Source organism: Helicobacter canis (assembly GCF_008693005.1).
GTDB lineage: Bacteria > Campylobacterota > Campylobacteria > Campylobacterales > Helicobacteraceae > Helicobacter_B > Helicobacter_B canis.
Map to the genome: position 1 here is coordinate 173,015 of NZ_VXKE01000001.1, position 45,823 is coordinate 218,837.

The 45,823-nt window shown below is 45.3% G+C and carries 50 protein-coding genes and 1 pseudogene (1 of these 51 only partly in view); 32 read left to right on the forward strand and 19 right to left on the reverse strand.

Annotated elements, in window-relative coordinates; genetic code table 11:
- Together uvrB and F4V45_RS00810 are read left to right on the forward strand one after the other, a co-directional pair.
- A protein-coding gene (gene uvrB, locus F4V45_RS00805; protein WP_150336627.1) for an excinuclease ABC subunit UvrB crosses the window boundary here: on the forward strand, positions 1-824 show its end. 1,153 nt of this gene lie to the left of the window's left edge; the window shows 824 of its 1,977 coding nt (coding positions 1,154-1,977); its start codon lies beyond the left edge, outside the window; it ends in the stop codon at positions 822-824.
- Between the two features lie 180 nt (positions 825-1,004).
- The gene (locus tag F4V45_RS00810) at positions 1,005-1,262 is read left to right on the forward strand and encodes a hypothetical protein (RefSeq protein ID WP_210670594.1); all 258 of its coding nucleotides are present in this window, start codon (positions 1,005-1,007) and stop codon (positions 1,260-1,262) included.
- A 98-nt stretch (positions 1,263-1,360) separates the two neighbouring features.
- On the opposite strand, the gene nusB is transcribed toward F4V45_RS00810, so the two are convergent.
- From nusB to F4V45_RS00840, 6 genes are all read right to left on the reverse strand, one after another.
- Positions 1,361-1,771 carry a transcription antitermination factor NusB gene (nusB, locus tag F4V45_RS00815; protein ID WP_150336628.1) on the reverse strand — a complete coding sequence of 137 codons (411 nt, stop codon included), beginning with the start codon at positions 1,769-1,771 and terminating at the stop codon, positions 1,361-1,363.
- Entirely contained in the window at positions 1,771-2,235 is a 465-nt protein-coding gene (gene ribH, locus F4V45_RS00820; RefSeq protein ID WP_023929051.1) for a 6,7-dimethyl-8-ribityllumazine synthase, read from the reverse strand. Before ribH ends, nusB begins: the two co-directional genes overlap by 1 nt.
- Before the next feature lie 19 nt (positions 2,236-2,254).
- Entirely contained in the window at positions 2,255-3,088 is an 834-nt protein-coding gene (gene kdsA / locus F4V45_RS00825) for a 3-deoxy-8-phosphooctulonate synthase (protein ID WP_150336629.1), read from the reverse strand.
- A 47-nt stretch (positions 3,089-3,135) separates the two neighbouring features.
- Entirely contained in the window at positions 3,136-3,753 is a 618-nt protein-coding gene (locus F4V45_RS00830) for a hypothetical protein (RefSeq protein WP_150336630.1), read from the reverse strand.
- On the reverse strand, positions 3,750-4,397 hold the full coding sequence (locus F4V45_RS00835; protein ID WP_150336631.1) for a carbonic anhydrase: 648 nt from the start codon (positions 4,395-4,397) through the stop codon (positions 3,750-3,752). Before F4V45_RS00835 ends, F4V45_RS00830 begins: the two co-directional genes overlap by 4 nt.
- 161 nt (positions 4,398-4,558) lie before the next feature.
- Positions 4,559-5,641: a DUF7488 domain-containing protein gene (locus F4V45_RS00840; RefSeq protein ID WP_150336632.1), complete on the reverse strand. Its 1,083-nt coding sequence runs from the start codon at positions 5,639-5,641 to the stop codon at positions 4,559-4,561.
- Between the two features lie 164 nt (positions 5,642-5,805).
- Here F4V45_RS00840 and F4V45_RS00845 point away from each other — a divergent pair, with 164 nt between their 5' ends.
- From F4V45_RS00845 to surE, 3 genes are read left to right on the forward strand one after another with little or no spacing between them, the layout of a single operon-like run.
- Positions 5,806-7,251 (forward strand): DNA-binding transcriptional response regulator, encoded by a 1,446-nt coding sequence (locus tag F4V45_RS00845; protein ID WP_150336633.1) that lies wholly within the window; start codon positions 5,806-5,808, stop codon positions 7,249-7,251.
- 26 nt (positions 7,252-7,277) lie between these two features.
- Positions 7,278-8,144, forward strand: coding sequence for a polyprenyl synthetase family protein (locus F4V45_RS00850; RefSeq protein ID WP_150336634.1), 867 nt, complete (start codon positions 7,278-7,280; stop codon positions 8,142-8,144).
- Positions 8,141-8,911 carry a 5'/3'-nucleotidase SurE gene (surE, locus tag F4V45_RS00855; RefSeq protein ID WP_150336635.1) on the forward strand — a complete coding sequence of 257 codons (771 nt, stop codon included), beginning with the start codon at positions 8,141-8,143 and terminating at the stop codon, positions 8,909-8,911. Before F4V45_RS00850 ends, surE begins: the two co-directional genes overlap by 4 nt.
- Positions 8,912-9,068: 157 nt before the next feature.
- Here surE and F4V45_RS00860 read toward each other — a convergent pair whose 3' ends face one another.
- From F4V45_RS00860 to dnaB, 3 genes are all read right to left on the reverse strand, one after another.
- Positions 9,069-9,749, reverse strand: a complete 681-nt coding sequence (locus F4V45_RS00860) for a hypothetical protein (protein WP_150336636.1) — start codon at positions 9,747-9,749, stop codon at positions 9,069-9,071.
- Between the two features lie 63 nt (positions 9,750-9,812).
- Complete coding sequence (locus F4V45_RS00865; RefSeq protein ID WP_150336637.1) at positions 9,813-11,114, reverse strand: ComEC/Rec2 family competence protein; 1,302 nt, start codon at positions 11,112-11,114, stop codon at positions 9,813-9,815.
- Between the two features lie 15 nt (positions 11,115-11,129).
- Entirely contained in the window at positions 11,130-12,614 is a 1,485-nt protein-coding gene (gene dnaB / locus F4V45_RS00870) for a replicative DNA helicase (protein WP_150336638.1), read from the reverse strand.
- 135 nt (positions 12,615-12,749) lie between these two features.
- Here dnaB and F4V45_RS00875 point away from each other — a divergent pair, with 135 nt between their 5' ends.
- The 25 genes and pseudogenes from F4V45_RS00875 (at position 12,750) to F4V45_RS00990 (ending at position 33,345) form a co-directional block, all read left to right on the forward strand.
- The gene (locus tag F4V45_RS00875) at positions 12,750-13,829 is read left to right on the forward strand and encodes an agmatine deiminase family protein (protein ID WP_170235110.1); all 1,080 of its coding nucleotides are present in this window, start codon (positions 12,750-12,752) and stop codon (positions 13,827-13,829) included.
- The gene (gene hypF / locus F4V45_RS00880; protein ID WP_150336640.1) at positions 13,829-16,297 is read left to right on the forward strand and encodes a carbamoyltransferase HypF; all 2,469 of its coding nucleotides are present in this window, start codon (positions 13,829-13,831) and stop codon (positions 16,295-16,297) included. The genes F4V45_RS00875 and hypF overlap by 1 nt, the downstream gene beginning before the upstream one ends.
- Before the next feature lie 11 nt (positions 16,298-16,308).
- On the forward strand, positions 16,309-18,111 hold the full coding sequence (locus F4V45_RS00885; protein WP_150336641.1) for a M3 family oligoendopeptidase: 1,803 nt from the start codon (positions 16,309-16,311) through the stop codon (positions 18,109-18,111).
- A gap of 9 nt (positions 18,112-18,120) precedes the next feature.
- The gene (locus tag F4V45_RS00890) at positions 18,121-18,657 is read left to right on the forward strand and encodes a hypothetical protein (protein WP_150336642.1); all 537 of its coding nucleotides are present in this window, start codon (positions 18,121-18,123) and stop codon (positions 18,655-18,657) included.
- Positions 18,658-18,708: 51 nt separating this feature from the next.
- Positions 18,709-20,400, forward strand: a complete 1,692-nt coding sequence (locus F4V45_RS00895) for a DUF5644 domain-containing protein (protein WP_150336643.1) — start codon at positions 18,709-18,711, stop codon at positions 20,398-20,400.
- 8 nt (positions 20,401-20,408) lie between these two features.
- Entirely contained in the window at positions 20,409-20,720 is a 312-nt protein-coding gene (locus F4V45_RS00900) for a hypothetical protein (RefSeq protein ID WP_023929070.1), read from the forward strand.
- A gap of 22 nt (positions 20,721-20,742) precedes the next feature.
- On the forward strand, positions 20,743-21,870 hold the full coding sequence (locus F4V45_RS00905; protein ID WP_150336644.1) for a TerB family tellurite resistance protein: 1,128 nt from the start codon (positions 20,743-20,745) through the stop codon (positions 21,868-21,870).
- A gap of 26 nt (positions 21,871-21,896) precedes the next feature.
- Positions 21,897-22,775, forward strand: coding sequence for a glycine--tRNA ligase subunit alpha (gene glyQ, locus F4V45_RS00910; protein ID WP_150336645.1), 879 nt, complete (start codon positions 21,897-21,899; stop codon positions 22,773-22,775).
- On the forward strand, positions 22,769-23,521 hold the full coding sequence (locus tag F4V45_RS00915) for a Nif3-like dinuclear metal center hexameric protein (protein WP_150336646.1): 753 nt from the start codon (positions 22,769-22,771) through the stop codon (positions 23,519-23,521). The genes glyQ and F4V45_RS00915 overlap by 7 nt, the downstream gene beginning before the upstream one ends.
- A gap of 8 nt (positions 23,522-23,529) precedes the next feature.
- Positions 23,530-24,234: a zinc ribbon domain-containing protein gene (locus F4V45_RS00920; RefSeq protein ID WP_150336647.1), complete on the forward strand. Its 705-nt coding sequence runs from the start codon at positions 23,530-23,532 to the stop codon at positions 24,232-24,234.
- A 23-nt stretch (positions 24,235-24,257) separates the two neighbouring features.
- Positions 24,258-25,523: a lipid IV(A) 3-deoxy-D-manno-octulosonic acid transferase gene (waaA, locus tag F4V45_RS00925; protein WP_456237430.1), complete on the forward strand. Its 1,266-nt coding sequence runs from the start codon at positions 24,258-24,260 to the stop codon at positions 25,521-25,523.
- Complete coding sequence (locus tag F4V45_RS00930) at positions 25,516-26,235, forward strand: RluA family pseudouridine synthase (RefSeq protein ID WP_150336648.1); 720 nt, start codon at positions 25,516-25,518, stop codon at positions 26,233-26,235. The genes waaA and F4V45_RS00930 overlap by 8 nt, the downstream gene beginning before the upstream one ends.
- The gene (locus F4V45_RS00935; RefSeq protein WP_150336649.1) at positions 26,204-26,707 is read left to right on the forward strand and encodes a hypothetical protein; all 504 of its coding nucleotides are present in this window, start codon (positions 26,204-26,206) and stop codon (positions 26,705-26,707) included. The genes F4V45_RS00930 and F4V45_RS00935 overlap by 32 nt, the downstream gene beginning before the upstream one ends.
- Complete coding sequence (locus tag F4V45_RS00940) at positions 26,697-27,047, forward strand: hypothetical protein (protein ID WP_150336650.1); 351 nt, start codon at positions 26,697-26,699, stop codon at positions 27,045-27,047. The genes F4V45_RS00935 and F4V45_RS00940 overlap by 11 nt, the downstream gene beginning before the upstream one ends.
- A 9-nt stretch (positions 27,048-27,056) precedes the next feature.
- Positions 27,057-27,956: a prolipoprotein diacylglyceryl transferase gene (gene lgt, locus F4V45_RS00945; RefSeq protein WP_150336651.1), complete on the forward strand. Its 900-nt coding sequence runs from the start codon at positions 27,057-27,059 to the stop codon at positions 27,954-27,956.
- Positions 27,937-28,215, forward strand: a pseudogene (locus F4V45_RS09535) (DMT family transporter); the annotation flags it as partial. The gene lgt and the pseudogene F4V45_RS09535, both read left to right, overlap by 20 nt.
- A gap of 120 nt (positions 28,216-28,335) precedes the next feature.
- Positions 28,336-28,695 carry an SMR family transporter gene (locus tag F4V45_RS00950; protein WP_246144969.1) on the forward strand — a complete coding sequence of 120 codons (360 nt, stop codon included), beginning with the start codon at positions 28,336-28,338 and terminating at the stop codon, positions 28,693-28,695.
- 9 nt (positions 28,696-28,704) lie between these two features.
- On the forward strand, positions 28,705-29,016 hold the full coding sequence (gene cutA, locus F4V45_RS00955) for a divalent-cation tolerance protein CutA (protein WP_150336652.1): 312 nt from the start codon (positions 28,705-28,707) through the stop codon (positions 29,014-29,016).
- 63 nt (positions 29,017-29,079) lie between these two features.
- Positions 29,080-30,435, forward strand: coding sequence for a signal recognition particle protein (gene ffh / locus F4V45_RS00960; RefSeq protein WP_023929083.1), 1,356 nt, complete (start codon positions 29,080-29,082; stop codon positions 30,433-30,435).
- A gap of 74 nt (positions 30,436-30,509) precedes the next feature.
- Positions 30,510-30,743 carry a 30S ribosomal protein S16 gene (gene rpsP / locus F4V45_RS00965; RefSeq protein ID WP_023929084.1) on the forward strand — a complete coding sequence of 78 codons (234 nt, stop codon included), beginning with the start codon at positions 30,510-30,512 and terminating at the stop codon, positions 30,741-30,743.
- A gap of 37 nt (positions 30,744-30,780) precedes the next feature.
- Positions 30,781-31,023 (forward strand): KH domain-containing protein, encoded by a 243-nt coding sequence (locus tag F4V45_RS00970; protein ID WP_023929085.1) that lies wholly within the window; start codon positions 30,781-30,783, stop codon positions 31,021-31,023.
- A 3-nt stretch (positions 31,024-31,026) separates the two neighbouring features.
- A complete protein-coding gene (gene rimM, locus F4V45_RS00975) occupies positions 31,027-31,683 on the forward strand; it encodes a ribosome maturation factor RimM (RefSeq protein ID WP_150336653.1) in 657 nt (218 codons plus the stop codon).
- Between the two features lie 4 nt (positions 31,684-31,687).
- Positions 31,688-32,422, forward strand: coding sequence for a tRNA (guanosine(37)-N1)-methyltransferase TrmD (trmD, locus tag F4V45_RS00980; RefSeq protein ID WP_150336675.1), 735 nt, complete (start codon positions 31,688-31,690; stop codon positions 32,420-32,422).
- Positions 32,412-32,768, forward strand: coding sequence for a 50S ribosomal protein L19 (rplS, locus tag F4V45_RS00985; RefSeq protein ID WP_023929088.1), 357 nt, complete (start codon positions 32,412-32,414; stop codon positions 32,766-32,768). The genes trmD and rplS overlap by 11 nt, the downstream gene beginning before the upstream one ends.
- A gap of 112 nt (positions 32,769-32,880) precedes the next feature.
- Entirely contained in the window at positions 32,881-33,345 is a 465-nt protein-coding gene (locus tag F4V45_RS00990; protein WP_246144965.1) for a GNAT family N-acetyltransferase, read from the forward strand.
- Between the two features lie 30 nt (positions 33,346-33,375).
- Here F4V45_RS00990 and F4V45_RS00995 read toward each other — a convergent pair whose 3' ends face one another.
- The 7 genes from F4V45_RS00995 to hisA form a co-directional block, all read right to left on the reverse strand.
- Positions 33,376-34,905, reverse strand: a complete 1,530-nt coding sequence (locus tag F4V45_RS00995; RefSeq protein WP_150336655.1) for a 2-isopropylmalate synthase — start codon at positions 34,903-34,905, stop codon at positions 33,376-33,378.
- Between the two features lie 104 nt (positions 34,906-35,009).
- Positions 35,010-35,747, reverse strand: coding sequence for a CDP-diacylglycerol--serine O-phosphatidyltransferase (gene pssA, locus F4V45_RS01000; protein WP_150336656.1), 738 nt, complete (start codon positions 35,745-35,747; stop codon positions 35,010-35,012).
- Positions 35,744-36,346 (reverse strand): phosphatidylserine decarboxylase, encoded by a 603-nt coding sequence (locus tag F4V45_RS01005; RefSeq protein WP_150336657.1) that lies wholly within the window; start codon positions 36,344-36,346, stop codon positions 35,744-35,746. Before F4V45_RS01005 ends, pssA begins: the two co-directional genes overlap by 4 nt.
- On the reverse strand, positions 36,347-38,257 hold the full coding sequence (gene ftsH, locus F4V45_RS01010) for an ATP-dependent zinc metalloprotease FtsH (RefSeq protein WP_150336658.1): 1,911 nt from the start codon (positions 38,255-38,257) through the stop codon (positions 36,347-36,349). It lies immediately after the preceding gene.
- Between the two features lie 56 nt (positions 38,258-38,313).
- Positions 38,314-39,357 carry a 50S ribosomal protein L11 methyltransferase gene (gene prmA / locus F4V45_RS01015; protein WP_150336659.1) on the reverse strand — a complete coding sequence of 348 codons (1,044 nt, stop codon included), beginning with the start codon at positions 39,355-39,357 and terminating at the stop codon, positions 38,314-38,316.
- A gap of 72 nt (positions 39,358-39,429) precedes the next feature.
- Positions 39,430-39,804: a chemotaxis response regulator CheY gene (locus F4V45_RS01020; RefSeq protein WP_023929097.1), complete on the reverse strand. Its 375-nt coding sequence runs from the start codon at positions 39,802-39,804 to the stop codon at positions 39,430-39,432.
- A gap of 122 nt (positions 39,805-39,926) precedes the next feature.
- Positions 39,927-40,652, reverse strand: a complete 726-nt coding sequence (gene hisA, locus F4V45_RS01025) for a 1-(5-phosphoribosyl)-5-[(5-phosphoribosylamino)methylideneamino]imidazole-4-carboxamide isomerase (RefSeq protein ID WP_150336676.1) — start codon at positions 40,650-40,652, stop codon at positions 39,927-39,929.
- A gap of 95 nt (positions 40,653-40,747) precedes the next feature.
- Here hisA and F4V45_RS01030 point away from each other — a divergent pair, with 95 nt between their 5' ends.
- Complete coding sequence (locus tag F4V45_RS01030; RefSeq protein ID WP_150336660.1) at positions 40,748-42,448, forward strand: N-6 DNA methylase; 1,701 nt, start codon at positions 40,748-40,750, stop codon at positions 42,446-42,448.
- The gene (locus tag F4V45_RS01035) at positions 42,429-42,917 is read left to right on the forward strand and encodes an acyltransferase (RefSeq protein ID WP_150336661.1); all 489 of its coding nucleotides are present in this window, start codon (positions 42,429-42,431) and stop codon (positions 42,915-42,917) included. The genes F4V45_RS01030 and F4V45_RS01035 overlap by 20 nt, the downstream gene beginning before the upstream one ends.
- A 66-nt stretch (positions 42,918-42,983) precedes the next feature.
- Here F4V45_RS01035 and F4V45_RS01040 read toward each other — a convergent pair whose 3' ends face one another.
- The 3 genes from F4V45_RS01040 to F4V45_RS01050 all read right to left on the reverse strand — a co-directional run.
- Positions 42,984-43,658, reverse strand: coding sequence for an outer membrane beta-barrel protein (locus tag F4V45_RS01040; RefSeq protein WP_150336662.1), 675 nt, complete (start codon positions 43,656-43,658; stop codon positions 42,984-42,986).
- A gap of 64 nt (positions 43,659-43,722) precedes the next feature.
- The gene (locus F4V45_RS01045; protein ID WP_150336663.1) at positions 43,723-44,829 is read right to left on the reverse strand and encodes a hypothetical protein; all 1,107 of its coding nucleotides are present in this window, start codon (positions 44,827-44,829) and stop codon (positions 43,723-43,725) included.
- 8 nt (positions 44,830-44,837) lie between these two features.
- The coding region (locus F4V45_RS01050; protein ID WP_150336664.1) for an MBOAT family O-acyltransferase at positions 44,838-45,823 on the reverse strand (986 nt) is incomplete at its 5' end.

A 45,823-nucleotide genomic window follows, 5' to 3' on the forward strand; every position in this document is an offset into this window, starting at 1 on the left:
TTAACAAAGCACCGCATTTTCTCTTTGTCTCTGCTACGCCTGCAAAGCTAGAGCTAGAGCTTAGTCAAAGCCATATTGCCGAGCAGATTATCCGCCCAACAGGGCTTTTAGACCCGCTGTATGAAGTGCGAGATAGTGATAATCAAGTGCTTGATTTATACGATGAGATAAAGCTAAGGGTGGAAAATAATGAGCGAGTGCTTATCACCACACTGACGAAAAAAATGGCAGAAGAGCTAAGCAAGCATTATGGGGAGCTTGGAATAAAGGTGCGCTATATGCATAGCGATATTGATGCCATTGAGCGAAATCACCTTATCCGCTCACTACGACTAGGGGAGTTTGATGTGCTTATTGGGATAAATCTTTTACGCGAGGGGCTAGACTTGCCAGAAGTGAGCCTAATAGCGATAATGGATGCGGATAAAGAAGGATTCTTACGCAGTGAGACAAGCCTTATTCAAACAATGGGGAGGGCGGCTAGGAATGTCAATGGCAAGGTGATTTTATATGCGAAAAAAGTTACAGGCTCTATGCAAAGGGCATTTGATATTACAGACTATCGCCGAGCTAAACAAGAAGCGTTTAACAAGGAGCATAATATCACGCCAAAGAGTGTCGCGCGCAATGTCGAGCAGGAGCTAAAACTAGAGAGCTCTAGCACTCTTTATGAGAAAGCTAGCAAGCTGCGCAAAATCCCCAAGGCTGAAAGAGAGGCGATCATTAAAGATTTGCAGCACAAAATGCACCAAGCCGCCAAGGCATTAGAGTTTGAAGAAGCGGCTAGAATCCGCGATGAGATCACCAAGCTCCGCACGATGTAAAGGCTTAAATGAAAAAGACTTTTTCTGTTGTCACCCCATAAACACTGCGACTTTGTAACAAAATGGCACAAATCAAAAAAAAAAAAAAAAAAAACACTTTTATTTGATGGGCTTATGGTTGCTTGTTTATAATGCGTTGTCTTGTATGACAAAGACAAATTACATTCTTAAGGAGAAACAATGTTTCGTCGTTTTACCATATCTGTGGGAAATTTTATCGTCACGCTAGTTTATGTGCTTAGTCTTATTGGTATTATCATCTCTGGTCTAGGCATGATGGCTTCTTACAATCCACTAGCAGGTCTAGGAGTTATCGTTGGTGGAGTATTGCTACTTGTTTCAATCTTTTATGTGTTTTTTCTCTTTATTGATATGCGCGAGCAGCTTGTTGCCATCAATACCAAACTGAATAAGACAGAAAACAAGGAAAACTGCTAAAACATTTCATTTTCAAAGGGTTTTATAGGGTATATAATTCTCTGCTAAGGACTTGAAAAGCAACAAGCCCTTAGAATCTAAACAATACGAGCGCAAGGTCAAGTCTCTTGCTTTTGTGCGCGAGAGAGCGCATCAAGCACGCCATTGATAAGCCTAGGGGCATTATCATCTCCATACATTTTGGCTAGCTCTATGGCTTCATTGATGATGATGGGCGAGTCAGTTTGTGTGTAGAGTATCTCATACGCTCCAAGCCGTAGTATGCTCTTCTCCATTTGCCCAAGCCGCTCAAACTCCCACTCCTTCAAATGCTGCTCCAGCTCCTCTCCCAACGAGTCAAACCGCTCAATCACCCCACGCAAAAGCCCTAGCGCGAAATCTTGCTGCTTATTTTTAATCTTGCGCGCAGTAAGCATCGTGGGTGCGGATTCTAGCACCGCGCCATTGCCGCACATATAGGCATACAATAGCCCCACGACAGCCTCGCGCGCTTGCGTCCTAGTCGCCATTAAATTGCCTTACATAAATCCATAAGCTCAATGAGTGAATTCATCGCTTCAAAGCCTTTGTTCCCCACTTTTGCGCCTGCCCTATCGATTGCCTGCTCAATATTATCAGTCGTTAGCACGCCAAAGCTCACAGGGACTCCATATTGCAAAGTAGTATTGGCAATGCCCTTTGTCGTCTCCGCACTTACATAGTCAAAGTGTGGCGTCCCCCCGCGGATCACCGCTCCTAGCGCGCATATCCCTTGATACTGCCCCTTTTTTAGCAAGCGATCAAGCACAAATGGCAGCTCCCACGCCCCCGGAGCTAGCACGATGTCTAGCAAATCAGCATTCCCCCCGTGGCGCAAAAAGCTATCCTTCGCCCCCTCCACCAAACGATCTGTGATGATGTGATTAAACCTAGAGCAGATGATGGCGACTTTCTCATCACCTTGTAAAATAATTTTCCCTTCAAGTATTCTCATAAGCACTCCTTATTTAAATTTAGCGCGCATTAAGCGCATTTCTAATAGCAAAGATCTCATCAAAAAGCGTAGGCAGCTTCTCTAAAGCAATCATATTTGCCCCATCACTTAGGGCATTTGCTGGGTCATAATGCGTCTCTATGAAAAACCCATCAACCCCCACAGCCGCTGCTGATCGCGCTAGATATGGGGCGAAGGAGCTATCTCCACTACTTTTACCCCCACCCATACCGGGCATTTGCACGCTATGAGTTACATCAAAAATCACAGGCGCAAACTCACGCATAATCACAAGCGAGCGCATATCTACGACCAAATTTCCATAGCCAAAGCTTGACCCCCGCTCTGTCAAGCATACTCCATATTTGCTAGATTCTAGGTAGCTAGCCTCTGTGCCCCCGCGAGTTTTAATCGCCTTTAGCGCGCTATAGCGCATATCTTTTGGGTTCATAAACTGCCCCTTTTTGATATTGATCTGCGCCTTTGTCTTTGCTACTGCGACAATCAAATCTGTCTGTCTGCACAAAAATGCTGGAATCTGGACCACATCAACCACTTCAGCAAGCAGAGCTGCTTGGTGGGACTCGTGTATGTCTGTGATAAGCTTGTAGCCAAAATCCCTTTTGATAGATTCTAGCATTTTAAGCCCTTTATCAAGCCCCGGACCGCGGTAGCTCTCAAGGCTTGTGCGATTTGCTTTATCAAAGCTTGCTTTGAAGTAGAGCTCACAATCATCGCACTTGTGTAAAAACTCTAGCCCAGCAGCAATGCGCTGCAGCTGCTCTAGGCTCTCTATCACACAAGGACCACAGAAGATAGTTAGCTTGTTGTTTGGTTGAAATATCTCTGCCATTGCCTTTCCTTACTCTAAATTCTAACTTGCATTATAAAGCCTTTACACTAACGGCAATAATATTCCTCAAAGTCAATCCCACAGCGTGCAAGCTCGCTACTTATAGAATCTAGCTCTTTAGATTCTAGCTTTTCTAAAACCCTAGACACAAACAAGCCATACTCTTGCGCAAATGCCGGTGCTTTGCTTAGAAGTATGTCTGCGAAAGCTCGCATATCTTGCAGGCTAAATTCATCACTCCAAAAGCTCTCATATTGGTCAAAATACTGGAATCTACAGCTAAATATACTCATATTCTTGCTAGCAAGGGCATTGCCAAGCCTTTTTCCAATGGGCGTTTGTAACGCATCTAAAAGCTCACTTTTATAAGGGCGAGAATCTAGTGCTTGCAGCAAGGAGCTTTTGCCATCTTTTTGGATAGTTTTTATAGCCCCTGTCATTTCACTTTTAAACACCTTTTTACTCGCTTCACTCAAGCAAGATGATGATTGAGCTTTGTGCTGCAGATCTTTAAGCTGGGTAGTGGTGCTATCAAGCCATACTTGCATATTTAGCGCATTAAAAAGCTCTTCAGCTGCCTTGGACTTTGCAGCTAGTGTGCCGCAGCAAAGCAAAGCCACAGCACACAAACGCGCCAAGAAGCGCATTTGCTTTGTGGGTATCACTTTTTGTCCTTTTGGACAATGGGCTTAAACTCGCGCTTGATCATATTGTAGTTTAGAATCTCACCTGTCTCGATAATGTAATACCACCCATACACGCGCAGCTCCCCCCTATCAAAGCGATCTTCCACAAAGGGATAGCTCATAAGATTCTCTAGCTGCTGCTCGATATTGATTAGCTCTGTAAGCCAAGTGCGCTTAGATTTAGAGCTAGGCTTTAGGGCTTGCACCTTTTCTTTCACAGGGTCAAGCAGCTTTAGCCACTTTTTCACATAAGGAGTCTCATCAAGCTTTTTAGGTGGCTCGTAGATAAATTCACAAGCCCCGCAATTACTATGCCCACAAATGATGATGTTTTGTATCTCTAAAATAGTAAGCGCGTATTCAATCGCTGCTGTGGTAGCCAAAAAGCCCTCGCGCAAAGTCTGCGACTCTTTGTAAGGGGGGACGATATTGCCCACATTACGCACGACAAACAAATCCCCAGGCTTGGTGTTGGTGATAAGATTAGGCACGACACGAGAATCCACACAGGTGATAAATAGCGTATGTGGGTCTTGGTGCTGTTTTAGCGACTCATATAAATCTTTGTGCGCGGAAAAGTCTTCTTCTTGGAACTTGATCGCACCTTCAAATAGCTCTTTCATACTAAACCTTAAAAACCACAAAATACTTTAAGAGTAAAACTTAGAAATTAGCCCACATTGTAGCCTACTTGTGGTAAAAAAACAATTTCACCAGCACTAGAGCGCACAACCAAACATCGCTTCAAGAGATAGAATCTTACCTTGAGTAGCACTACAAGATTCTAGAGATTTGATCGCAAAAACACTTCCACTCCATCGTGCAATAAGAGTAGCTCGACTCTCCCGCGCAAAGCCGCTTGCGAAAGAAGCTGGCGAAAATGCCAAAAGTCGCTGTCTTTTTTGATGGGTGTCTTATCAACCCAGATGAATTTATCCCCCACACTTAGCTGAGATAGTCCATCTGGCAAGGGCTTTGCAATCGCCCGAATCACCAAATCCCTATCAATCACCACCCCATAACGCTCAAAAAATGTGTCCTGCAATATCCCTCCACCATATCGGCGATCCACTTGCACAGATACTTCAAGTAGCTTATTGTTGCGCAGGATTCTCACTTGCGCCTTACTTTTTGGCACAAGATCTGCCACAAGCCACTCAAACTGCGCAAGAGAAGTAATCTCGCGCCCATTGATTGCTAGAATCCTATCTTTTGGCAGTAGTAGCCTTTGTGGGAAAAATATATCAATTTGCTCGACAATCACGCCTTTTGGAAGCTGATCGTTACTAGCTTGTAGATTTGGGGCGACTCGCACGCCAATATCTCCATACTGCCCACCACGCGCGCTTAAAAATCGATCGATTAAAATTTTGGGGACGAAGTATTGCCCATACGCGCTAATCCCGTAGCTTTGATAGCAAATCGTGCTAATGACAGAATCGTTAGGCAAGGTCGTGCTAAACTTCCCTAGATCAAACACGCCTTTTTCAAAATTTACAACACTCCCGGGTATTGCTTGTGTCGCATTAACAGCAGCTAGCGGCAAAGTGTGAGCAAAAGTATCAAGTGGTTTTAGACGGTAGCTTTTTGGCAGCTTGCCAGAGAAAAGATACAGCCCTAAAAAAGGGTCGTGCTTGATAATGCGCGAAGAGCGCAAAGGCTTTTGCGAAAAGGCGATGAGATAAGGCGTATTTTTATACAACACAGAATACACCCTAGTAGAATCTATCGTGCTGCTTGCTTGCTTGTAGTAAGCCTTGCACGCCGAATAATCAAGCCCATACGCCAAGCCAATACAAGCAAGCCAAAGTAGCAGCGGTTTCATCATAGTAATATTGCGTAGTTTTATCCTTTTTACTTGTGCCATCGTGCGGTGTATCCTTGATCGATTTGGGCAATTATAGCAAATAAGAGCAAAACTTATGCGCTGCGATTTTGCCACTAGGTTTGTGTGAGTCTATTTATATTTTGCTATAATTTGGCGAGTTTGAGCTGTGTGTATTGACTAGCAGGAATTAGGAGAGAATCTATATGCTAACAGGGAAGCTAATTGTTATTGATGAAGAGGCAAAAAAGGGCAAGATAGAGCAGGACTTGAACCAACGCGTATTTGACTTTGATTTTGCAGTGTGGGATACAGACTCTGGAGAGATGGCTGTGGGGGAAGAAGTAGAGTTTGAAGTAGAAATGCGTGTGGTAACCCACGCTAGAATCAAGCCAAAGCCCATTGACCCAGATGAAATCCCTATGACCAAGCTGCCAAATGTGTGTATTGAAGAGTTTTTCGCTAGGGAGAATGAAATCTTACTTGAGTATAAAGACTTCATAGAAGGGCATTTGAGCCTTGACTTTTTGCGTATGAGACGATTTCTGCTCACGGCATATAATGACTTATGTGAGATGGACAATCTTATAGAAAATGACGAACTGCGCAAGGCAAAACTAGAGATCAATCACCTATGGAAAGAGTTTGAAAACTATGTAAAAAAAGCCCAATACACCCCCGCCTACGCTTTTGAAAAGATCTTTCTCTCCAAACAAACAGAATACATCAAAGTGGAAAAAGACATAGAAGCCACCCAGCTAGCCCTAAATAATGCCAAAGCACAATGCCAAGTCCTAGGAAACAATCTTGATGCCAGCGAGAAGCGTCTGCAGCGTATGGCAAGTGGATCTGGGCGCGGTGGGCAAGAATACTTGCGCTTTGAAAAAGAAGTCAAAATGATGCGCAGAACCTATGTCGATCTTATCCAGTTTATCGCCACGCGCCAAGAGTGGCTAGCGCACGAGCGAGAACGAATGAAGAAGTTTAGAGAAGTGCATTTCCAAGAGTTTGTCGATGTCTATGCGCCAATGCTGCGCGACATTAAAGACCGCTTTGTGGGCTTGCTAAACTCCAAAGCGTATGATTTAGATTCCGAGCTTTGGGACAGGGCGAAGAAGTCTCAAATCGTGCGCAAGTTCTTCCGCGATGCGCGGATTGAAGGGGGGTTTTCCTCTAAGACATTTTTGCGCTATTTTCTCCGCGGTCTTGATAGAAACAAAGCTTCACCAAAGACAAAAGAGCTTTTTAGCCTCTTAAAATACTTAGAAGAAATCAGTCATAAAAATGTGCTTGTTCTGCGTGGCTCGGCTGTTGATGCACTTAAATACAAAGAAGTCATTGAAAAAATAGATTCTACCCTTACAGTTAGTGTAGATAAAAACCCAATCAATGCGCTAAAGCTACTTGCTACCACACGGCAAGATATTGTCGTGCTAGATGAGCAAATCGGCGAGATGAGCGCGCTAGATTTTATCCAAAACACCAAACAGCTCCCGCAAAAAGAGCCAGCAAAGCCCATTATATTCTGTCTTGTAGTAGCAAAGCTGCCTGATTATGAAAAAGCCGAGGAGGCAAAGCGACTTGGCGTGCAGTATTTTATCCCAGAGCAGAATATGGACGCGCTTTTTGATTCCGTGCGAATGGCACTCTAAGTATAAGCTAGAATCTAAGGAGCATAATGCAATACCAGCAAAGTATCCAAGAGTTTGAGCAATTTTTGCAAGCAAGCGCGCCACAAATCCCAAGCTTCCACCCATATTTTGCCACGGCTTTTTGGGAGATGCTCCTTTGTGGAGGGAAGCGTTTCCGCCCTAATCTGCTACTCGCTGTTGTCTCTGGGCTAAATCCACTAATGGTTCAAAACGCCTTTTTACCAGCGTTAGCATTAGAGTGCCTGCATACTTACTCGCTAATCCACGATGATCTGCCTTGTATGGATAATGCTCCTTTGCGCAGGGGCAAGCCTACGCTACACACAACCTATGATGAAGTAAGCGCGACACTTGTAGGCGATGGGCTTAATACTTATGCATTCTATCTCCTAAGCTGCTCAAAGCTAGATTCTAGTGTGCAAGTCCAGCTTGTAAAAGAGCTTGCTTATGCTGGCGGGATAGGCGGTATGATCATTGGGCAGGCACTTGACTGCCACTTTGAGAATCAAGCCCTGCCGCTAGAAAAGCTCCAAGAAATCCATAGCAACAAAACAGCAAAGCTCATCGCCGCAAGTCTCAAAATGGGTGCTATCATTGCCAATGCCCCACATTCTCTCGCGCAGGATTTATGGGACTTTGGCTTGCGACTTGGGCTGTTTTTCCAAATACGAGATGATGTGATTGATGCAGTGCAAGAAGCAGCCCAAGCAGGCAAGCCCACGCGCAATGACGCGCGTAAAAATAGCTATGTCAATCTCTTGGGACTAGCACAGGCTAAAGAGCTTTTGCAAGCAGAATCTAGTGCGCTCACACAAACCCTGCATAATTTCCCGCAGCCCATAGCTAAGAATCTCTCAATACTTTTGGGGGATTATTTTAAGGAGATTGTATGAAAGAGATTCTAATCACCAATGATGATGGCTTTGATGCTGCTGGGATTCTAGCTCTAAAGGAGGCACTTAGCCCGCTGGGGCGTGTGTGTGTAGTCGCTCCAGCTAGAGAGAAATCCGCGTGCGGACACGGACTTACCATCACAAAGCCTCTCTCCCTTATCTCTGTGGGCAAAGACTCTTACAAGCTTGATGATGGCACGCCTGCAGATTGCATTTACCTAGCGTGCAACACACTCTATAAGGAGCATAATCGCAAGCCAGACTTAATTGTCTCTGGGATTAACATCGGCTGCAATATGGGCGAAGATGTAACCTACTCTGGCACTGCAGCAGGGGCTATGGAAGGCGCGATTCTAGGGGTCCCTAGCATAGCGATTTCACAGCTACTTAAAAAAGAGTGCGATAGGAAGTGTGATTTTAGCCTTGCAAAAAAAGTGGCATTTGACCTAGCGCAAAAGCTCCTAGCGCATAACCCACTACCCAAGCGCAGATTTCTTAATGTCAATGTCCCCATTGCCACAGAATCTAAAGGCTACAAGATCACAGAGCTAGGTGTGCGTCTCTATGGCAACGATGTAGCCAAAGCGCGCAATCCACGCAATGAAGAGTATTATTGGCTAGGCACGCACGAGCTTGAGTGGGAAGAGCGCAGCGAGCGAGTAAGCGACTTTAGCGCGGTGATGAGTGGCTATGTCTCCATCACACCAATTACTTTAGATATGACAAGCTATGATGATATGCACACACTCACGCAGTGGGTGCGCTAGATTCTAGCCAAGCAGACTTAGGTGGTAGAATCTGGGAAATGATAAAAGTAGATTCTATCTACTAAATTTTGTCTTGCTAGATTTTGCTTAGCTAGATTCTACTCTTTATTGTGGATTGCTTGCTTGTTGGCTCGCAATGACGAAGAAAGGCTAGAATCTACTTTTTAACCCCGAGCATTTTAGTGCGGCTAATAAGGCAGCTGAAGTTGTAGTAAGCAAGCGGCGCGCTATAGCTATAGCTCTCACCCCTAGCAAAATCGATCCTAGAAATTGTCTGCTGGATTAGATCTTGATAAATCCCCTCATAAATGCACGCACCATCTTGGATCGAGCCATCGATATAGAGAATCCGCTTTTTCATATGATTATCATACCAATCCATAATGAAATGATATTCTGCAGAGAGATTAAGCGAAGTGGTATAGCCAGTGATGATAGGATAGGTCTCCTCCCTGCAGTAATACATTCCATCATAGTTAAAGCACGCGGAGCGATCGATCATCTTTGATGGGATATACTGCACGCTAGAGCTAGGATAGCTTCTCATCATTTTCACAAGGCTTACATAGATGATATTGCGCGCACTTTTTTCTGGGATTTGCCCCTGCATATACAAGGAGTTAAACCCTCTTTTTTCTAATGCTTGCTTGATAAAAGGTATGTATGAAGCAGCGAGCAAGTCCCCTTTATGGGGCGCGATAATCACAGGGGCATTGATATTGAGCTGGTAGCTATGCTGGATTGAAGAAGCATATTTCATCTCAATAAGATTATTAGCACAGCCTAAGAAAAACGCCCCACACACCACACTACACACAAGACTTATATATGCTCGCACAAGACACTCCCAAACTTCCTAAAATACTTTACATTAGCAGATTTTACACAAGTTTTAAGCAAATTACATTCCCAAATACATCTCATAATATAAATACCCATAAAATCCTAAAGCCAAGCTAATCAGCGCGTAATAGCCATAAGCAAATCGCATAGCCAAAGCACTTACCCCGATATACAGAGCCAAAAACCATAGCGGCGTATAGATCTCCGCACTTGGGATTTGCGCTGCAAGCACAGAATCTAGCACGCCATCAAAGATCCCCCCATAGCCAACACTATGCAAAAGCACCGCAAGGGGGAAAATCACCACAAAAGCAATGCTTACAGGGATTGAGACAAGCTGATAGGGTGAAAAATATGGGAAAAAGCAATGCACAATAGGCGCAATACTCAAAAACACCGCACAATTAAGTCCAAGAATCTGCACACATAAGCTACGCCACGAGCTAGGCTTGCTTGCATAGCGCACAAATAAAAAGATATAAAACACCCCAGCCATTGATAAGATAAACCCACGATTAAACGCCACGCTAGGAAATAGCACCACACAAAGTGCCCCTACAAACAAGAGCATAGCAAAGCTTAGAATCTGCAAGCCAGAGACATAGAGCATAAACACCACAGAAGCCATAACAAACGCCCGCAAAAACGAAGGTGTAAAATCTAGCACAAGCAAATACCCAAAAAGTGCTAGCAGCACAAGTAGCCCTAGATCATAAATTTCATTACGATAGCTAAAATACCGCCTTTGCATTATGCGATACAATGGAGCTAGCAGAGCAAAAAGCACAAAGGAGATGATCCCTAGGTGGAATCCACTAATAGCAAAAATATGTGCAAGCCCTAGCTTATTGCTCACATCACGCCACGCTTTATCAAGTGGAGTAGCGAAAAATAGTGTGCTAAATAAACTTGCGTGGATAGGATTTGTATGCTGCTTGTAAATCGCCTCTTTGAGCGGAGTGCTAGCTTGCTTATGCGGCAGTAGCGCGATAGAAAAGCTCATAAAAAAGCAGCTTTGCAAGTATTTCACAAAGCTGCAATCTTTCCCCATTTTTCCATACAGCCGCACACTGCGCCCTTGCAGGAGCTTTAAATCCTCTTTAGAAGTTGTATAGAGTGTGTGAGAGTTATGCCTAAGCTTTAGCACAAAGTAGGATTTATCATTCTTGGTCTTTGTATATTGCGCTTGCACAAGAGCTTCTATCTCGCTAGGCTGCTCAAAGGGCAGTGCTCGAAACTGATAGTAATCAAGCCCAATGCGCGCGCAAAGCAGCACAAAGAGCACCAAATATGCCGCCACCCACTGCCTAGGTGAAAAAAGCGCGATTGCATAAGGTGAGCCTTTGGTCTTTTGCGCCATTTGGTTGAAGTCTGCTTAAATTGGCACAACCTGCACAGGAGCTACATCGATTTTAGCTTGCGTAGGCTCATAGGGAAGCTCACGCGCCCCACTTGCCACATCTTCAAAGCGGATAAAGGGCTTATTGTATTGGATTCTAATGGTTTTAGTCTCGCCATTGCGATTTTTGGCGATGATGATTTCTGCTGGCTCGATACTCTTTTTGCGTAGCTCTTCAAGCTTGCTTTGAAGCTTCTTTAGGCTGTCTTTGTCTTTTTGATCATCTTTGGGGTTGTTTTGGATTTTTTCTATATTGTTGCGCAGTGTGCTAATGGCATACACATCTTCTCGATACAAAAACAGCACCACATCGGCATCTTGCTCGATTGAGCCAGACTCTCTTAGATCAGAGAGCTGCGGGCGTTTATCCTCCCTAGAATCCACCGCCCTACTCACTTGGGATAGCGCGATAATGGGGATTTCTAAATCCCTTGCAAGCGTCTTTAGCCCGCGTGAGATTTCACTCACTTCCTCGTGCCTCGCACTATCGCTTCTCCCCCCACCACCGCGCATAAGCTGCAGGTAATCCACCACCGCTACTTGTAGGCTTGGGACTTGCGCTTTAAGCTTGCGCAGCTTGGAGCGCAACTGGGCTATGGTAAGCGAGCTGCCATCATCGATATAGAGCGATTTTGATAGGAGCATTTGGGTCGTTTCTGTAAGCCTGCTCCAATCTGTGTCATTGAGCTCGCCTTTCCGCAAAGTCTGCAAGGGGATAGAAGTGAGAGAAGAAAGCATACGAAACATTAGCTGCGTAGCGGGCATTTCTAGGCTAAAGATTGCTACTGCACCGCCGCGATTAAGTGTATGCTGGATCATATTTAAAAACAACGCTGTTTTCCCCATAGCAGGGCGCGCCGCGATGATGATAAGCTCTCCAGAGCGAAAGCCTGTGGTGTATTGATTCAACTCTGCAAAGCCCGTATCCACGCCCACAAGATCATTAGAGCCACGCTTTTTCATCTCCTCTATCTCTTGTAGTGTGCTATCAATCACGCTACGCACACTTTGGAACTCTGTATGCGCACTCTTTGAAGAAATCGCATAAATCTCGCGCTCAACCTCATCAAGCAGCACATCACTCTCAATGCTTACATCACTTGTGCGAGATGCGATCTTGGTCGCAAGGGTGGCAAGCTGGCGTTTAATAGAAGCGGTTTTGATCTCTTTAATGTAGGCAGCGACATTGGCAATAGGACTTGTGGCAATGATATGAGCGAAATCTTCTTCGCTGATTTTGCTATCTTTGATCCTAGAAGCGACAAATTCGGCATTTATAGGGAGATTTTGCAGCTTTAGCTCTAGGGCTATTTCAATGATCTTTTGGTGCTGTGCGAACAAAAAGTCGCTCACTACAAGCGAGTCTTGCACTTGGGTGAAAATATGCTCATCAAACAAAAATGCCGCGATAAGCCCGCGCTCGACATTAAGTAAATACGCATTTGCATCTTCACGCTTCATTATGTTCCTTACTTCATTGGCAGTTGGGCAAATTGTAACAAAAGCTTTCCTAGCTTTTGCTTTAAAACCATATCGTGCTTTGCTACAATACCACCTTGCACTTCTGTCAATGATTTATTGATGTAAAGGATAGCTATGAAGCAGGTAGAAAAAAGACTGCGCGCAGAGTGGGAGCAACAAGCAGCCATCTTGCTTGCATTTCCGCATACTAGGAGCGATTGGGCAAGTAAGATTGACAAGGCTAGGCAGTGCTTTTTAGACATTATAGAATCCATTATCGCATTTGAGAGAGTGCTTGTGTGTATCGATATACACGATACACAAGGGCTAGCAGTGCTGTGCAGGCATTTTGGCAGTGATATACCACCGCTTACACCCTACACGACACATACACTTACCCCCCAAATCACCCTAGCGTTTGTGCCTACAAATGATACTTGGGCTAGGGATTTTGGGGTGATTACTTGCGCGCAAAAGCTAGATTCTAGTGCGATAGAATCTAATCTCTTGCTAGATTTTAGCTTCAATGGCTGGGGGCTCAAATACCCCAGCAATTTTGACAACCAAATCACCAAGTCCCTACATAAGCTAGGCGCGCTAGGGCAGCTCCCACTAGAATCTAGCTCCTTTATCCTAGAAGGAGGGAGCATTGATACTGATGGCTTAGGCACGATCCTTACAACCACTGCTTGCTTGCTAGAGCCTAATCGCAACGCCACATACACCAAAGCAGAGATAGAATCCACTCTATGCCAAAGCCTAGGAGCAAAACGCGTGCTATGGCTAGAAAATGGCTTTTTACAAGGCGATGATACTGATAGCCACATTGATATGCTAGCGCGCTTTTTAAGCCCAGATACCATAGCCTACATTAGCTGCGATGATACAAGCGACCCACACTATCAAGCCCTACAAGCTATGGAGCAAGAAGTGCGCGCGCTAAAGCAGGCAAATGGTAGTCCTTATAAACTCTGCCGCCTACCTTTTGTGCGTGCGATCTATGATGAGCTTGGCGAGCGGCTGCCTGCTAGCTATGCGAACTTTCTCTTTGTTAATGGCGCACTGCTTGTGCCAATCTATGATGATCCAAGCGACACACAAGCCCTAGCCCTGCTCAAAGAAGCCTTGCCTGATAGAGCGGTGCTAGGGGTCAATGCGCGCACACTCATTGAGTGGCACGGCAGCTTGCACTGCGTGAGTATGCAGCTTTATTGATGCTAGTTTTGCGATTTGTGGGTGTGGTGCAGGGCGTTGGATTCCGCCCGATTGTGTATCGCATAGCCACAGAGCTTGGGCTTTGTGGGGGTGTGTATAATGACAATGGTGATGTAATCATAGCTATTGATTGCCCAAGCCTGCCAAAGCTTATAGCACCAAAAAGGCATAACGCGCGATTTATGCGGATTTATCCTTGTGTGGTTGTAGATTCTAGTGCCAAAGCTTCCTTGCTGCCACTGCGCGCACTGCCATTTCTCAATGCACTTTTGTGCGCCTTGCCGCAGAGTGCTCATATTGCACATATCACTATTTATCCCTTACACCTAGCACTTCGCGCACTCCCTAGCCTAGCGCAGATTGAGCCAAGCACTTTACAAGCACGATTTAGCATTTTGCCATCTCATAGCTCTAAGAGCCAAAGCCCACTCTCTATCCCTACTGATAGCGCGACTTGTAAAGATTGCTTGCAAGAGATTTTTACACCTACTTCACGCTTTTACCACTACCACCTATGCGCTTGCACAAATTGTGGCGCAAGGTATAGTATCATTGACACTCTGCCCTATGATAGAGAGCGCACAAGTATGAGAGACTTCCCCCTATGCAAAGCTTGCAAGCAGGATTTTAGCTCGCCAAGCAGTCGCTTCTACCACGCCCAGCCTATTTCTTGCAATGCCTGCGCGATTGCACTAAGGCTGATAGATTCTAGGGGCAACGCTACACTTGCCAAAGAGTATGCAAGCATAGAGCTATGCGCTAAACTCTTAGAGCAAGGGGAAATTGTTTGCATTAAGGGGTTAGGGGGGTTTGCACTTATTTGCGATAGTGCAAATGCGCACACTATTCATCGCTTAAGAGAGCGTAAAAACCGCCCACACAAGCCCTTTGCCATAATGTGTAAAGACTTAGAGCAAGCAAGAAGTATCGCGCATTTGTGCAAGGAGGAAGAAGATATGCTTACTTCGCTTGCTGCGCCCATTGTGCTAGCACGCATAAAATCCAAATCCCCCAAAGCAAAGCTAACACCCATTGCCACAAACGCTATCGCCCCAAATTTAAATACCATTGGCATTTTGCTTGCCAACACCCCCTTGCACCATCTTTTGCTTGATCTTTTTCCTCGCGCCATAATCTACACAAGTGCCAATCTTAAAGCAGAGCCTATCATCACTCAAGTAGATGATGCCTTAAGCCAGCTAGCACATATCACACCTTATGTGCTAGATATTGGTAGAGAGATTTTACACGGGATTGATGACTCCATTACGCGCTATATAGACTCTCAAATGCGCCCTATCCGCCTAGCAAGAGGGCTAGCTCCAAGCACCATAAGCCCCCCACTCTCTACGCCTAAAAATCCACATCAAACAATCATAGCCCTAGGCGCAGGAGAGAAAATCACCCCCACTCTAGCTACTGCCACACACACTATCATAACCCCATATATCGGCAGCTTACAGAGCCCTGCGTCTTTGGCACGCTTGGAAGAGAATCTAGCAGTGTTTTTGCCATCTATGCAAAAGCCCTCTATCATCATAAGCGATAAGCACCCACGATTTGAGACAACCAAGCTAGCCCAAAATCTCGCCAAACAGCACCACGCCACACATCTTAGCCTCTATCACCACCACGCCCACCACTGCGCGATTTGGGCAGAAATGGCACGCAGTGAAGAAGAGCAGATCCTAAGTGTCGTGTGGGACGGAAGCGGACTTGGAGAAGATGGCAGTATTTGGGGGGGAGAATTTTTGCTTGGCGATTGCAGGGAGATTAAGCGCGTGGGGCATTTCGCGCCATTGTATCTACTTGGCGGTGAAAGGGCGATAGTCGATATTAAGCGCATAGCCTATGTGCTTGCACTAGAAGCGGGGGCTTGCGCGATGATTGCACGCTATGAAGCTTGCCTGCCAAAGCCTTTGCTAGCATTAGCAAAATCCAGCCCACAGGATAAAAGCACAACAACAAGCAGTGTGGGTAGGATCATCGATGGTGTAGCGCATTTACTAGGGCTACTAGATTCTACCACTTATGAAGGGCAAGCAGGCGCACTACTAGAATCTATAGCGCAAGAGCCAAGCACCCCCAAAGCCCCCTACCCCTACACAATCACACAAAATGGCATTATCCAATGGCAGAGAATGATTGCAGTAATTTGTGATGATGTCCTAGCACTAGAATCCACTTTTGCCACAAATGCCACAAAGGGCTTCATCGCCTACAAATTTCTCTACACACTAGCCCACATTGCCACATCATTTATCCTAATGCACAAAACTGCGCGCATAGGGCTTAGCGGCGGCGTGTTTCAAAACAAGCTTTTATGCGAGATTCTAGGGGCAATGCTAAGGGCGCAGGGCATAGAGTATCACTTCCATACTTTTGTGCCTTGCAATGATGGCGGCATAGCCTTTGGGCAAGCAGCCTTTGCTAGCAGAGTTATGCTACAATATCCCAATCCACGATAAAGGCACACCAAATGGCAAAACCACACAAGCACAACACGCTACACAAATCGCCAAAGTCAAAAGAAACCCCGCATAATTGGGATTTAAGCGCGCTTTTTGCAGACAATGAGCAAGCAAGCCAATATCTTGCTACCACCTACAAACAAGCCAAAGCTTTCCAAGAGCACTACCAAAACACCTTAGCCACGCTTACTCCTAAGGATTTCTACACTGCACTACTTGCATACGAGCAGCTAATCGAGCGCATTAGCAGGGTGATGACTTATGCGTTTTTACTCTTTGCGCAAGATACAAAAAAGGGCGATATTTACGCGCAATATGAGCTTAAGAGCAACGATGCTCATAGCTTGCTTGTGTTTTTTGAGCTAGAGTTTTGCGAGCTAGAATCTAAAGTGCAGCAAGCTTTCATCAAGCAAGCACACACGCATACTTTCTACTTGCAAACACTTTTGCAAGCTAAGCCTTATCAGCTTCCCTTAAGTGCAGAGCAAGCCCTAATTGCTACTTCAAGCGTGGGGGTCAATGCCTTTAGCAGGCTCTTTGATGAGCATTTAAGCGCATTAAAAATTGGTAAAAACAAGCAAAGTGAAGAAGAAGTGCTAGCAGAGCTTCATAGCCCCAAGCGCAAAAAGCGCAAGCAAGCGCAAAAAGCCTTTACCAAAAGCCTAGAAGACTCTAGCCCGCTGCTTTGCTATATCCTAAATATGGTGCGCAAAGATGTAGCCATTACCACAAAGCTACGCGGCTACCCTAGCAAGGAGGCTCCACGCCACCTAAGCAACCACATCACGCAAAAAAGCGTAGATTCTATGATAGACATCACAACCAAGCATTACCACATCGTGCAAGACTACTACCGCATAAAAGCCGACCTTATGGGCATAAAGCTTAAAGACTACGACAGATATGCGCCGCTTTTTTCCCACGCTTCCACTATGCACTACAATCAAGCAATAGAGCTTGTTACACAAACTTACAAGGAGTTTTCCAAAGAGTTTGGCACAATCGTTGAAAAAGCCCTGCAAGAAGGCTGGATAAGCTCCCACCCTATGCCAAACAAACGCGGCGGAGCCTTTAGCCACGGCAGTGTGCCTAGCGCACACCCTTATGTCTTGCTTAATTGGACAGGTAATCGCAGGGATGCTTTCACCATAGCGCACGAATTTGGGCATATGATCCACCAAGAGCTAAGCAAGAAAGTAGGCACACTAAGCCACGACACACCCTTAACCACCGCAGAGACTGCTTCCGTCTTTGGAGAAATGCTGCTTTTTGATCATCTTAAATCCACACTAAGTAAGCAAGAGCTGCTACCAATCTATGCCGGCAAGCTTGAAGATATATTCTCCACACTCTTCCGTCAAGTAGTGATGACAAATTTTGAGCGAGCGATCCACAGCAAAGATGGGGAGCTACAAATCGCTGATTTTGATAGAATCTGGCAAGAAGAAAATGCCAAAATGTTTGGCAAGAGCGTAGAGCTTACCAAAAACTACGCGCGCTGGTGGAGCTATATCCCTCACTTTATCCACTCGCCCTTTTACTGCTATGCTTATAGCTATGGGCAGCTGCTTGTGTTAGCACTCTTTGGGCTTTACAAAAGTGGCAAATGCAAAGACTTTGTCGCCACATATACAGAGTTTCTATCCCTTGGTGGGAGCAAAGCACCAAGCGAGCTTATCAAGGCATTTGGCTTTGATATAGAAAGCGATAGATTCTGGGAAATTGGTATGCAAGAGGTGCGCGCTATGCTAGAAGAATTCCACTCGCTTTTGCACGCTAGTGGCTACAAAGTGCGCAAGCTAAAACGATAAAGGAGCATTATGCAATACACGCCAAGCCAAGCATTTGAGATACTCTATGACCACTATTGCGCGCAAATGCTGACATTTTTGCAGCAAAGTGGCAGGCAGTTTGGGATTTTGTGCGATGAGCAAAAGGTGCGATTTGATCCACCATTAGCCAAAGAGCAAGCAAAAAAAATGGGCAAAAGCTTAGAGTTTCTCATCTCTGGCAGCACTTTTGAGTCATTAGACATTCGCCAAGACTCCCTAGGGCAAATATCAGTGCATTTTGTCGTGGGGCTAACTCCGGGTGGCGATGGCGAGCTAGTGAGTGTGCGCGTGCGTGGGATCTACCAGATTTTCATCAAAGACACTTCACACGAGGATTGCGCGCTTTTTACACGCGTGGATTCTAGCTTGATTTTCCCAGCAGATTCTAGCCCACTAGAATCTACAAACCCTAGCCACGATCTCTTTAGCCCAGAAGAGCAGCAGTCCCTGCAGGCAATCTTGCAAAGCTCGCATAATCGCAAGGTCTTTGAGCAGCTCGCTATGCAAAGCGATGAGCCTAAATAACCATACACATAAAGAACCTGCTATAATATCCAGCCAAACAGGAGTGAAACTATGCAAACATTAGAACTATCCATCTTCCGCTTTTATGCCAAAGAAAGCTATGAATACTACTTCCAAAAATACCCCATAGCCTATGACCACAATCTCACGCTATTTAGCGCGCTTGAGTCCATAGAGAATCTAGGCTTTGATAGATCAATGGGGCTTAGAGTGCAGGGGCTTTGTGTCTTTGATGATGTGCCACTTTATAAGCTTGTGCAGCATTTTGGGGCAAATCTCTACCTTGAGCCACTAAGCCAAAAATATGTGAGCAAGGACCTAGCCCTTGATAAAGAAGCGATGTTTGCGCGCTATGAGTGGTTTTTTAGCAAGTATGATTTCATCGCTCCAAGCGATCGCTATGAGCTGTATAAATACCTATGGGCAAACACCATCTCACTCCAAAGCGATGACTCCTACCTAGGTGATGGGTTTTTCCTCTACATAGACTGGCTACTTACGCGCTATCCCAAGCACTTTGACACCCTTATCCACACGCTAGCAAGCGCGCAAAACGGGGTGATGAGCTATACACCCATTGAAGCTCTTATCTACATAAACAAGCCCAATGCCCCCCATATCACACACACAATCCACGCACTTATCAATAAAGTCGTGCGCTTTGGGCAGTGCCCCGGCTGTGGGAGAGCGTGGATCAATGAGCTAGAATCTATCAAGGTAGATTCTATCCCAAGCTCTGCCCTGCAAGCACTAAATGCCCTACAAGCAAGCACGCAAGAAAAGAGCGAAGCAGATAAAGAGAGTAGCCAAGATTTTAGGGCATTTATGGTGTTTGACGCTTATGCAAGCCCTAGCGCAAAGCCACTTATCTCTAGCACCAAAGCCCTACTGCAAGCTTTGGGATACCCACTTATAAAGCCTAGAAGCAAGCTACTCCCACTTGGTGGATACTTTGGGCGCATAGTGGATACTAGGGAGTTTATCAAGCGCGCCGCTTATAATCTCGCCCTTGCTGCAAAAGAGCGCGCAGTTTTGGTGGTTGGCGATTGCCAGAGCTACTACTCTATGCTGCTTGCGCAAACTGCGCTCTTAAGAGATCAAGCCTTGCTTGATGAAGTGCGCGCACTCTATGGGCAGGTTGATTATTACATAAGCCCTGTGGAGCATATCAAAAACATCATCGCAAGCAGCCAAAGCAAGCTATGGGAAGCAAAATCCCCCCTAAATCATCTTAAGCTTGCAGCATACCCAAGCCTACTTGCTTTTGATATTCTTGATACCCACCAGCAAATGATATATGGATTTGATCCTAGCATTATGGCGTTTCCTAAGGCTTTATTTAAGCATTTATCAGGACCAAACTTCACACAAGAAGAGATTATTAGCGCGGCAGAAGATCTCCACGCGCACTATCGCCCCATCGCAAGCAGACTTGGGGGCAAGTGGCTAGATATTGTAGAGAGTAGGCAGGACTTTTCACATTTGCAAGCCTACAACTACGAAGGGTATTTGAAAGAGTCTGCCAAAGCGCGCTTTGCTGGCATTGATGCGGGGGCAGATATGCTTGTGGTCTCTAATGTTGGGCAATTTAGGGCATTTACCACCCTAGCAAAAGCAAGTGCCAAAAGCATAGGGCGAGACCCGAGCAATGTCCCCACACTCTATCTACCGCAAGTCGCGCTACTTGCGCTAGGTATGCAAGAGAAGCTAGATAGAAAATACCGCACCTTAGAGCTTGCATAGGGTATTTTGTGAAGATATTTTTAAAGATTCTCATCGCCTCACTCATCGCTGGCACTTGGCATCAAATTGATAATGAGTCAGCTGGCGTAGCGATCGTGCTTTTTCTCTTTGTCCTAGCGGTGCTTTTGATGAATCCTGTCAAGTTCCAATCCCCTGAAAAGCGCGAAGAATACATCGAAAAACTCCGCAAGCAAAAGGAGCAAAAACTCGCCATAGCCCAAAAGCAAAAAGAAGAGCGAGCGCGCTTGAAAAAGGAAAAGCAAGATAGAGAAGCCCAAGAGCAGAAAGAATTCCACGCGCGAATGAAAAACCGATCCTAAAACCACACCACAAAGGACTAATATGAGCATTTTACTACTAATTTTAGCGGGCGTTGTAGTGTATTATCTCTACATCACCCTACAAGAATACCTAAAAAACCCAACCACGATAAAACCCCCTACAAAAGAGCCAAGCCCTACCCCCTACCCACTAGATTCTAGCCCTTATACCGCGCAAACCCCAGAGCAAAAGCTGCAAAACTCCTATGAAGGAGCTAGCATAACACTGCTAGCATATATGCTACAAGCAGGAGTGCGCAAGCAGGCAAAGCCCACAAACCAGCAAGACCCTAGCCAGCTAGAATCCACTTTTACTCCTTTGCAAATAGGGCTTGTAGAAGAGTTTGTCCGCTCTTTGTCGCTGCACTCCACTAAGCCAGAGTATGAGCAGAATCTACGCGCTTTGCTCACACACTACGCACCTGCCTACACCACAGCCCAAGCCAAACAATCTAGCCTAGATTTTAGCACCCTAGAGCAGCCAAGTATCGCTCATCTTGCTGGAATCTTTTTAGACAATACTTATGGCGAGTATAAAAAGCGTTTGCAGTTTGTCGAGCTTTTGCTAACTCTAGCGTGGAGCGATAGAGAGCTAAACCACGATGAGCAAGATATAATCCTAGATATTGCGGCGTTTTTGGAGATTGATAATGCTGACTTCAACGCGCTTTATGAAAGCTTTGAAACACTAGAGCCTAGCAGCGATGAAGCACTAAAAGCTGCAAAAACCCTAGAGCAAGTATTGAGCGAGCAAAAGGAGCAAACTCAAGCAAGCTTGCAGCAAGTCTTTTTCACCCATATCCAAAAGCTCTGTGCCAATGCGCGTAAAAAGGATAAGCCCCAAGCCACGCTGCTGCCCACACTTTTGGCGTGCGAGCAAGCCTATATAGACACATTGCAGCAGCTAGAATCTAGCTCGCCAAAATCGCCCAAATCTCGCACACCCAAAGCTTCTAAACCCCCCAAAAGCGATGATACAAGCGATGATACAAGCGGCGATAAAGTGGATTCTAGCCTGCAATCCTCGTTTGCCAAAGAATCTAGCCCTCAACATTCTGTGGATTCTACGGACTCTGCGCCCTCCACTACCCCACAACATAAGCCCCAAACTAGCGTGAGAAAGCGCGATAGCAGCTGGGATAATATCTAGCCTAAAATCTAGCCCAAAGGATCACTATGGCATATAGCTTTTCTACGATTATTTTGCGCTTGCAGGAGTTCTGGGCGAAGCAGGGCTGCGTGATTGTCCAGCCCTATGATATTCCAGCAGGTGCGGGGACATTCCACCCAGCCACTTTGCTACGCTCGCTAGATTCTACCCCGTGGAGTGTGGCGTATGTCGCGCCCTCGCGCCGCCCAAGTGATGGACGCTATGGGGAGAATCCAAACCGCCTAGGCAGCTACTATCAATTCCAAGTGCTTATCAAGCCAAGTCCCAGCAATATCCAACGCTTGTATCTAGCTTCTTTAGAGCTTTTAGGGATCGATAGTCAAATCCACGATATTCGCTTTGTTGAAGACAATTGGGAGTCGCCAACGCTTGGGGCGTGGGGGCTTGGCTGGGAAGTGTGGCTTGATGGTATGGAAGTTACGCAATTTACCTACTTTCAGCAAGTGGGGGGGATTGTGTGCGAGCCTGTGGCAGTGGAGATCACTTATGGGCTAGAGCGGCTTGCGATGTATATCCAAGGGGTAGAATCCATTTTTGACATCGCGTGGAACGATAGTGGCGTGCGCTATAAAGATGTGCATTTGCAGGGTGAGTATGAGTTCTCACGCTATCATTTTGAGGTAGCCAGCGTGCCAATGCTTTTTGATCTCTTTGCCAAAGCCCAAGATGAAGCTAGAGTCTGCCTAGAAGCCAAGCTCCCACTCCCAGCCTATGACTGCGTGATGCTCTCTTCACATTATTTTAATATCCTTCTAGCGCGCAAGGCGATTTCTGTAACCGAGCGGCAAAGCTATGTGCTAAAAATCCGCGAGCTTGCCAAAGAATGCGCCCTACTCTACAAAGAGCAGGAGCCAGAGCGCGCTAAGCGACTAGAGCAATGCTAGAGACTCTAGCTACCCCAATGCAAGTGGGCGAGATCTATGCGATCCTTGATGAGCTAAGTCCCTTTAACCTGCAGGCAAGCTGGGATAACTCTGGGCTAAATATTGGAGCAATGGGGCAGGAGGTAGAATCTATCGCGCTGGCACTAGAGCTAGATTCTACTATGGCGCAAAATTTAGAGCCAAATACCCTGCTAATCACCCACCACCCGATCATTTTCTCCGCGCTCAAATCCCTAGACACTGCCTCCTACCCAGCAAGCCTAATCGCCACGCTTTTGCAAAAAAACTGCGCCCTCATCGCTATGCACACAAACTTTGACCACACGCATTTAAACGCCTATTTCGCCCAAGAGATCCTAGGCTTTGCCACCACAGAGCAAGGCATAGCCCAGCACTGCCAGATCCCACCCACGCCACTACTAGAGCTTGCTAAAACTTGCAAGGAGATTCTATCACTAGAGCATATCCGCTTTGTGCAAGCAAGGGAGAGTATAGAGCATATTTATATTGTCTGTGGCTCTGGGGCTAGCTACGCTAGGGAGATCACCACGCCAAATAGCTGCCTAATCTGCGGCGATATTAAATACCACGATGCGATGATTGGCAAAAGCAATGGGCTAAGCTTCATCGATGTGGAGCATTATGCAAGTGAAAAGCATTTTGCAAAAATCCTGCAAAGCCTTTTGCAAATTAAGAATCTCGGTGCTACAATACTGCCTAACTTTTCCCCATTTTCTTACCTATAAGGACATTTATGAACAAACATTTGCAACAGCTCATACAAATTGCACAAATCGACAAAGAAGCCGACGCTCTTGTGCCTGTAATGCAGCAAAAGCGTGAGCATTTAGATGAACTTATCGCCCAAAAGCTCGAGCTTATCGCCACGCAATCACGCCTTAGCGAAGCAAAAGATGAAAACACCCAAGCCATAGCGCGCAATGAAGCAAATATCACAGACAATACTGCCAAGCTAGAGTCTATCACCCAGCGCATTAAAGATGGCTGCTCCGATAGAGAAGCACGCACGCTTGCCATTGAAGAAGACTTAGCAAAGGAGCAAATCAAGCACGCTAATAATGAGATAGCGCGCCTAAACAAAGAGCTAGAATCCTACACGCCAAAAGAGCAGGAGATCGCCCAGCAGCTAGTGCTACTAGAATCTAGCATTGAAGAAGAGCAGCGCAAAGTCGATGGGGAAATTGAAGAAGTCAAGCAAGCCCAGCAAGCTATCTTTGCTAAGAAAGAAAAGTGCATTACTTCTATGGATCAAAACATCATCGCCTTTTATGAGAAAATCCGCAAATGGGCGAAAAACTCCAGTGTCGTGCCTATCAAACGCCAAGCGTGTGGGGGCTGCTTTATCCGCCTAAACGACAAACTTTTAAGCGACATCTCCCACACCTCTGATATTATCACCTGCCCACATTGCGGCAGGATTCTCTACCTAGAATCTTAATCGTGGCAAGCAAGCCAAAGCACATAAGCATAGCTCTCTACTACCTACTCTGTGCTTTTGCGTGGCTTTTGCTTATGCCACTGCTTCTCTACCTTAGCATTAAGCCCAAATACCGCCACTCAATCCCTGCTAGATTTTTCCCATTTTTGCGCTCGCTTATGCCGAAATCTAGCGGATTTTGCAACGATTTTAGCCCGCATATTTGGCTACACGCCTGCTCCTTTGGCGAGATAAAATCTCTCGCTCCAATTATCCAAGCCCTAGCAAATCACAAGCGCAGGATTTTGCTCACTACCACCACGCAAACGGGCTTTGATCTCGCCCAAAGCACTTATGCTAGTGAGCCTACAATCCGCGTAGAGTTCCTGCCTTTTGAAATCTTTCTCCCTTTTTATAGACACCGCCTACAAGACTTGCAAAGCCTGATCGTTACAGAAGCTGAGCTATGGCTTGGACTTTTCTCCACTGCCAAGACACTAGGTGCGCAGACACTGCTTATAAATGCCAGAATCTCCACGCGCTCCTATCCCAAATACCGCCGCTTTAGATTCTTTTACCGCGTGCTTTTTAGCTGTGTTGATAGAGTCTTTGCCCAAAGTCAAGCCGACAAAGATCGCCTTAGCACCCTTGGCGCGCGCCACATAGAAGTGCTTGGCAATCTAAAGCTGCTAAGCCCGATTGCCACAAGTGCTACCTACCCTAAGCCCAGCAATCGCCTAGTGATTGTCGCTGCTTCAACCCATCAAGGTGAAGAAGAGCTGGTGTTGCAAGCCTTTAGCGCGCTTAAAAAGCTAGAATCTAGTAAAGTGGATTCTAGCCTGCTAATCCTAGCCCCGCGCCACCCCGAGCGATTTGACGAAGTAGCCACACAACTTGCTTCCTATCCCTTTGCAAGCGCGCGATTCACGCAAAGCGCACAAGTGCTTAATGATTCTAGCCTTGATGTCGTGCTGCTTGATACGCTAGGGGAGCTCAATAACTGCTATGCCATAGCAGATATAGTGATTTTAGGCGGCGCATTTATCCAAGCAGGGGGGCATAACCCGCTTGAGCCAGCATTTTTCCACACTAAGCTTATCAGCGGCAAGGCGATTTTCAATCAAGAAGCTCTCTTTGCCTGCATTGATGGCTATACCTTATGTGAGGCAAGCGAGCTAGAAGCAACGCTCCTAGCTCATCAAAGCTTGCCTAAAGCAGCCTATAAGCCTATGCCTATAGATCTTCTCTCGCTTGTGCATATCATCACGCACCCAAAGCAATCTCCACAACATAAGGACAATAATGGATAAAGCCTACAAACTCCTAAGCCTGCAAAAGCGCATTTCTCATAGCAAAGCAAAATCGCTCATCGATAGTGGGCTTGTTAGTGCCAATGGCAAGCGACTTACCCTTGCACGCACTCTGCTTGAGCCTAGCACAAGCTTCCAAGTCCAAGAAGTCGCGCCACTGCGTATAATCGAGCAAAAGGGCGATTTGCTCGTGGTCGATAAGCCAGCATTCCTTGAGAGCTATGCTATCCAAGTGCGCTTTAAGGGCTATGAGCTACTCCATAGGCTTGATAAAGAAACAAGTGGCGTGCTACTGCTTGCTAAGTCAAAAAGCCAAAAAGCCCTAGAGATTATCCACGCTTTTAAAGCACGCAAGGTAGAGAAAACCTACTACGCGCTTGTGAGCGGCATTGTCCCAGAATCTAGCACCATCAATGCCCCTATCCTTACCAAAAAGGATAAAAGTGCTAAAAGCAAGGTGCATAAAGATGGACTCCCTGCCATAACCCACATCACCCCAGAAGCCATTGTAGGTAAAAAGACTTTACTAAAAGTGCAGATAGAAACAGGCAGGACCCACCAAATCCGCGTGCATTTAGCCCATATAGGACACCCAATCCTAGGCGATAGCCTCTATGGCGGAGCAAATGCCGCGCGCCTTATGCTGCACGCAAGAGCAATTTGCGTGCTTGGAGAGAGCTTTGAAGCCCCAATGCCCTTTAGCCTTTGCTAATTTGGAGCGCGCACTAGAATCTAGCTCCCTACTCATAGCCAAAGAGTGGCGCGATAGCGTGTATCTACTACTCTGGGAGCTAGGCACAAATATCCTAAAATACGGCATAAATAACCTATACGCTAATGTGGTGCATACGCATTTAGTAAGCTCCCGCTCCCCACGCCCGCTAGATTCTAGCCTGCACATATTCACTTGCCATCTCCCACAAGGCGCGCTTGAGCTTGCATTTAGCTACCTTGTAGCACTTCCTAGATTCTACCTAGTCTCTAAGCCCACGCCCCATATACTCCAGAGCACTCTCTATGCCCCAAAGAGCGCGCGCGATTTTGCCCACCACCATAATCTAGGACACAAGGTCATTAAACGATATGCGGAAATTTTCTGCTACAATGCGCCGCAATTTATGATCACTTCCGCACGACATCGCACCATATCGATGACAATCAAAGGACAATATCTTGCAATTTAGCACGGCAAAGAGAAATGACATTTTGTATCTGTGCTGTGAAGGGCGCGTGAAAACCTATGAAGAGTATTTGGAGTTTGCGCACAAGCTTGATGGGCTTATTGCAGAGCATATAGATTCTAGCGAGAAGAGCTTTAGCTCTTGGCGCATTATGCTCCTTGATGCCTTCCCCTTTAACACCTACGCACTAGGTCATTTACTACGGCTAAAGCTTTACAATAACTACGACTTTACTCTTGCTACCAATGACTACCACCTGCTTGAGCTGCTAGAATCTGTGGAGTTTTCCACGATATTTTCTGTCAGTATCGAGCACGATCCGCGCGTGTATAAAAGCACTTAAGGGATACTTATGATAGAGCATTATAGCTTTTGGAACACGATTTATATGCACTTTGATCCTGTGGCATTTAACATATTTGGCATTAGTGTGCATTGGTATGGGATCGCGTATGTGTGTGCGCTGGTGTTCGCGCTTTTTGTCGCGCACTTTTTTATCCGCATAAACCCAGCGCGCTTCCCTATATCAAAGCAGCTTTTAGATAGCTATTTCATTTGGGCAGAAATTGGCGTGATTATAGGAGCTAGGATTGGCTATGTGCTTATCTATGATCCTGATAGATTCTGGTATCTAGCCCACCCGCTAGAGATTTTTAACCCCTTTGATATAGATGGGAAGTTTATCGGTATCCGTGGTATGAGCTTCCACGGCGGGGTGATTGGCTTCTTGCTTGTATCGTATGTGTTTATCAAAGCTAAGCGCGTAGCACTCCTGCCACTTTTAGATTTAGTAGCCATTAGCGTGCCTTTAGCATATATCTTTGGGCGTGTGGGGAACTTCCTAAACCACGAGCTATTTGGACGAGTGGTGAGCGAGACTGACGCCTTTGGGCAAAAGGTTGGGATTTTGGTCGATGGCGTGCTGCGCTACCCAAGCCAGCTGCTAGAAGCGATCCTTGAGGGATTGGTGGTGTTTGTCATCATCATAATAAGCTCGCGCGTAAAGCTCCTTACAAATGCGCTTATTGGCGTGTATGGGGTAAGCTATGGGCTTATGCGATTTGTCGCGGAGTATTGGAGAGAGCCTGACCCGCAGCTTGGGCTATTTGGCTCTTTGAGTATGGGGCAGATTCTCTCTTTGATAATGATTATCCTAGGGGTTTTGGTCATCATCTATGCTATGCAAAACAACCTACGAAATAATTCGCAAAACAATTTGCAAGGAGTGCGCAATGCTTCATCTAAATCCTAAGCTTCTAGCGTGGCTATGGCTACTGCTTGCTATCATCACAGAAGTGCTAGGCTCAAGCTTTTTAAAACTCGCGCAAAATATGAGCTATGGCTTTTTGGTTACAGCCTTTTTCATCTGTGTATCTTACTACTTCATTGGGCTATCCATTAAGCGCATAAGCGTGAGCGTAGCGTATGCGATGTGGGAAGTGCTTGGTGTTATATGTATTGTTTTGATTGGGATTTGGTATTTTGATGAAAATCTAGCTTTAGTGCAGTATGCTGGGATTGCGTGTGCGATTGCTGGGATTATGCTAATCAACTTTGGCGAGATAGATTCTAGCGAGCACACTACGCCATCTATAAAAGCCCTAGCCATTCTTGCAGCAGGGCTGCTTGGTATTGTAGCTCTTGCTTGGGCTTGCTCTCTTGTTAATAGCGCGCTCTTTGGGTTTTTCTTAGTATGTGCAGCAGCGGTGCTTGATGTGGTGGCAAATCTCTTGCTTAAAGCCTCAAATGGCTTCTCTAAGCTGGGCTATGGGCTAGGAGCGGTGGGCGTGGTGATTGGGGCATTTTATCTGCTTATGCTAGCCCTAGATTCTATGGAGCTTGCAGTGGCGTATTCTAGCTGGGGGGCGATAGGGATTATCGGCACGATTGCTGGGGGTAGAATCTTATTTGGAGAGAGGCTTAATGCCATAGGCTATGTGGGGGTCGTGCTAGTTATCGCAGCAGTTGGGCTTTTGCACGAGATTGTCTAAGGCAATACTATGGATATGTATATAATTCTTACCACCACAAGTAGCAAAAAGGAGGCAAAGACCATCGCCAAAGCTCTCCTAAAGCGCAATCTCATCGCCTGCGCACAGTGGAGCAAAATCCAGAGCCTTTATCGCTTTGATGGCAAAATCTGCTGTGATAAAGAATATCTCTTGCGGCTTAAAACCACCAAAAGCGCGCTAGAAGAGACAAAGGCAATGCTGCTCTCACTCCATAGCTATGAAGTGCCGCAGTATCTCGCCATAGCTGTTGATGAGATCAGCCAAGAGTATTTAGACTTTGTCTATCAAGCCACTACTTAGGCATAAAGCAGTAGTTTAAGTAGGCTTGTATTACAATAGCTAGAATCTAATGAAGGAGAATTGATGTTTGACACGCTTAGCAGCTCTCTGCGCGCTATCACGGCTAAAATCCGTTTCAACGATGATGAAAAGGCTCTCACTCGCGCCCTAGATGAGCTCAAAAAAACCCTACTTAAAAATGATGTCCATCACAAAGTTACCAAATCTCTGCTTGATCAAATTGCTATACAAACAAGGGAGAAGGGCATAGGCAAGCAAAGCTTCTTAGATGCCTTGCAAGCTGCATTGCTGCAGATTCTAACCACAAGCGGACATTATGGCTTCATCTACGCACCAAAACCCCCTACAATCGTGCTTATGTGCGGCTTGCAAGGCAGCGGGAAAACAACCACTTCTGCCAAGCTTGCTAACTACCTAAAAACACGCAACAAAAAGGTGCTGCTTGTAGCCTGTGATTTAGCGCGCCTTGCAGCAGTGAAGCAGCTCCAAGTGCTAGGAGAGCAAATCGAAGTAGAAGTCTTTAGCCCAGATTCTATGCCAAATCCAGCAGAATCTAGCCCAGTAGCAGTGGCGCAAGCAGCCAAAAAGCGCGCAGAGCAAGGCGGCTTTGATGTGATGATTGTGGATTCTGCTGGGCGATTGGCGATTGATGAAGCACTAATGAGCGAGCTGCAAGATTTACGCAAGAGCCTAGAGCCTAATGAGATCTTTTATGTAGCAGACTCTCTTAGCGGGCAAGATGGCATTAGAAGTGCGCAGAGCTTCCACGAGCGCGTGGGGCTTAGCGGGGTGATTCTCACTAAGTTTGATAGCGACTCTAAGGGCGGTATCGCTCTAAATATCGCTTATCAGCTGCAAATCCCGCTACGATTTATTGGTAATGGTGAGAAAATCCCCGATCTTGACATTTTTATCCCTGATCGCATTGTCTCGCGGCTTATGGGAGCTGGAGATATAGTCTCACTTGCAGAGAAAACCGCCACAATCATTGATGAAAAAGAAGCAAAATCCATTAGCAAAAAGCTCAAAAAGGGGCAGTTTGGCTTTGAAGACTTCTTAGCACAAATCGAAAATGTCAAAAAGCTTGGCTCAATGAGCTCGCTTGTATCGATGATCCCGGGTCTCTCCCAAGTGGCTGGACAGCTTAAAAATGTGGATTTGGATAATTCTAAAGAGCTAAAAAATATCCGCGCGATGGTAGATTCTATGACGAAAAAGGAGCGTGAGAATCCAGACTTACTCAATGGCTCAAGACGCAAGCGGATAGCGCAGGGAGCTGGACTTGAAGTAGCCGACATCAATCGCATCATCAAGCAATTTGATATGGCATCAAAAATGGCAAAGAAACTTAGCCAAAAAGGTGGTATGCAGGATTTTATGGGCTTAATGGGGCAAATGAAAGGCAATGTAAGGCGTTAGAACGGGCATTTAAGGGTAAAAATATATTTTTGTGTGTATAATCCGCACTTTACTTGATAATCTAAGGAGAAAATATGGCAACTGTGATACGACTAACTCGTATGGGTCGAAAGAAAAAGCCATTTTATCGCGTAGTAGTTACAGACTCTCGCAAGAGACGCGATGGGGGCTGGATAGAATCCATTGGCTACTATAATCCACTAACTCAGCCTGCAACAATTAAAATTAACACTGAGCGACTCGCCTATTGGAAGGGTGTAGGTGCGAAAATGAGCGAGCGTGTAGAGAAGCTCGCGAGCGGAAAATAGTCAGGCAAGCGTTGCAACTCTCAAGGACTTGAGACTTATGGTTGAGAAATTTTTAGAAACTTATGTGAAAAAGATTGTCGCCTTCCCAGAGCAAGTCTCTATACAATCCAAGCAAGAAGATGGCGTGCGACTCTTAGATGTGTTTGTCGCACTTGATGATATGGGGCGAGTCATTGGCAAAGATGGCAGAATGATCGTCTCTTTAAAGACTTTTGTCTCTGGCTGTAAGGCAAAAGATGGAATGACCTATAAAATCACTGTGCATCCTTGCCAGCCATAGCTTATGGATACCACTCTCTATGACAGCACAGCTAAGTCTCCCGAAAAACACACACAGCAGCTCCCCCAAGACAAAAGCCACATAACCCAAAGCCACACAATTGAAGTAGGCAAGCTCGGCAGAGCAGTAGGACTTAAGGGCGCACTAGTTTTCCACCTTATGAGCGATTTCGCAGAGTTTATCCAAGCTGGCACAATGCTCGTAGCGCATAAGCCTAGCCGCACACTTATCGTAGAATCTATCACTAAAAGACACAGCAGTATGCTCATCACCTTTGAAGGTGTAGATTCTAGGGAGAAAGCGCAAGAGCTTGTCAATGTGAGGCTTTTCACCAGTAAGCAAGAAACCCGTGCAAAATGCCCACTGAAAAAAGATGAGTTTTTCTACTTTGATATTATTGGGCTAGCAGTGATCGAAGAAGGTGAAGTGCTAGGTAAAGTGATTGACATAGAGCGCATTGGCACTACGGACTATTTGCTTATCAAGCAAGATAGCCAAGCCCAAAGCCAAACAAGCCCAAAGCCAAACAAAGCGACAAAAAAGAAATCCAAGATATTTTATATCCCCTACATCGATACCTATGTGCTTACCATCACACTTGCTAGCCCCACGCAAAGTGGCGGGGTTTTCACGCAAAATGCCAAATCACTCTGTGAGTAATGTAATGACCTTTAGCTTCATCACGCTTTTTCCCGCACTTATTGAAAGCTACTTTCAAGACTCCATCTTAAAAATCGCTAGGGAAAAGGGTTTAATTGCCACGCGCACAATCCAGCTGCGCGATTTTGCACTTGATTCTTACAAAAGTGTCGATGCTCCGCAAATTGGCGGTGGAGCTGGGCAAGTGCTCTTGCCCAATGTGCTAGAAAGAGCGATCAACCACGCCGCTAGCCAGCAGCACACACAAGAAGCAGAATCCAAAAATGCCCACATTATATTTCTCACTCCTTGCGCTAAGCATTTTACACAAAGCGATGCAATCCGCCTAGCCACAAAGGAGCATATTGTCTTTGTGTGCGGGCGGTATGAAGGGATTGATGAGCGAGTGATTGAGGCGTATGCAGATGAAGTGTTTTGCATTGGGGATTTTATCTTAACAGGTGGAGAGCTTGCTGCACTATGCTTATGCGATAGCATTGCGCGCCAGATTCCACAAGTGCTGGGCAATGCTAGCTCGCTTCAAGGCGAGAGCTTTGAAAACTCCCTACTTGAAGCACCGGTCTTTGCACGCACAAGCGAAAATTTTAAGGATTTTGCTCCTGTTTCAGAGTATTCAAAGGGAAACCACAATAAAATAGCCGCTTTGAAAAACCATTTAGCTCTGTGCAAGACACGCTATTTTCGACCAGATTTATTTGAGCGATGGAAAACTACACAAAGGGTGCGCAATGAAAAATAGATATATAGAAAGCTTTGAAAAAGCTCAAATCAAAGACAAGCAAGTGCCTAGTTTTAAGGCTGGCGATACCATTAAGCTAGGGATCCGCATTGTAGAGGGAGATAAGACTAGAATCCAAAATTTTGAGGGTGTGTGCATTTGCATTCGTGGTAATGGCGTGGGCAAGACTTTCACCGTGCGCAAAATCGGCGCGAACAATATCGGCGTAGAAAAAACTTTCCCACTTTATAGTGAAAGTCTTGAAAGTATCAATGTGCTTCGTGTAGGGCGTGTAAGAAGAGCTAGACTCTACTATCTGCGCGATCGCAAAGGCAAAGCCGCCAGAATCAAAGAAGATAGAAGCTAGCTTTCACTCACGAGCTTACTACTATGTGCTAAACTTTTTAAAAAGCACATAAATCTCTAGATGTTTTGCTAAGTAATCCACCCTACTAGAGACTACAAAAGGTGGTGCGATCTTGTCTCCTGCTATTTGCTCCTTGCGGGATAACCCGCATTTATTAGACCAAGCTCAAGCTTTCTTGCTCAAGGCGTGGGCAGATGAAAAAACACAAAAATTCTATGAAGAAGTCTTGCAATGTAGCGTAAATACCAAAGGCTTTATTCCACATTTTCTCTTTGCTTTGTTGGATAAGCAAATTGTAGGCTGCGTGGGCGTGGCATTGCAGGATTTTGTCTCCTGTGCGGATATATATCCATTTTTGATCGCTCTCTATGTTGCAGAGCCTTATCGCAACAAGAACATCGCAAGCGCACTCATCAAGCAAGCTAAAAATGACTGCCAAGCCCAAGGATTTACTAGCCTGTATCTTTGCACTAACTTACAGGGATTTTATGAACGCTTTGGGTTTATACTCCATACACAAGCCCACGACATCTTTGGCTACAATAATCTCATCTATCAATGCAGCCTAGCACACTAATATCTAAAACTGCGCCATAAACACAAAAATCTACTTATTGTTCATCAATTCTCGCATAGATAGGTAGCTATTTAGCGCAGAGATATAGGCTTTTGCCGTGGCACTCATCGTATCTACATCAATCCCGTGCCCAATAACCGCGCGATTTGCCTGCGCAAACTCCACCTTGACAACGACTTTTGCCAAAGCATCTTTACCACTTGTAACAGACTCTACCTTATAATCCTTAAGCGTGCCCGCTATCCCGCTAACTCTATCAATACTCTTTAGCACAGAATCCACCGCACCATTGCCAAGCGCAGAATCACTTAGCTCTATCCCATCACGCACAACACTTACTGCAGCGCAATATTTGGCATTGGAGCAGGCACTCACTTGCACAAGCGAGAGCGTGAAAACTTGTGGAATATGCGTAGTCTCTTCTCCTATGATTGCACGAATATCATCATCAAACACTTCTTTTTTGCTATCACACAAATGCTTAAAGCGCGTAAAGGCTGCTTGCAGCTCTTCGTCATTAAGGCTAAAGCCAAGATCAGCAATCTTGTCCTTAAATGCCGCGCGCCCAGAATGCTTACCGAGCACAAGGCTAGTGGATTCTACCATACCAATGTCGCTTGGCTTGATGATTTCATAAGTCTCCCTATGCTTTAGTATCCCATCTTGATGTATGCCACTCTCGTGAGCAAATGCATTCTTCCCGACAATCGCCTTATTTGGCTGTGGGCAAATCCCCGTAATATCTGCCACAAGCTTGCTTGTGGGGTAGATTTCTTTTGTGTTAATATGTGTATCAACACTAAAAAGCTCTTTGCGTGTTTTGATAATCATCACAAGCTCTTCTAAGGCAGTGTTGCCTGCACGCTCGCCAAGCCCATTTATCGTGCATTCCACTTGCCTAACCCCAGAGCCAATGGCTGCTATGGAGTTTGCCACAGCCAAGCCCAAATCATTATGGCAGTGCATAGAGAGCATTGCAGAATCTTTAACAAAACTATGCACTTGAGCGACAAAAGCTCCAATTTCTGCAGGCAAGCGATAGCCCACGGTGTCAGGGAGATTGATCGTGCTAGCTCCTGCTTCAATCACAGCTGGGATAATCTCACGCAAAAATCCCATATCACTGCGCAAGGCATCTTCACAGCTAAACTCCACATCATCACACAAAGTCTTAGCATATCGCACCGCTTCAATAGCCTTTTTCATCACAGCATCTGGAGAGAGCTTGAGCTTGTATTGCATATGGATAGGGCTTGTAGCGATAAAGGTGTGGATTCTGCGTCTTTTAGCCTGCTGCGTAGCTTTTGCTGCTTGCTCAATATCACTAGGAATGGCGCGCGCAAGTGAGCAAACAATAGTGCGCTCTAAAACTTCAGCAATCCTACTAATCGCTTCAAAATCGCCTTTGCTCGAAGCCGCAAAACCCGCCTCAATCACATCAACCCCAAGCTTTTCAAGCTGCAAAGCTATCTTTACTTTCTCTTCCATATTCATAGAAGCACCCGGGCTTTGCTCCCCATCTCGCAATGTTGTATCAAAAATCACAATATCATTTACCATATTCTCCCCCTATATGCCAAATAAGATCCTAACACACCTAGAATCTATCAAATACGAACCTTAAGAGCGCATAAACTCCACCAAAGACACGGGACAAGTAGAATCTATACCCGTTTTATCATCATTCTACATAGCAAAAAGCACCACCGCCCAACCCCATACAACACATACGCACTCATCAGCACACACAGCACTTCTACATAAAACTTAGAGCTAATGATAGCTGCGATGACAATAAGCATTATGACAAAAATTTTTAGATTCCACGCGATTTTTTTAAAACTAGGGTAGCGAATATTGCTCACCATAAGAATGCTTACAATAAAGGCAATAATCAAAAGCACATAGCCATAGTGTGGTGCTAAAAACCCATAGCGCAAATCAGCTAGAATCCACAGCACCACAATCACAGCAGCTGATGGTATAGGCAGCCCGATGAAAGTATTTGGCTCAGTATTTGAAGTCGTTACATTAAATCGCGCCAAGCGAATTGCGCCAAAAATCACAAAAAGTGCGCAGACAAACACACGATACAAGCCATATACGCCATCAAGCCCATAGTTTGCCCCTGTTGTTGGCAGATAATAATACACAAGCATAGCAGGAGCGACACCAAATGCTACAATATCAGCCAGAGAGTCAAACTCCACGCCAAATTTACTTGAAGTATTGGTAAGCCGAGCCACCCTCCCATCTAGCCCATCAAAAATCATCGACAGCACAATAAGCCACGCCGCTTGCTCAAACAAGGAGTTAGATGCAAGCATAATGCTCACAATCCCAAAGAATATGCTCCCTGCTGTAAAAAAATTTGGCAGAGCATACAAAGGATTGATATTCATTTGATATATCCTAAGACATTCACACCGCCTTTAAGCTTATCACCAATATGCGCGCGAATCTCCACAGAATCTGGAAGCTCCAAAACCAATGTGCCAACTTTCATAAAGCCCATTCTCTCGCCCAAGCGATAGGCGATTGGAGCATAAAATCTAGTGTGTTTAAACACTTTAGGATACAACCATATCGAGCAAGAAATCTTGCCGATAATATCTGCACGCATCACTTCATTTAGCTCCTTTTGCAATGGAGAAAAATACGCCACAAGCCCAAATTTTTTCTCAAGTGTAATAGTTTCAACCTCTTGGGGTGCGCGCACAAGTCCAACATCAAAGAATGATACATCAATACTAATACGCGTAGTGCCTTGCCTATGCTCAATATTGCTAATAGTCCCATCAATAGGTGCCAGCACAATATCATCACCCCTATCAATAGGTGTTCGCTCTGGATTTCTAAAAGCCCAAAGCCAAGCAAGCAGCAGCACAACACCAAGCAAAAACCCTAGAGAAAAATCAAACACGCGACAAAGCACAATCCATACAATAAACCACATAATACCAAGAAAAGACTCTCTCGTGATGATTTGGATACTGCTCATCTATACCTCCTCTTCTTGCTCCTTAATGATGCGCGATGGCATATTGTTTTCCTGCTCATACGCCTCAATGATCTCACGCACCTTATCACCATCAATGACTTCTTTATCAAAAAGCTCTTTTACCATAGATTCTATAGCACCATTATATTCTTGCAGGAGCTGTTTCACAGCCTTAAAACGCTCATCTAAAGTCTTGCGCACAAATACATCTACATATTCTGCTGTTTTCTCGCTAAACTCCCTAGCATTCCCCATTCCCCCGCCTAAAAATGCGTTGCGCTGCTTCTCTAGCACCATAAGCCCATTTTCATCAGTCATACCATAGTAGCTAATCATCGCCTTAAGTATATCAGTAGCACGCTCCAAATCATTGCTCGCTCCAGTAGAAATCTCACCTAAGAAGACATCTTCAGCCGCCCTACCCCCAAGCAGCACATCGACTTCTGCAAGCAACTCGTGCTTTTGCATAAGGTATTTGTTTTCTTCTGGGGTATTAAGCGTATAGCCAAGTGCTGCCATACCACGCGGGATAATGGAAACTTTATTAACTTTGGAAGCACCTTTTGTCATCTCAGCTACTAATGCGTGCCCACTCTCGTGGTAGGCGACAATCTTTTTCTCCTTAGGGGAGATTCTACGAGATTTCTTCTCTAGTCCAGCGATCCCGCGCTCAACTGCTTCTTTAAGATTTGCTTGGGAGACTTGTTTTTGGTTATTGCGTCCAGCGAGCAATGCCGCTTCATTGATGATATTTGCCAAATCTGCTCCAGCAAGCCCAGCTGTAAGCTTAGCTATCTCCTCCAAATCCACATCACGCGCTAATTTGACAGATTTAATATGCACCTTAAGAATCTGCACACGCCCATTGAAATCTGGCTTATCTACAAGCACCTGCCTATCAAATCGCCCCGGACGCAAAAGAGCAGGGTCTAGCACTTCAGGGCGGTTGGTCGCTGCTAGCACGATGACAGGAGCATTTTCACTGCCAAAGCCGTCCATCTCTGCTAGAAGCTGATTGAGCGTCTGCTCTCTTTCATCATTGCCGCTAATCATTCCCCCAGCAGCGCGCGACTTCCCTATAGCATCAATCTCATCGATAAAGATAATGCTAGGGGCTTCCTTTTTCGCCATTTCAAATAAATCACGCACACGACTCGCCCCAAGCCCTACAAACATCTCTATAAAGCTACTCCCACTCATAGAGAAAAACGGCACATTCGCTTCTCCAGCCACAGCTTTGGCTAGGAGAGTTTTCCCCGTGCCCGGAGGTCCCACAAGCAGCACGCCTTTGGGGATTTTCGCGCCAACAGCAGCGTAGCGGTCGGGGTATTTGAGAAAATCTACAATTTCTACAACCTCTTCTTTAGCCTCTTCATTTCCTGCCATATCATCAAACTTCACCTTGGGCTTCTCGGCATTGACAAGCTTCTTGCTACTGCCCATACCAAAGATCCCCCCGCCCATACTCTTTTGCATTCTGCTTGCTAGAAACATCCACAAGCCCAAAAACACAAAAATAGGCAGCAGCCAGCCAAGTGTCTCTGTGAAGAAATTCGACTCGCTAAAACCGCCATAGCTGATTTTATGCTCTTCTAGCAGCGGCACAAGTGAAGGATCAGCGACCTTGCGTGCGACATATACGACCTTTGCACCACTTGCATCAATCCCACTTGCTTTGATAATACTCTGCCCAATGCTGACATTTTGCACTTGCTTGGTTGCAATGAGCTGCTTTAGCTCATAATATTCGATATTCCTACTAGCACCTGCACCAAAGCCGCCTAAGCTAGAATCTGCACTTGTAAATTTCACTACAAGCATAGCCACAATCGCAAATACCACAAAAAGCAAGATAGGATTTTGCTTCATTGGTGGCTTTTTATCATTATTTGGATTATCATTTTGCGCCATTTCTTCCTCTTTATAACTGCTTAGATCCTTGCATTATAGTATATTTTGCATAATGTTTATGTTACCAATGCAAACTTAAGACTCAGCCACTCATCTCTATGCTCTTTTTGTAAAAGCTGCATATCGCCAAAAATCTCCAAAATCCATTCACATTTTTCTTCAAGAATCCCAGAGAGAATCAACACGCCACTAGGCTTTAAGGCAGCAACAAAGTCATTACGCATACACGCAAGCACATCAGCTACAATATTTGCACAAATCACATCATAAGAATGGAGCGCGCTGGATTCTAGCAGTATATCTGCCAAAGAGCCCTGCTCAACTTTACGCGCACATACGCCATTTTTTTCAAAGTTCTTGCGTGTTTCTTCCACAGCCAGCATATCCACATCACACGCATCGACAATGCCACCTTGCTTTGCCATAATAATGCCTAGAATCCCACTCCCACACCCTACATCAAGACAATGCTTACTAGCAAGATCCATAGCAGATAGCAATGATATACACATAAAAGTGCTTGCGTGATGTCCAGACCCAAACGCCAAGGCTGGATCAATCACAATATTTTCTCTCCCATTTTTAGGCAAATGCCACGATGGACGGATATAGAATCTACCACACTCTAAAGGAGTAATACCAGCCTGATAGAGTGCGATCCAGTCTTGGTTAGACTTATGCTCCACTGCATAAGCGAACCCAACCTTGCGCCCGAGTCGCTGCGACACCACACAAGCGAAAGATTCCAGTGCCTGCACAAGCGTCTTATCACTAAGATTATCGCTCTCATCATCTATCCATACAGACCCCCCACACGCATAATCACGCAAAGGCGTAGAGCTAGGGTCATACAAAGAGCGGATCACAAGAGCTTGGCGTGGTAACGCTCGCCGCGGTGCTGCAAGCATAGAGTCTCTATCATCTTGTGAAACATTATAGAATCTAAATGCAGACAAATCAGCCAGTGTGCTAGTGGCTATCTCTTCAAGTGCCTCACCTGTAATCTGCACGATAAAATCCGCGAAAATCTCACAACAATCCGTTGGGATACATACCATCTCTGCATAGGTGTGAGAGTTAGTGCTAGCGTGCTGTGGCATAGGCTTTGAGCTTTAGTAAGGTCCTAGTGAAGCAAATAATGCAAGATAAATCAGCGGATCAAAAGTGCTGGGCTAGTCATTAACCCCAAGCACAACTTCAAGCTTTTCTTTCAAAACTTGCGGCGTAAATGGCTTGACGATATAGTTATTCACACCAGCCTTAAGTGCGGTTATAACCTCGGACTTCCCGCCCTCAGTGGTTACCATAATGATAGGAATCTCCTTATAGCGGTCATCGGCGCGCACCTTTTTCACCAAATCAAGCCCATTCATCTCTGGCATATTCCAATCTGTGATTAGCACGCCAATCCCCTCTTTTGTATCCATAATCTCCCACGCTTCCACGCCGTGCTCAGCCTCCAAAATATCTTCATACCCCAAACGCTGCAAAGTGTTTTTAATGATTCTGCGCATAGTCGAACTATCATCAACAACTAACAATTTCAAAGCAACTCCTTATATGGATCATCAAGGAATCTCCGCAACCCTAACGCTTGCAAAGACACCACAGAGATAATTCAATGGATAGTAATAATTTGGAATCATAGCATAAAACTACAAAATTTATCTCATTTTCTTTGTGCCTGCATAAAAGCTTCTGGCAAATCGATTCGTTTCTCATACAATGCTTTACCGATAATCACGCCACCTTGCAGACTATGCGCAATAAAAGCTTGCGAGAGAGAGGCTATATCTTGTGCGTCTTTAAGCCCTCCACTTGCGATGATGGGCAGCCCACTTGCCCTCCCCATAGCTACGCTAAAATCCACATTCACCCCGCTAAGCGCGCCATCTCGCCCAATATCTGTGCAAATAAGTGCTTGCACCCTGCTGCCTTGGTAGAATCTAGCTAGATCCAGCGCATCTATACTGCTAGATTCTACCCAGCCGTTGATGGCGACTTTGCCATTGATCGCATCAATCCCTACTGCTATGGGATATTTCTCTGCAAGCGACCTAGCAAGCTCTGGCGAGTTCGCAGCGAGAGAGCCTAAAATTAAGCGATCAATCCCCAAGTCAAGATAGCGTTTAATGCTCTCTTCATCTCTAATCCCCCCGCCCAGCTGAAGCAAAAGCTTTGTATTTTTACGGATAGATTCTATGGCAGCTAGATTCTCACTTTTACCACTTAATGCCCCATCAAGATCGACTATATGCACCCATTTTGCCCCATCTTGCTCAAATCCTTTGGCAAACACACACGGATCTCCATAGATCGTGGCACTCCGCATATCGCCCTTATACAATCGCACAGCCTGCCCATTTTGTAAGTCAATCGCTGGGAAAATCTCCAGCATAAGCACCCCCTTAGTAGATTGGATAGTTTTACAAATTATAGTCTTTATATTACAATTCTTGCCTTATTTCATTAGCATCTCTAGGAGTTCCTATGCAGAATCTGCTCAAGTGCTTTGAGTATCTCAAATCTTACCATATCGATATGCTTGATGCCATAGCAGTGATGATGGAGCTATTTTTCTTGCAATCTAAGCAGCCAGAGCGACTTGAGCAAATACTAAAGCTTCAAAAGCCCAAAGCCTATGAGGCACTAACACAGGAGCTACGAGCACTCATTGAGCCAGAGCTGCTTATAGAGCCAAGCCCTAAAATCAATCCGCACAAGATTCTAAAGCTCCTTGCTACTGCCAAGCTATCGCACAGCACCATAGAGCAGTTTCTCCATATCATCACGCAGAAAAAAACAGCCAACAAGCTCTACTTCTACTCCACACCCTATGAGATCAATCAGCTCTTGGTAGGGATTTTGGATATGCAAGTAGGAGAGAGCATTTACAACCCTTGCTATGGTATGGGGAGCGTGTTTCTAAGTCTTGCATACATTGCAGAGTCTATCACGCTCTATGGTGAAGAGCTTGATCCTAAGCTCTCGCTTATTGCACGCATTGTCGCCAAGCTAAGTGCGCTAGAATCTAGCCAGCTCTATGTCAATGACATCTTAGCACACCCAATTTTCACGCAAGATTCTGGCTACAAAAAGTTTGACAAAATCCTATGCAACCCTCCCTTAAACGCCCACCTAGGCACAGAGCTACTTAAAGATGATGAGCGATTTAGCACTGCTGGCAGTTTGATTAAAACTTACCCCGAGCTAGTATTTTTACTCCACTCACTCGCGCACCTTGGGAAAAAGGGCGTATTTATCGTGCGCAATCAAACCTTGATGAAATCTTCCCTAGAAAAACGACTGCGCGATAAATTATGCGAAGATGAGATGATAGAAGCCATCATCGAGCTGCCTAAAAACATCTTCCCCCACCAAAGCCACGATTTTTCCCTGCTTGTAATCTCGCACAACAACAAGCAGATTCTACATATTGATGCAAGTAGTGAGCATTTCTACACCAAAGATGGCAAGTATAATCGCCTAATCAATATCCAAGAGATCCTGCATCTCTACCACACCAAATCCCAAAGCCCCTACTCAAGCCTAACGCCAATTATCTCCATAAACCCCCAAGATTTACGCGCACACAGCTATGTCAAAGAGCGCGCCACCCCGGCAAAATCCACAGCCCGCACACTTAGAGATCTTGGCATAGAAATCTTCCGCGGGCAGAGAACCTATGGCACGCAAAAAGATGAGGCGATAGAGTTTTTTGACATAGGGATTGCTGATTTTGCACCTTGTGGCTACACAGAGAGCTTTCAAACCAAAAAACAGCGCGGCAATAAGGATAAAATCAACAAATACCAAGTGCGCTCCTATGATATTTTGCTCTCACTTCGTGGCATTAGCCCAAAACTTACAATCCTAGGAAAAATCACGCATAAAAGTGTCGTCAATGCTGGGATCATCGTGCTACGCGCTCCTAGCAAAGCCATAGCGCAAGGCTTATATTGCTACTTGTTTTCACAGCAAGGGGAGCAAGCCCTAGCACATTTGTATAAAACAGGTGCTGATGGCACGATCCATACACAAAATCTAGCCAGCCTACTTATCCCAAGCACTTATGCACACAATGCCCAAGCCACCCTGCAAGAGCTTAATGCCCTGCGCGACCAGCTCCAAGTAATCCACTCCACAATCCACTCCATCAAAGCACGCCCTTATGACCCAGCAAACCAATAAGCAAGATCTAACCATCAAGCACTCTTGTATCCGCGACATCACGCACGGCAAGAATCTCTGCGTGATCGAGCCTGTGAATCTCTATGAATGCACCTTTGGTGATAATGTCTTCATCGGTCCATTTGTCGAAGTCCAAAGCGATGTGTCCATAGGTAGCCATTGTAGAATCCAAAGCCACAGCTTCATCTGCTCACTCACACACATTGATGATCACTGCTTCATAGGACACGGAGTAATGTTTATCAACGATACTTTTGCTAATGGCGCACCAGCAAAGCATAAAAGCCAGTGGAAAGGCGCACGCATAGGTAAAAATGTCAGCATAGGGAGCAATGCAACGATTCTACCCGTTAGCATCTGTGATAATGTCGTAATTGGCGCAGGAGCAGTTGTGGCAAAAGATATTACAGAGTCTGGATTCTATATAGGCAATCCCGCAAGAAAGCTGCGCGATCTCCCACAAGCCTAGAATCTAGCCCAAGAGTCCAAATGCTAGAATCTAGCTAGATTCTAGGTCTAGACAGAATCTAAAGGGCTAAAATTTAAACCCATACTCCAGCGACACTATCCCAGCAGGGCTAAAGTGCGATGCCCTGCGCGCTGGCAAGAAGCGATAGATAAGGTTAATGCGACTATGTTTGCCTACCATTGCTGTCAATCCCGCTTGCATAAAGACCTCTCCAGCCTTTTTCATTTTACTCCAGCGGTTATAGTCCTTTTGGTCATAGTAGAGATAGGCATCAGCTCCAATCCCCAAAATCCCCCCTAAAAAGACACTATGCTCCTTAGAAACAGGAAACTCCGCGATTGCATCAATCCCTAAAGAAAGCATAGTAAGCATACCAGAATGCTTGCCAAACCCCATATCAAAGCCAAAAAATCCGCGCACGCCTATATAGCGATTAAAAAAACTCATCGTGCCTGCGCGTATCCCAAATGACGGAATAGGGATAAGATTATCATACGGGCTAGCAATGTTGTTGCTGATACTAATGCCCCCATCACCTTTAGCACTACTAAGCAAGCTCACGCCCACGCCTAGCCCTATGTATTTCCCGCTTTTTTGGCGGCTTATGGCGGTGCGCTCCGTTACTGCCTGACAGAGATCATCGCAAGCTACTTGGCTAGATGGTGGCTCGCTCGCTGCAAATGCCCGCACAATGCTAACAAATAAAAATACTATGCCAAATATGCCTTGATAAGCGCGCATTATTGAAGCTGCCTTTTAGGTGTAGTGGAAAGCAGATTCTAGCACAAGATGACTTAAGCGCAAGCTACTTGGCTAACATAGTGGTAAATGGCACAACATCATAATCGCGGATATTTTGCTCCATTTGCCAAAGGTAGCTAGAGACATTGGCTTTGTCGATAATATGCGTGCGCTCTCTCAAGGCTTGGATAAAGATTCTATTCATATCGATATTATAGTGCTCTGGGTCCATATAGTTTGCAATTTGTGTAGTGTAGCTTAAATCATCAAAGCCATACATACTAGCATTTGGCAGCTCGGCAATCTCTTGGGTGAGATAGGTGATAGACTCTTGCCATTTAGCGAGCTTATCGCTCCCGTGTATCCGCCAATGTAAGCGCGAGTATGGGGGGATAATGAGAGAGAAATGCGTATTTGGGTGCTCCTTAATGAAGGACAAAAGGTAAGTTTGTAGATAGATTCTAGTGGCTCTTGTATCAGTGCTAGAAGTATTATCAAGCTTAGTAAAAGGTGCGTGATCAAAGCTCCTTAGACTCTCCATCATCGATTGTACCCTATCATTTTCGTGTGCTATCCAATTATCAAACCCGCCAAAGAGATCTGTCACCCCACTTTCATCGACCAACGCCCACGGCAGAAGCATATTAAGATCCTTTACCCCTGTGCAGATTTTCGCGCTAGAGAAGCTAAGCGCACAGAGAAGAAACTTATTATTCATATAGATCTTTATATCATTGTATGGATTTTCATCATAGAGATAGTCAAAGGAGTCTGTCTTGCTAGGACTTGGTGATATGAGAGAAAAATCATCTAAAGAATACACAATATGCTTTGGCTGCTTATGTTCTAGCAAATAGCGCAAAATCACCGCCCTTGTGTCAAATGAGCTTCCTGCCATAGAGATATTTACCCACGCTCCATCTAGATTCTGCTCCATCTCGCTTGCTAGGATATTTTGCAGCATACACGAGCCTAGAATATAGTGTGTGAAGTCATAATGCGTGATAATGCCCTTATTCTGCACTCTCGTATCATCAGTGAAAGCATTTTCACGGAAGTATGGCTTATGATAGAGCTGCAAAGGATCATAGATATAAAGCAGCCCCACAATCACCACACCACACGCCACCGCCTGCGCAATCACCCATAGCACAAATGATCTATGCGACATCACAACTCCTAGAAATTAAAGTATAAAAACGCACTATAATCATTGCCACCGATATAGCACAGAGAAATGCTCAGTAAAATGGCGCAGAAAGTGGCGTTATAGACTCTTAGTCGCAAGTTGCTAACAATTTCACAGCTATTGCGTAAAAATAGCGTGATCACAAAGCCAGCGACTAAGAAAATCACCATAAAAATAGAGCTCTCAAACTTCACTACATTTGCGATCCACATCACACCAAACTCCACCCCCCACTCGCTTAAAGCCCCAAGCTTAGACTCTAGGCTCTTTGGCAGCACTAAAGAGCCAAAAAACATACCCTGTAATAAATTCACCGCGCCTTGTATATTTTCTGCCCTAAAAAACACCCAAGCGATATTGATAAAATTAAATGTAAGAATCCAGCAAAGCAGGATATAGATTCTAGTTTGCATAAATCGCACATAGAGACTTGCAGAATCTAGCTTTTTATATAAAAGCATATAAATTCTATGCACCACCATTGCCACCCCGTGCAAACTCCCCCATATCACAAAGCCCCACCCAGCTCCGTGCCATACTCCGCTTAAAAATGCGACTATAAAAAGATTTCTTAAAGTAAGCAGGTTGTTCAAAGCCACATAGAATCTACTTTGTCTATAGGCTAGATTTTGATTGCCCCCTAATGGGATATAAAGATACTCTTTTAAAAATCTCCCTAAAGTGATATGCCAATTTCTCCAAAATGCAGCAATATTCAATGCCTTATAAGGTGAGCTAAAATTGATAGGTAAAACAATGCCAAATAACAACCCCAACCCTATTGCCATATCACAATATCCGCTAAAATCAAAATAGAGCTGAAAGGTATAGCTTAAGCTTGTTGCCCAAGATTCTAAGCAATTTAAAATAGCTCCATTTTCTACTGCACTAAATCCAGCATTCGCCCATTTAGCAAAGCTATCGGCGATTACTACTTTTTTAAATAAGCCTATGGAGAAGATGAATAAGCCTTTAG

Bases quoted from the DNA above. Each gene is read 5' to 3' on its own strand.
- rpsP (WP_023929084.1), top strand. From the start codon at position 30,510: ATGGCAACTGTGATACGACTAACTCGTATGGGTCGAAAGAAAAAGCCA.
- rplS (WP_023929088.1), top strand. From the start codon at position 32,412: ATGAAAAATAGATATATAGAAAGCTTTGAAAAAGCTCAAATCAAAGAC.
- F4V45_RS01045 (WP_150336663.1), bottom strand. From the start codon at position 44,829: ATGTCGCATAGATCATTTGTGCTATGGGTGATTGCGCAGGCGGTGGCG.
- F4V45_RS00895 (WP_150336643.1), top strand. From the start codon at position 18,709: ATGCAAACATTAGAACTATCCATCTTCCGCTTTTATGCCAAAGAAAGC.
- lgt (WP_150336651.1), top strand. From the start codon at position 27,057: ATGATAGAGCATTATAGCTTTTGGAACACGATTTATATGCACTTTGAT.
- pssA (WP_150336656.1), bottom strand. From the start codon at position 35,747: ATGAATATCAATCCTTTGTATGCTCTGCCAAATTTTTTTACAGCAGGG.
- kdsA (WP_150336629.1), bottom strand. From the start codon at position 3,088: ATGGCAGAGATATTTCAACCAAACAACAAGCTAACTATCTTCTGTGGT.
- dnaB (WP_150336638.1), bottom strand. From the start codon at position 12,614: ATGAAGCGTGAAGATGCAAATGCGTATTTACTTAATGTCGAGCGCGGG.
- F4V45_RS00930 (WP_150336648.1), top strand. From the start codon at position 25,516: ATGGATAAAGCCTACAAACTCCTAAGCCTGCAAAAGCGCATTTCTCAT.
- F4V45_RS00890 (WP_150336642.1), top strand. From the start codon at position 18,121: ATGCAATACACGCCAAGCCAAGCATTTGAGATACTCTATGACCACTAT.
- F4V45_RS00915 (WP_150336646.1), top strand. From the start codon at position 22,769: ATGCTAGAGACTCTAGCTACCCCAATGCAAGTGGGCGAGATCTATGCG.
- F4V45_RS00865 (WP_150336637.1), bottom strand. From the start codon at position 11,114: ATGGCGCAAAAGACCAAAGGCTCACCTTATGCAATCGCGCTTTTTTCA.
- prmA (WP_150336659.1), bottom strand. From the start codon at position 39,357: ATGCCACAGCACGCTAGCACTAACTCTCACACCTATGCAGAGATGGTA.
- glyQ (WP_150336645.1), top strand. From the start codon at position 21,897: ATGGCATATAGCTTTTCTACGATTATTTTGCGCTTGCAGGAGTTCTGG.
- F4V45_RS00905 (WP_150336644.1), top strand. From the start codon at position 20,743: ATGAGCATTTTACTACTAATTTTAGCGGGCGTTGTAGTGTATTATCTC.
- F4V45_RS01035 (WP_150336661.1), top strand. From the start codon at position 42,429: ATGACCCAGCAAACCAATAAGCAAGATCTAACCATCAAGCACTCTTGT.
- rimM (WP_150336653.1), top strand. From the start codon at position 31,027: ATGGATACCACTCTCTATGACAGCACAGCTAAGTCTCCCGAAAAACAC.
- nusB (WP_150336628.1), bottom strand. From the start codon at position 1,771: ATGGCGACTAGGACGCAAGCGCGCGAGGCTGTCGTGGGGCTATTGTAT.
- F4V45_RS01030 (WP_150336660.1), top strand. From the start codon at position 40,748: ATGCAGAATCTGCTCAAGTGCTTTGAGTATCTCAAATCTTACCATATC.
- F4V45_RS00920 (WP_150336647.1), top strand. From the start codon at position 23,530: ATGAACAAACATTTGCAACAGCTCATACAAATTGCACAAATCGACAAA.
- F4V45_RS00875 (WP_170235110.1), top strand. From the start codon at position 12,750: ATGAAGCAGGTAGAAAAAAGACTGCGCGCAGAGTGGGAGCAACAAGCA.
- hypF (WP_150336640.1), top strand. From the start codon at position 13,829: ATGCTAGTTTTGCGATTTGTGGGTGTGGTGCAGGGCGTTGGATTCCGC.
- ftsH (WP_150336658.1), bottom strand. From the start codon at position 38,257: ATGGCGCAAAATGATAATCCAAATAATGATAAAAAGCCACCAATGAAG.
- cutA (WP_150336652.1), top strand. From the start codon at position 28,705: ATGGATATGTATATAATTCTTACCACCACAAGTAGCAAAAAGGAGGCA.
- surE (WP_150336635.1), top strand. From the start codon at position 8,141: ATGAAAGAGATTCTAATCACCAATGATGATGGCTTTGATGCTGCTGGG.
- F4V45_RS00845 (WP_150336633.1), top strand. From the start codon at position 5,806: ATGCTAACAGGGAAGCTAATTGTTATTGATGAAGAGGCAAAAAAGGGC.
- ffh (WP_023929083.1), top strand. From the start codon at position 29,080: ATGTTTGACACGCTTAGCAGCTCTCTGCGCGCTATCACGGCTAAAATC.
- F4V45_RS00970 (WP_023929085.1), top strand. From the start codon at position 30,781: ATGGTTGAGAAATTTTTAGAAACTTATGTGAAAAAGATTGTCGCCTTC.
- F4V45_RS01005 (WP_150336657.1), bottom strand. From the start codon at position 36,346: ATGAGCAGTATCCAAATCATCACGAGAGAGTCTTTTCTTGGTATTATG.
- F4V45_RS00835 (WP_150336631.1), bottom strand. From the start codon at position 4,397: ATGAAAGAGCTATTTGAAGGTGCGATCAAGTTCCAAGAAGAAGACTTT.
- F4V45_RS01040 (WP_150336662.1), bottom strand. From the start codon at position 43,658: ATGCGCGCTTATCAAGGCATATTTGGCATAGTATTTTTATTTGTTAGC.
- F4V45_RS00840 (WP_150336632.1), bottom strand. From the start codon at position 5,641: ATGGCACAAGTAAAAAGGATAAAACTACGCAATATTACTATGATGAAA.
- F4V45_RS00810 (WP_210670594.1), top strand. From the start codon at position 1,005: ATGTTTCGTCGTTTTACCATATCTGTGGGAAATTTTATCGTCACGCTA.
- trmD (WP_150336675.1), top strand. From the start codon at position 31,688: ATGACCTTTAGCTTCATCACGCTTTTTCCCGCACTTATTGAAAGCTAC.
- F4V45_RS00885 (WP_150336641.1), top strand. From the start codon at position 16,309: ATGGCAAAACCACACAAGCACAACACGCTACACAAATCGCCAAAGTCA.
- F4V45_RS00850 (WP_150336634.1), top strand. From the start codon at position 7,278: ATGCAATACCAGCAAAGTATCCAAGAGTTTGAGCAATTTTTGCAAGCA.
- F4V45_RS00995 (WP_150336655.1), bottom strand. From the start codon at position 34,905: ATGGTAAATGATATTGTGATTTTTGATACAACATTGCGAGATGGGGAG.
- ribH (WP_023929051.1), bottom strand. From the start codon at position 2,235: ATGAGAATACTTGAAGGGAAAATTATTTTACAAGGTGATGAGAAAGTC.